We start from the raw sequence: 57,671 nt of genomic DNA, 5'->3' as shown, positions 1-57,671 counted from the left end.
AGTGTCACTGGTGCCGCAAAACCATTGCCACTGTTATTCAGGAAGATATCCAGACGGTTTGTGTGAACATAAATCAGGTCAGTTGGACCGCTGCCATCCAGGTCAGCCAGATAAACCTGAGCGGGATTGAATTCAGCTATTGGTTGGCTAAATCCTGGTAGAACGATTGGCTGACCAAAGCGCCCGTGTCCCAGATTTGGCCAGCAGGTGACTTTAGTCGCACTGACTTCAACCAGATGTGCTTGACCGGAACCCAGCACATCACTAAAAGCCACCAACTTACGGGCATCAGCGCCCGGTACCGGCAGGGTTATGTCACCGGATTGCACCACATCCTGCCCTTTGGCAAAGCCGTCGCGGGTATTGGCATACAAGCGCACACTTTTAGGACCGATCAGTACCAAATCAGACAGCCCGGCTCCCATTAAATCCGCCAGTTGCGCACGGGGATGAGTGTATTCTACCGGCAGGGCGTTGAGCGGGGTAAAATGTGTCCAGCTGCCATCCGGGCGTTGGCTGTGGTATCCCCGTAACCCCGATCCGGTGATAACCCAGTCAAGTTGTCCATCGCCGTTGATGTCTACCAGTGATGCGTTGTTTTGTAAGGAAGGGATGACAGACAAAGGTTGTATTTTCCCCCAAGTGACAGCATTTGGCTTATCTCCTGGCTGACGCTGTGGCGCGCGGTACCACCAGGCTCTTTTATCTTGATATAGCAAACCGGGTAATCCTTCGCCTTTTAGGTCAACCAGTTGCCAGCGCTGAATGGCATTGAAGTTTGCCAGTACATCCATCGGTTCCCATTTATTGTTATGCGTCGGTGAAAAATCCTGATATGCCAGTTCCAGTGGTGGCAGGGTGACGGCAGTACCGTCTTGTTCGTGTCCCACCCGACGAACGAATACCAGCGTGCTGGCTATTGCGCTTTCGTCATAATTCAATATTAGGCGTGAAACCAGCGAAGGTTCATCGTGCTCTTCTGTCTGGTTATCCAACGCTTGCAGGTGATGATACATCAGCACCTGACGGCATAAGCGGCGGGTACGAATCTCAAAGCCATATTCATAACGAGAAAAACGGTCCTGACGACAAAGCCAGTTACCCGTTGCTGTAAATGCTGGTGGCGTTTTCAGGTTGTTACTGCGTTCGCCATAATCAAATACCAGATAGAACAACCAGTTTTTTTGTGACAGAGCGCTGTTATCCAGATCGGATAACGTTTCGCTGGCTGTCAGGTTGCCGTAATACACCATGTGTAGATAACGTTGTGCTGTGGCCTGTGGATGGGCTGCAATTTCATCTGCTTCGCAACTGGTGTCATCTTCGGCACGATATTGATAATAAATTTGTTCACCACGTGGTGACACGGAAGCTTCCAGTAACCATTGTGCTGTTTGTGAGATTTTTGATGGATTGCTGATCCGCGCCTGAGGCGATTTACCCAGTAGATGTACCTGTCCGTCGGGACTATATATCAACCAAAAGTCTGTTTCGCCTTCTGTCTTAGGTTGCCAGTATTCCAATCGGCTGAAATGGCTTTCCAAACGGGAACGGTAGCCGGTAACAGTAAAAGTGGTATCCAAGCTGGTATTTTTTAAGTAGGGATTTTTTAATATGGACTCATCGCGAGGTTGATCCGCGATGACCAGAACTTCACCTTCTGGCCCCAGAAAGGTATCGGTTTTGTCATAGTGTGGAACACCAAAATGGGTACGGCGGCGGATAGTCATAACGCCACAATCCCAACCCAGACCAAACGGGCTGTTACCGGCACCACTGTTGTAATTCAGAGTGAGTGAGGGGGCATAGCCGCGTCCGGCTGAAATAGGTAATGGCAGAGACAGTGCCGCCATACCATCCGGTCCGGTAGGTGTTAACGCTTCACCCATACCCGTGATAGCACCTCCCCCTTTAGGCAATGATAGTTCCGTAATACTGAATTCTTGTGAATTTTGCATGAAAGACTCCTTGCAGGCCCCGTTTAGGGGCCTGTTTTAGCACTGAGTTGAAATCGTTATTGGCGAATGGTGTAGCGAATATGCAGAATTATGTCGTTTAGACTCTCCAGCATGGTTTTTTGTTTACCGGTTGCATTCGGGAAACTTAGCGTTAATGTGCCTTGATCAACGTCAATCCCTTCGAACGGCAGGAATTTGCCATCGTTGAAATCAAGCTGGAACTGACCGCTATCATTCATGCCGTGGGAAATCGCCAGTGCTTCACAGCCTTTGGCTAATCCTGTTTTATTTCCGTAAGACAATATCGCCTGCACATCCTGATATGGCCCTAACAGAGCTGGCAGGGTGACGCTGATCTGTTTAATACGTCGAACGTTGCCCATACCACTACCTTCTGGGTAATCTTTACGGATTTGCAAATCAGCTAACGAAATGGACGCTTGTAGTGAGGTTTGGGCATCTCCTGTACCAAACTGCAAGGTATTATTCCCGCTAGTAGCACTGCCTGATCCATCCTTCACCAGGTTTGCAATTTTCTCAGTCAGGGAAAATTCACCGTTACCGTCTTTATAGATTTCGGCTAGCGAAACGGTACGTTCTACCTCCAATACGCGTTGATCTTGCCTCAAATGGGCATCTTCCATCTGTGCCAAATTTAACATCAAGGTTTCACCCGCGAGCAGACCGGCATGTGTTCCCTGCCAGGCACCAGGCTTAATGAAGCTTGCGTTGGTTTCATTCGTCTCCCAGCGATAGGCCATTTCAGCCATCAGACAACGCGATACGGCTAGGTCATAGAACTGGAAGTAAATAGCGGCTAGTCGGCCACGTAACCAGTTATATAGCGCTTGATTACTGAATTTACGTTGTAGGAAGACCAATTGCGCGTGAGTTTGTTCCTGTTGGGTTTTCAGGCTGGTTTTCTGTAATACAGCGGCTTCACGGCGCACTGTCAGCGAACCAAGTTGAGCGTCGATTTGTTTCAGCTCGGCTTGTGCATTATTACGCTGGATTTCCCATTCCTGACGGCGACGGCGCCATATTTCAGATTGCGAGACTTTATCGGCTTCAATCAATAAACCGTCTGCGGCAATGCCTCCACCAATAGCAATCGCATTGGCGATAGCACCATAGTGTGATCCCCCGACGGCCATACCGTAAATATTCGGTACCATATCCAGTGCGGCAGCAGCCATATGCAGACCTTTCAATCCGGCGGTAATACTTTGGGAAGCCACTCTCATATCCAGCGCTTGGCGTTCACCAGAGTTGATATTTTCATCATATAATTTGCTGTAGCTGTTAAAGCGTGATTGTGCTCCCAGGCGTGTTTTTTCCAGCACAGTTTTTTCAGCATCCAACTCTTCAATGGTTTTGTCTTGTACGCTGAGATTGGTCAATATCAGTTCTGCCGCCTGATTTTGTAACAACGTATTTAATGCTTCCGCATCCTGACGCTCGATAATATTTTGTAACGTGGAGCCGAATTGAGTGAGCTGGCTTACCATGCCGCGTGCGTTTTCCAGCATGTGTGGGAAACGCCACAGTGACATAAATGACGTCGGCAGACTGCTTCCGCCCTGTGAGCTGGCAACAGCAGCGCTGAGTAATGCTTTTGGATCTGCCGGTGTGGCGTAAATAGGCAGGTGCAAGGGCTGGCCGTCGATAGAGAGATTATGACGCAGGTTGTACAGCCGTTGTTCCAGTGTCTGCCAATAGTTCAGCATCACTTCATTAACTTGTGGCAGGAAAAGATCTGTCGGGTTGTCATGCTGCTCAAAATTATTTGTTTGCAGAGCGGCTATTGCGCGGGAGTGCTCCTTTTGTCTCTCAGGATTAGCGGCATCATTCAAACTTTTGTCATCCCATGTTGAATTGAGTGACAGATGAGGTTTATCACCTAATAGATGCAGTGCCTGCATGTACCACATTTTGGCTTCGTTGAGGGTGTCCCGCTCCAGCTGACGATAAGCATAGTCTCCACGCGCCATCAGTAGGTCAAGGGTGCGCATAAACGTGGCGACTTTGTAGTGCATTGGGTCGTGTTGCGCTATGGCATCAGGATCGACCGAATCTAGAGGATCATCGTTCCAGCTGGTGTCTTCCTGTAATGGGCGAACATTCCAGTGGTAATCCTGAATCTGATCATGCTTAATATAACCGGATGGGTTCCAGACATGTTTCAGCCAACGGTTAGCTTCATCGAAATTTTGTTCGTGTAGCAAACGTTGAGCAATTAACATCGGGGTATAGTAGAACAGTTCCCAGAAATAGAGGCTGTTAGCGCCGCTGAAATCCATGGGTTCCATAGCATTAGGAGAGCTTTCCCCTAATTTGGGCTCCTGAATATTCTGAGTTTCCATACTTAAAATAGTATCGATCCCAGCATTGGCGCGGCTAATTAATTTACGGGCAAACAGGGTATTAAGACGAGTACGATAGGCTCTCCATTGCATATATTGCGCCCCACTTGAATCGTGGTGAAGGGTCAGGACATCATCGACATTCGCTTTTTTGATAATACGAATACTGAAATGTTCTTCACCTAGATGACGCTCCTCCTTCTCTACTTCAGATGCCTCAGTATCAGTAGATGTCGTAAATGCCTCGGCAAATGCCGTAAAGGTGACATCAATGCTTGCCTCATTATTATGAAATGCCAGTGTGGAAATATCTATTTCAAGCTCTTTAAACTGATAATTCATTTCTTCGAAGTTGGGGGACGGGGAGATACTTTCGTCTGCTACAAAAAGTCTATCTTCTATACCAGCCCCTTTTATTATTACTTTAACCTTTGAAGGTAGAATGTTCGTATTAATACGCATTGGTCCAGAAACATCAGTCGCTGTTCCTTTACTATCTGTCATAAAAATGTAGTGTTTAAAGTCACTTGGTTTATTCAGATCATCTTCGGCATAATCATTACCAATAGCGGCATTTGTTTTAATTAATGAGCGACTTACACTCTGAATCCATGCTTTTACATCAGATGAGTAATTGGTGTCACGATAGAACAGTAGTCTTCCTTTAGGAAGGTCACTATCACTGGTATTCCTATAATACTGATAGATGGGGTAAAACATCAGTTTATTTGATGAGTTATCCAGATTGACGCCTAGTGTGGTATAAATAATAAACTTATCCCCAAGCTTGCCGTATTTTTTGATCAGATTGCACTGATTACGTTGTCGGCCTACAAGTCCATTATGGATAATTCTTAACCTTGGTGAGAATTTGATTTTTAAATTGGATGATTGGGATTCGAGGTTAATAGCCGAAATATTTCCACCGTATACCATACTCAAGTAGTCCTTTCCCCAGTCATAACCATTATTACTGTTTACTGATGAAGGGATTTCGTAGCTTTCTGCATAGCGGTTATTTACTCTTATGACATTATTGGTATCAAACTGTTTATGAGAATTAGGTATATAATTTTCAAGTGTCATTTCGTCAGGAGACATATTGGAAGTGATATATAGCCCTTTTATTGGTGCTGTGTATCTTTTTTTTTCGTCTTTTTCTGTGTAGTTATTTAATTTCTCCTGTTTTTTATAAAACATAACCAGCAATTTATCTTTGCCTTGAAAGCTTGCACAATAGAGTCCTGGTGCTTCATTTTTTCCCAGTGTTAAATCAGATATTTTGCTATGCACATCTACTTTGCTATTCGCATCAAAGGTGATTGGTGTATTCCAAGTACCATCATAACGAATATGCGCCAGTTTCATTTCATAACGGAAACTCTCGGTTGTTTTACCGCCTTCATGTGTAGCAATCCTTTTTTCTTCCAGCCAGATTATATATAAACGGGATTGGTAGATTACCGGACGGATAGTGTCTTTGTATGGGTTAATTGGGCAGTCAATTTTGTGCCATTCACTCCAGGCATTAGCGGGGAATTTACTTTCGCTGAATTTATTGTGATCCACACTGCGCCAATAATATTGATTAACGTCTGTTTCACTGTGTCCGATAAAATAGGTTAATCCTTGGTCGTTATTAATGTTGTCATGATAGGCGCTGATAACTTCCAGATTAGCGACCTGTTCGAATGATGTTAGGTAAGACTTAAAGGCATCTTCTACTGTGTCGGTATTTAATTGACTCTGACTGATGGATTGCAACAGTGCATCCATCATTTTTGTCTGTCCGATACGCATCGTCGGATCGATGTAATTTTCAGGATAGTAAGCGAGCTTAGATATGCCGGCCCAGGTGCTGTAGTGTTTGTTGTATTTATCCCAGTCTTTAAAGAATGGGCGGCTGGTGACATTCGTGACGATGTTCCCTTCCATGTTTTTTAATGCTTGGTTCACATATAGTTGAATACTGGCGATAGCTTCGGCAATCTCTGTGGTTTTGATAGCGGCGGAAACTTGGTTATCAATCAGTAAGTATTGATATAGATCATCACGGTTTTTAATTACAGCATCTTTTCTATCTTGTAGATCTTTTTGGTTATGAGCATAAATATAGTATGTACTTAATGCGGTGCTGCGAGACTCATCCAGAAACGCATGCAGGGCGTTGGCCTTTTGGGTATCCAGCCCGGCGGTTAATATCGAAGCGACGTTTTCCCATTTGGTGTAGTTAGCGGAAGATTCTATGTCTAATACTTGCGCCAGTTCAGAAACACCTTGTGGAGATATGTTCAATTGAAGCGAGATGTTAATCCACTGCAATAGGCTGTCGATAGATGGCCAATTGGAGAAATCAGCTTGTGCTTGAGTACTGGCTTGCTCCAGTAGATTTTTGTCAAGATTCATGGTGTTAGCCAATAGTTCTGCTGTTAATGTTCCTTTTTCAAATTCAGTTAGTACAGAAGAGGCTTTTTCACCTAGTGAGTTAACCCAGTCAGCAAAGTGCATTAATGTTGTCAGTGTTAATACATCATGTTTTTGTGTTGCTGGTGTTGTCTCGGTTTTAGTGACAAAACGTTGAGGGTTTTTCACAAACAGATTTAAGGCGTTTTCGTTAAGGCCGGTGGAGCGGTAAATCAACGCCAGTTGTGCCAGGCATTGGCAATACTGGACAGCTTGTTGAATTAGTGTAGTTGCTTCAGTTGTTTTCGATTGAGTTTCAATGGGGTTTTTCCGCAACCAGTTCCAGAATGAATCTGCCGTCATTTTGTTTTCTTTGCCAGAGTTTAGTTTATCTACCCAAGCCAGCACAGAGAGAGCAATATTCTCAGATGGCAATTGCAGAGCGGCGGCGATATAAGGAGATATGGCTTTGGGAAGGTTTTCCTTGGCTTTCTTCAGCTCTTCCTCGGCCTCTTTCTCTTTGGATTTTTCCTGCTTTTCTTTGGCTTCCTTTAGCTCCTTCTCTGCTTTCAGCATCTTTTTGTCAAAATCCTGTAAGCCATTGTAGATGGTATCCAGAAGGTTGTGTATTTCCGGGGTTAGGGTTTCGTTATATTTATCGGTCGTCATCACAAACAACTGATATACACTCCATTTTCGTGTACGTAGCCAGCCAGTGACGGCATAGAGTTTGTCAATTAGAACAGTGAGGTTGTCATGAGTAATCTCAGATAAATTGGTTGTTCCTTCATCTATGACTTCCAACAATAAACTCAGTTCATCAATAGTTAACTGATGGATGTCTGCCAGTAATTTGGTTAGATCGGGATGAGAAGGATTTTCTAAAATGGGTGCTTTGCACAGTATTAGTGCAGTTTCAGCATCAATACTGTAACGTTGCATATAGCCTTTAACACGTAAAGCTTCTCTTAATACATCTTCGTCTATATCTGGTTCGTCACTAAGGTCAAGGTCTTCAAAGCTTTTTTCGTAATCAGGGCTGTCCTTATAAGGGTTGTCAGAGTCGTCCTCTGGAGGCGTCTTTTTAAGGATATCGATGGCAATGCTGTTAAGGATTGTTGGTGATAGCTCGGTTGCTCGAGATAGATTAATAGCCTTATTGAATTTCAACAAATAGTATTGAGTAATCTCGTCTCCCATATTCCACAAGCTATCTATTTGTTTAATCTTTTTACTAAACTGGTTAAGTTCTTTATCTATCAAATTATAATAACTTTTCAGGTATTCTGCCCTTGCCATTTGAAAAGATTTAATTTCACCAAAATTCTTCTTATAAAGTTCTTTTAGTTCCTCAGTGTTATCAGTATTGGTTGCTGGTTTTATCTTTTCCGTCAGAATAGTAAACAGCTCCGGTGAAACAGAGGCATTAATCCCCAGCAAGGAGATTTGATACATCAGCTTGGTGGTTAGCGTATCTATTGATGTATTGGATTGTTCAAATACTGGAGCTTGTAATTGAATAATCTTACGTACGTTTTCATAAGCATCGTGATACGGCATCATGCCAGAAGTGCGGAAGGTTGATAACTTTTCCATCACTTGAGCATGATTATGAGACTCAGTTTGAGTTAGTTTCTTAATACCTTTCAACAGAATGTCATTGGACAGAGAAAGCGTGGAAATCTCAGAATCCATATTTTTTTGGTTGATAGCCAAGGATTGTAAATCAGGACGGCGTTTATCCAGATGATAATCGGAATTGTTTGCATGTAAATCCCGTGCCTGACGATAAAGTTCAGTCAAATAAGCGGCGGGAGAGAACATGGAAGAGACTGCGCCTGGAGCTGCATATTTGCTGGCGCGATTGCCAAATTTACTGTTATAACCTTTCTGATCTTGTTCATCTTTCTCTTTCTTAGCTTGCTCATTCTGAGACGTTTTCAGGGCACTATGTATCGCATTTTGTAATTGAGGATTGGCACGTTTCAGAATACGGGCTTCGTGCAGGCGATTTTTCTTTTGTTCCTGTTGTGCGCTGAGGTATGCGCTGAAGGTCTGTGACCATGAAAGTTTGTCGCGTACTTTCTGGCGAAATTCGTCAAAAGAGAGATGGCAAATCTCGGCTTCTGAATTAAAGCCTTTACTTTTCAAAATGTCACTGATATTGATCGCGGGTGTGTTCATGTTTATTCCTTTTAAATGTTAAGCAAATAAAACACTTATGCTGCCCTGCATCGCTTGGATAAATAAAAAGGTTATTTATATCCATAAAAGTAAAGGCAACACGTATAACGTCCGATAGTGAGTTGAAAATAAACAACGAATAAAAAGGCATCATTCAACTATCAACTATTTCATAACGTTATTATCTATTATTTCTTTAAATGGCAGTGGTAATGCAATAACAAAATTTATAATTGCACCCAAAGCAATATAGTTTAGTGACAATAACAAAATGAAATAATTGCATTTGTTGCGTACGGTGTATTATGAAAAATAAGATGATTAATATTTTGTGGTGAGTGAAGGGACTAATTAGGAAAGACTCAGGCCCCGTTTAGAGGCCTGTTTTAGTATCTGGTTGGAATAATTAATTAGCGAATGGTATAGCGAATATGAAGAATAATATCACTCAAAGTCTGTAACATGGCTTGCTGTTTGTCAGTTGCGTTTGGGAAGCTCAATATCAATGTTCCCTTATCATCAACGGCAATTCCTTCAAATGGCAGGAGTTTGCCATTATTGAAATCCAGTTGGAACTGTCCGCTGTCACTCATTCCATGGGAAACTGCCAGTGATTTGCAGCTTTCGACCAGCTTGGTTTCACTTCCTCCGTAGGACAGAATGGCTTGTACATCCTGGTATGGTCCTAATAGGGCTGGCAAGGTGACACTGATCTGCTTGATGCGTCGGGTTTCGCCGACAGATGCCGGGTAATCTTCCCGAATGTTCAAATTGGCAAGATTGACTGTGGCTATCAATTTATTGTCATTGAGACGGATGCCGTTATTGTCATTGCCCAAGTTATCTTTCCTTTTTTCGAGTAAGTCTGTGATTTCGACGGCTAAATCAATTCTATCCTGACCAGGCTCCGTATAAACGTCTGCTAATGAAACAGTACGTTCCACTTCCAGAGCGCGTTTATCCCACCTCAAATGGGCATCTTCCATTTGTGCCAGATTCAGCATCAAGGTTTCACCTGCGAGCAGGCCAGCATAGGTTCCCTGCCAGGCACCAGGCTTAATGAAGCTTGTCGTGGTTTCATTCGTCTCCCAACGATAGGCCATTTCGGCCATTAAACAACGCGATACCGCCAAATCGTAGAACTGGAAGTAAATGGCGGCTAGCCGACCACGCAGCCAGTTGTACAGTGCCTGATTACTGAACTTACGTTGCAGGAAGGTCAGTTGTGCCTGAGTCTGTTCCTGCTGAGTTTTTAAGCTGGTTTTCTGCAATACTGCGGCTTCACGGCGTATTGCCAGTGAACCAAGTTGAGCGTCGATTTGGTTCAGCTCGGTTTGTGCATTATTACGCTGGATTTCCCATTCTTGATGGCGGCGGCGCCATATTTCAGATTGCGAGACTTTATCGGCCTCAATCAATAAACCGTCTGCGGCAATGCCTCCACCAATAGCAATCGCATTGGCGATAGCACCATAATGTGATCCCCCAACAGCCAGGCCGTAGATATTCGGTACCATATCCAGTGCAGCAGCAGCCATATGCAGACTTTTCAATCCACTTGTAATACTGTGAGAAGCCACTCTCATATCCAGTGCTTGATGTTCACCAGCATTAACATTTTCATCGTATAGCTTGCTGTAGCTGTTAAAGCGTGATTGTGTTCCCAGGCGTGTTTTTTCCAGCACAGTTTTTTCAGCATCCAGTTCTTCGATGGTTTTGTTCTGTATGCTTATATTGGTCAATATCAGCTCTTTTGCCTGATTTTGTAGCAGGATATTTAAGGCTTCAGCATCCTGACGTTCGATAATATTTTGTAAAGTGGAGCCAAATTGAGTGAGCTGACTCACCATACCGCGTGCGTTTTCCAGCATGTGTGGGAAACGCCACAGTGACATAAATGGTTGTGAGAGAGCTGCTCCGCCCTGGGAGTTGGCGACAGCGGCGCTGAGCAATGCTTTCGGATCCGCCGGTGTAGCGTAAATAGGCAGATGTAGAAGCTGACCGTCAATAGAGAGGTTATGGCGCAGGCTGTACAGCCGTTGTTCCAGTTTTTGCCAATAGCTCAGCATGACTTCATTGACCTGGGGCAGGAAAAGATCTGTAGGTTTGTTATGTGGCTCAACATTACCTTGTCGCAGAGCAGCCATTGCGTGGGAGTGTTCCTTCTGTTTTTCAGTATTAGCAGCATCACCCAGATTCAGTTTATTCCACTCTGAACTGAACGATAGATGGGGTTTATCACCTAACAGATGCAGTGCTTGCATATACCACATCTTGGCTTCATTGAGCGTATCTCGTTCTAACTGACGATAGGCGTAATCTCCACGGTCCAGCAATAGATCAAGAGTGCGCATAAAAGTAGCGACTTTGTAATGCATTGGATCATATTGTGCTACAGCATCAGGATCGACCGAATTTAATGGATCATCGTTCCAACTGGTATCTTCCAGCAATGGGCGAACGTTCCAGTTGTAATGCTGAATCTGACCATGCTTAATATAGCCAGACGGATTCCAGATATATTTCAGCCAACGGTTAGCTTCATCGAAGTTTTGTTCGTGCAGTAAACGCTGGGCAATCAACATTGGGACATAGTAGAACAGTTCCCAGAAATAGAGACTATTGGCACCGCTGAAATCCATGGGTTCGGTTCCCAATTTATTTTCTGTAAAAATAGGATCAATATCTTCTTTATAAGAACCTTTTGGATAATAACCTTGAAAATCAGTTTTATTAATAAACCAAAACTCTCCAATGTTTATTGGTTGATCAGAATATTTTACAAATAAATAAATCCAACAATCGCCACTCTCCTGCTCATTTCCTGGCTTAGTACTATTACTACCATTTATTACGGATATATAAGTTTCAGAGAGATCAATTAATTGAATGTCATCCTTTAATTCGCCTTGATAAATGACATTTTTTTCGTCAGGTCTTTCTATATTATTTTCTAACATTATTGTGATATTTCTGCTGTTACCGTGAAGAACTGAGCTATATATTGGTAATTTTGCAGTAAAATTATCATTCCATAAAGTAGACTCTTGAATATTCTGGGTCTCTATATTCAGAATAGTATCAATTCCAGCGGTGGCACGACTGACTAATTTATGGGCAAACAGCGTATTAAGGCGAATGCGATGGATTTCCCATTGCATATATTGTGCCCCGTTTGCATCATGGTTAATAGTCAGGATATTATCGTCATCCGTTTCTGCTAATGAAGAGATTTCATACTGATTATTAACCTTTATGATGTAATTAGCTTTAGTGTTAGTATCAAATTGTTTACAAATGTGAGTTATATAATCTTCAGGATTTGTATCTTCAAATAACATATTTGAGAAGATATGTAGCCCTTTTATTGGTGCTTCTGTTGTATATTTATCCCAGGTATCCTGTTTTTGATAAAACATTACTAGCAATTTATTGTCTTGATGATTTGTACAATAGAACCCTAGTTGCTGTTCCAGTAAATTTTGTTGTTTTTGTATCTCCTGTTGATTCAGTTCCTTCAGGTGATTGTATATATCTATCTGAGTTGGCAGTTGTTCCAGTTCCTGCTTCCATCGTACCAATTCCTCCTGCCATTGTCTTCGTAATTCCTCCAATTCCGATTTTTCTAGTGGTTCCTGTGGCTCCGGTGGAATCAGTAGTGGATTCAGTGGCGTTATCCCTAGTGACCTCAGCCGTTCCTGCTCCTCTTGCTCTTCTTTCAGTTTTTTCTCTAATTGTTCCTGGTATTTTTTCAATTGCTCTAATAGCTTCGATATCTCTAATAACTTCGACTTAGACATTTTCAAAACATCGGGTATTTTGTCATTCACATCAAAGCTGATTGGTGTGTTCCAGGTACCGTCATAACGGATATGTGCCAGTTTCAGTTCATAATGATAATCTTCTTCGACGGTTTGATTATTATTTTCTGCCTGCTTAACAACCTTCTTCTGTTCCAGCCAAATTAAATGCAGGCGGGATTGGAAGATTACCGGGCGGATAATGTTTTTATAGGGATTCATCGGGCAATCAATTTTGTACCACTCACTCCAGGCGTTAGCAGGGAATTTACCGTCGCTGAATTTATTGTGATCCACGCTACGCCAGTAATATTGGTTAACTTCTGTTTTACTGTGCCCAATAAAATAGGTTAGTCCTTGATCACTATAGGCATTGTCATGATAGGCGCTGACAACTTCCAGATTAGCTACCTGTTCGAACGATGTCAGATAAGACATAAAGGCATCTTCTACCGTATCGGTATTCAGTTGGCTTTGGCTGATAGATTGCAGCAGTGTATCCATCATTTTTGTCTGTCCGATGCGCATGGTCGGATCGATGTAATTTTCTGGGTAGTAAATGAGCTTAGAGACGCTGGCCCAAGTGCTATAGCGTTTGTTGTATTTATCCCAGTTGGTAAAGAACGGGTGGCAGATGGCACTTGTTACTGTATCACCCTCCATCTTTTTCAATGCCCGGTTAATATACAGTTGAATGCTGGCGATAGCTTCAGCTATCGGTGTGGTTTTGATGGCAGCAGAAACTTGGTTATCGATCAATAAGTACTGGTACAGGTCATCACGGTTTTTAATTTCTGCACCTTTATCTTGTAGATATTTTTGGTTATGAGCGTAAATATAGTATGCACTTAACGCGATACTGCGAGACTCATCCAGAAACGCATGTAGCGCGTTGGCCTTTTGGGTGTCCAGTCCGGTGGTTAATATCGAAGCGATATTTTCCCATTGGCTATAAGGTGGAGATTCTGCGGCCAGTACTTGCGCTAGTGTGAAAACGCCTTGTGAAGAGATGTTCAATTTATGCGCGATGTTAACCCATTGCAGGATAGTGTCGATAGATGTCCAGTGGGAGAAATCATTCGGCACTTGGGAACCGGCTTGCAATAGCAGATTTTCATCAAGATTCATTGCCTTAGCCAGTTGTTCAGCTGTTAATGTTTCCTTTTCAAATTCGGTCAAGACAGTAGAGGCGCTTTCACCCAGAGAGTTAACCCAGTCAGTAAAACGTGTCAGCCTTATCAGTGATAATGCATTGTGTGTTGATGCTGTTACTTCAGTAAAGCCAAAGCGCTGTGGTTTTGTGACAAATAAACGTAAAGTGCTTTCGCTAAGGTCAGTGGAACGGTAAATCAGTGCCAGTTGCGCCAAGCATTGGCAATATTGGGCAATCTGTTCCGGTGTTACAGAAGATTTTGGTTGTTTTGAGTCGTGTTTAGCCCACAACCATTCCCAGAATTTTGTTGCCGTCATTGCACCGTCACCAGGTTTTAGCTGATCTGCCCAAATAAGTATGTAGTAAGCGGCATTTTCAGACGGCAATTGCAGAGCAGCGGCGATATAAGGAGACAGGGTTTTCAACAACAGATCTGATTTATTTTCGTCTTTATGGAAGCTCTGCAAACCATTGTAGATGGTATCCAGTAAGTTCTGAATTTCAGGAAGAAGGGTTTTGTCATAGTTGGTAGTCGTTATTACAAACAACTGAGACATACTCCACTTCCGTGTACGTAGCCAACTGGTGACGGCATAGAGTTTGTCAATCAGAGCAGCCAGATTATCATCACTAATCCCGGATAAGTTGTTTGTTCCTTCATCTATGGTAACCAATAATAAATCCAGCTCATCAACCGTCAATTGATGGATGTCTGCCAACAATTTAGCCAGATAGAGATAAGAAAGATTCTCTACGCTACTGATTATCTTTCCATTAGTGTTGCTACGATTGGTAATCTTGAACAGGCGTTTTAATGAGTCATCATCAACATTAAAAGCACGTTTAAGCACCGCTTTACGCCAGTCATTGGTGCTACCCTGATTTAAATCAATCTCTTCTTCATCCGACGCGGAAAAATTCTTATCATCCAATGGTGGGGTATTAAACAAGCGATTAAATAATTGACTGGGGGAACCGCTATTGATGTTTCCTGAAATGGGTACATTGCACAGTATCAGTGCAGTTTCAGCATCAATACCGTAACGTTGCATATAGTATTTAACACGAAAGATTTTCTTTAATATTTCTGCGTCAATATCTGGTATTTCACGAAGTTCATCGTATATAGAGGGGGAATATTCCAGGGTTACCTCTGGAGGTATAGACACTTCCTGATAGGTGCTACTAGAGATAATACTTTTAAGGATTGTTGGTGTTAGCTTTGTTGCCTGGGACAGACGAATAATTTTATTGAGCATCAGCAGATAATATTGAGCTGGTTGTTGGCTGGGGGATTCGGAATTCATTTTCTCATGTATTTGTCTAATCTTTTGCTGGTCAATAAACTGATTAAGTTCTTCATCAGTCAAATTATAATAACTTTTCAGCTTTTCCGGCGTTGCCATTAGAGAAGGTTTAACATCACCAAAATTCTTTCCATAGAACCTCTCAATTTCCTCTTCGTCATCGGCAATTTTCTCCACCAAAATATTAAACAACTCAGGAGAGACAAAAGCATTAATTTCCAATAGGGAGGTTTGATACATTAGTTTGGTGATTTCCGGTGATTCAGTGAATTGTTCAAATACTGGAGCTTGCAATTGGATAATTTTACGCACATTTTCATAAGCATCGTAATACGGCATTGAACCAGATGGGCGGAAGATTGATAGCGTTTTCATCACGTTAGTATGGCCTTCCAGCCCGGTCAGCGTCTTAATCCCTTCCAGCAACACCTTATTAGATAGAGAAAGTGTAGAAACTTCATCATTCATATTTTGCTGGTTGAGTGTCAGTGATTTTAAATCAGGGCGGCGTTTATCCAGATGATAAATGGAACTTTCCGCATGTAAATCGCGTGCCTGACGATAAAGCTCAGTCAGGTAAGCCGCGGGAGAGAACATGGAAGCAACTGCGCCGGGGGCTACATACTGGCTGGCACGGCCACCAAATTTACTGTTATAACCTTGCTGATCGGCATGAGGCTCTGTAATGGCAAGATGTACCGCATTTTGTAATTGAGGATTGGCCCGTTTGAGAATACTCGCTTCATGCAGTCGGTTAGCTTTTTGTTCCTGCTGTGTCATTTCAGGGTGTTCCGGCGTGAGTGTGTTCATGTTTATTCCTTTTAGATGTTAAAAATAAAACACTTATGCTGCCCTGCGTATCATGGATACAATAAAGAAGTTATTGATATTCATTAAAATAAGGCAGCAAATATGACGTCTGATAACGGGCTGAAATAGGTTGAAAATAACGGGTAGATAAAACGGTATCATTCGGACATTAACTATTTCATAGCGTTATTATCTATTGTGTCTCTAAATGACTGTGGTAATGCAATAACAAAATTTATAATAACATAAACAATAATTAAATTTATTTATGATAAAGATATGAAATAATTACCATTGTTTTGAATGGTGTTTTATGAAAAATAAAATGATTAATATTTTGTGATGAGATAAGAGGACGTAGTCATTATCGCGGCTATATATCATTCTGTATAAAATAATGATTTTCAATGAGTGTAGTTATTATTTTTTTAAAACTATTTTTAGAATGGTAATATACCTAATTAATTTAAAGATGCAGGATTCAAGTTAATTTGGTATATATGCAAAAAACCTCCTGTAAAAAAATGAATATTGTGACTGAACTCAATATATAGATAATGCCTATATACATATGGTTGTATTTGTGTCATTTTGATATTGAATTTTTTTCACAATGGGGCTCTGGAGAAATGTGATCAATTTAAAGAAAAAGCAATATTGCTAAATATGATGTAGGTGTTGACAAAAGCCAAGTTATTATTTTAGGTCCTGTTAAACCTGTTTATTTAACTCGGTTATGTTTTTTCTTAAAAGCCCTTAAAAACTAAATTCGAAAGAGTGCTTATTTTCCGAAACTGGAGCTTTAAGGATATTATGATGTGCCCCGAAAATACCCTCTCAATTCAAGAGAAAGTCCAATCCATACGGGATCGTCCATTTGAAACATTTGAGCCAATATGTTTACTGCCTGTAATACCTGAATCGGATTTTTCAGTGGTATCCCAAGTTCTGGAGTACGAGAAGAAAATTCGTCGCTCTGAATCACAGATCTTTTTTATTGAACGGGCTGAAATAGGCAAATCTACTCCTTTTTGGGTTATTACTACACATAAATGAATATGAGATAACAAATGAATACTGACTGGATGAATGAAGAGGCTTCAAACTTATTCGATCAATATGATGATTATTTGGAGGAGAGACTTGGGTACACACCGTTGATTGAGAACCTTAAGGAGAGCTTGGGGCCAAACATATCAGTTCTTGATTACGGTTGTGGTGGCGGGAAAGTGTCACGTCGGCTAATTGCTAGAGGCATAAAGACGGTAACGGGAGTAGATATCTCACAAACCATGGTGGACAAAGCTTCCAGCAACATCAATCGTGGCAATAGTTCTTATCATCAAATCACAACTGATGTCCTTAACTTCAATGATAATACTTTCGACGCAGCTATATGCTGTTATGTGTTTATTACTAACAGTGAAAAGTCTGATCTTTTAAAAATCGCTAAGGAAATTCACAGGACATTAAAACCTGGTGGCATTCTTTACGTATTGGATACCAATCCGGATTCCGTTGGGATTAAGTTCAGTTCTTTTATGAGCGGTGATCTAAATAAAAAATACAGTGATGGAGAAACCAAGCCAGTGTATTTAGAGCTGCCAAATGGACGTATTTTTAAGATTTTAGATACGCATTGGCATAAAGATACATATTACAAAACCTTGAACGAGGCCGGGTTCAAAACTATTGAGCTTTTTGAACACAGTGACGCTGATGCTTCAAAGGATACTGAAGGTCTACGATATTACCCACCTTTCGCAATGTTCAAAGCGACTAAATTCTAGATGCTCCATATCTGACTGATGGAATTCCTTGCTTGTTACAAAAATGCCGGTGAGGGATTCCACATGATTAGTTTTGAAGGTGATTTAATATTGTTTTGAATGGTATTTTATGAAAAGTAAAATGATTAATATTTTACTTTGAACAGAGGCGTTAATTGGAAAACGAAAATACCCCGCCCGAATAAAAATGTTCAAACGGGCGGTATTACCTCCTTTGGAGAGGTTTTCACTTAGAACAAATCATGCTTTTTGTTTCTCATTCATCATACGGTTCAACAACGGCACCGTGATCGCCATGATGATCGCAACGATAAAGGTAGCGATACCAATTTTGCCAAATACGCTGATATAGACAGGTAATGTTTGCAGTGGATCAGTAATGCCTTTCGGTGCCGCAGTAAAGGCTGCTACATAGCCGCCGAGTAAGAATGAGGTTGCTTGAGTTAAGTACCACATCCCCAGAATGAAGCCCATCAGATACTGAGGAACCAGTGCAGCAACCATTGCCAGACCTAATGCACTGATCATCAATTCACCCAGGCTTTGGAACAGATAAACCAGAACGATAAACCAGGGTGAAGTCAAACCTTGCTCATCAGCAAACCACAAACCGGCAGCAGCGGCAGTCAGGAAACCTAAAGAACACAGGAACATACCGACGGTAAACTTAGCCGGCATGGTCAGGTCTTTACCTTTAGAACCCCAGTGAGTGTACAGAGCCGCTAATATTGGGCTGGCAACCACGATCCAGAATGGGTTAAGTGCTTGGAAACTGACCGGATTGATATTAAAACCAAGTAGCTGATGATGAACGTTATGGATTGCGAAGAAGTTTAGAGAAGTTGGCATCTGAGCATACAGGATGAAGAACACAATGGCCTGAAGCATCAAAATGAAAGCGACAAACATTTTGTTACGGCTAACTTTATCCTGCTTGAATGCTTCACGGAAGAAGATAAACACCACGATCACAGACAAGCTAATCAGAACAATATTAGTAATTTTCACATTGTGCATCAGCCATGCACAGGCGAAAACCGTCGCAACAGTTCCCGCCAGAACCAGGATCAGGTTTTTGTAGTTAATTCGTTGATGGTCTGGTTCAGAGCCAATATTACGAACCGTATTACGACAGAAGATATAGACCAATAAAGCAATAATCAGACCGATACCACAAATATTATAGGTAACGGCATAGCCGAATTTTTCAGCAATAACTGGCGCGATAGCGAGTGAGAACAGCGAGCCGATGTTGATTGACATATAGAACAAAGTAAAAGCCCCATCCAGACGAGGATCTTTGGGTGGATAGCATTTAGCCAGCAGGCTGGCCGGATTTGCTTTGAACAGACCGTTACCAACAGCAATCGTTCCTAATGCGTAGAAAATTAAATCAGGTTTCAAGATGGATAGTCCGGTCATGAAATAACCTACTGCCAGAACGATAGCACCTAACACAATGGTTCGTTTAGTTCCGAGTAAATGGTCACCGATATAGCCACCAATAGAGATCAGGCCATAAACCAACGCTGCGAATGCCCCGAAAGTGGTAAATGCTTGTTCCTGAGAAAATCCCAATTTTTGTACAAAATAAACGGCAAGAATGCCCTGTACGCCGTAGTAGCCGAATCGTTCCCAAAGCTCGACGAAGAAGATCATGAAAAACGGCTTGGGTTGTTGTAATAAACCGAGCGAAGCGGGTTTATTCATAGTTGATTACCTCTGATTAGTCATTGTTTATCTCGGAATACACCTGGAAATGCGGGGGTAGTTAACATCCCTGTGAAATGATGTATCGCTAAGATTGTGTTTTTACGCGTTTTATTTAAATGAACATTGAACGAGGTAGGTTATTATATGGTTAAAATATGTTCTCAGTGGTCGATCACACGAATATAAATATTATGAATAGAATTTTGAAGCATATTCATAATGCGAATATTAAAAAAGGTTAGGAAGAGGATTTGGTTGAATTGTTAACTGAATAAAGCAAACAAAGAGGGCTATTCAGGCCGTTTCGGGCCTGAATATTGGAGGAACAGCTTAGAGCCTAATCAGTAAGTTGTTAAACTGCGGCAGCAACAGTTTCCAGCATAACCGGACGGAAATTACGCTTGAAGTAGATCAGGCCATGGCCTTGTTCGCTCACAGTAATATGCCTGATGTGAACCAGATACACATTATGAGAGCCGACTTCCTGAACCTGCTCAATGTCACCTTCAAGGCTGGCGAGGGTACCGGTCAACACAGGTTGGCCCAGCGGACCTTTTTGCCAGATATTCCAGCGAAAGCGTTCCTCCATACTGACTCCGGTCATACCAGCAAAGTGGCGTGCCATCAATTCTTGCTCATGGTTTAAGATGTTGACACACAGGCGGCCATTTTCCTGAAAAACCACGTTCATAGTACTATTGCGATTAAGACATACCATCAGCGTGGGTGGCGTATCGGTGATCGAGCATACCGCAGTGGCAGTAATACCACAGCATCCGGCAGGACCATCGGTGGTGACGATATTCACCGCTGCTGACAGGCTTGCCATCGCATCTCTGAAACGCAGGCGATGTTCATTTTCTACAGACATAAATTGGCCTCCTGCTACCGATTATTTCAGCAGCGTATCTAACTGGTTAATATCGTTATTGTTGTATAAGTGTGGTCTGAGCCAACCGTTCTGATCATAATCAGAAAGGCAGCGATCAACCATATCCATCATTTTCTTCATATTGCCGGAACCGTGGGCATGGCGCAGACATTGCAGACGAATTTCATCCTGGCTGCCGGCGTAGTTGATTTCGTATAACTCATGGCGACCACCGAATTCACTGCCAATGGCATCCCACATCAGTTTTAACACTTTGATTCGTTCAACGTGATCTATACCGTTGGAACCACGAACATATCGCTCCAGATATTTATTAATTTCTGGGTTATGCATATCACGGACGCTGGATGGCAGATAAATCAGGCCGCTGGTAACGTTTTTTTCAATAATATTTTTAATTTTCGTATAAGCGGTTGGGGCCATCACGCGGTAAGTTTGTATTGCCTGAGTATCCGGCATATAAGCACCGCCTTGCCACGGCTTGGCTTCTGCCCACATAGCATCACTCAGCGACCAGAACAGGTTACGCCAGGCAACCACTTCACCCAGATCTGCCTGAACACCGCGGAATTCTATCACGCCGGTACACTCCAGGCTCTTTTGCAGCAGGGCGGTAATAAAATCCAGTTTCACCGCCAGACGCACGCAAGCCTGTAGTGGGAACAGGCTGGCGAAACCGCCCTTAACCGCCCAGTTACGTGCGCGGTCAAAATCACGGTAAATCAGCACATTTTCCCAAGGGATAAGGACCTTATCCATCACCAGAATCGCATCGTTTTCATCAAAGCGGCTGGATAAAGGATAATCGAACGGGGAACCTGTCGCACCAGCTACCAGTTCATAAGACGCGCGGGAAATCAGTTTTACCCCATCGGCATCCATTGGGGCGACAAACATCAGGGCGAAATCAGGGTTATCTCCCATGACTTGCGCGGAACCAAAACCGATAAAGTTATAGTGGGTCAGAGCCGAGTTGGTCGCGACCACTTTTGCGCCGCTGACGATAATACCTGCATCCGTCTCTTTTTCCAGTTGGATAAAAACATCACGGGTTTGATCGGCGGGTTTATGGCGATCAATGGGGGGATTAACGATTGCATGGTTAAAATAAACCCCCGTTTCCTGAATCTTTTTATACCAATGACGGGCGTTATCAGCGAATTGACCATAATATTCAGGGAATGCGCCTAACACACTGCCGAATGCCGCTTTATAGTCAGGTGAACGGCCCATCCAGCCATAGGTCTGACGTGACCACTCGGCGATAGCGTCACGCTGTTGGCGCAGATCGTCAGCGCAAGTGGCAAAGCGGAAGAATTTGTGAGTATACCCGCCATTGCCGGTATCGGTATTCCAGCATAAAGCATCATGGGTTTCAGGCGCGTGCAGGGCATCGTACAATTGACCGACTGAGGCAGCAGAATTGCGGAACGCGGGATGTGTGGTGACATCTTTTACGCGCTCACCATAAATATAAATTTCTCGGCCATCCTGAAGGCTTTTCAGGTACTCTTCACCGGTAAACGGGCGTTTTTTATCGGCGCGGAAATCTTCTGGTTTCATGTCTACCTCACAGTCTGAATAAAAAGCGCCGGTCTTGATATAAATATAATCAATATTGGCACGGAAATGTTAATTTAATGTTTGTTTTGTGTTTCTTAATTGAAGCCTCAGAACGGTTTTTCTTGAATAGATTTTTGGAAGGTTCGCTGGTACTTTTCGTTGGAAAATGGCGATTTGTGACTAAAGTGTGATCCAGGCGATGTTTTTGTGGCTAAGGTGCATCTATTTATTATCGAGTTTGGTGACCGTTTGGACGGTCACCATTAGTGAGATGAGAGTAATTGAACGGGATTATGTTCAGACTCAAAAGCTTTTATATTATTTAGTTACGTAGGTTGCTTCTATATTTAGCAATACTATTACGAACATCTTCACGATATTTCTTATATTCAGATTTATTTGAAATATAACCCATTTCGTATGGTGATAATCCTTCACTTTCTAAATGTCCTATTAATAACGGTGATGCTTTTTTCTGTAATTCATCCCATTCTCCTCTGGCTTGATTTAAAAAACTATTCTCATTGTAAGTTTCTGTTATCAATACGGGCTCTGGTGTGGTTTTAACTTTCACTCCCTCAATCGTTTTTTTAACCGTTGTCCGCGATTTTATTAACTTCCACGCATCATCAGGAGTACTTTTTTCTTTCAAACCCTTATATTCAGAATATTCAGATTCTGTGATTTTTTCAGCCTGGTATTCAGCGATAATTTGTGATTTATTAACTTTTTCGTAAACAAGTCCCTCCTGAGATCCTTTAGCAAAGTTAATTGCTGGGTGTTTATTAGGATCAAGATTTATTTCACTGTGAGATGAAGTAGCTTGTTCCTGAAGCATTCTTATCTGATCGCTTTTATTTGTTAGATCAAAAGATCGGTTACTTTTCTTTATTCGGAACTTAACAACTCTACCGCTACCACTTACGGCTGCCCAACTTGCTGCAACTTTCAAAGAGCGGCTATAGGAAATCCAACTGGATTTGACTTTTGCTTTTGTCCCTGCTCTGACATGAGCATAAGCAGAAATCTTTGGATTTGCTCCTGTTGGAGAACGAAGGCCATGTATAGAGGGTTGCTCATCAGATCTTAATGCACGATAACCAATGCTACTATCTTCGCTTTCTGATTCCCCCTCTGAATCAGGATGACGGGGTCTCACTCGTGGAGGCGCCAAACCATCATTATCATATAAAGTAATTGGATTATTTCTCACCATCCGGTACAGATTCAGACCATCCACGGTTCCCGCCGGATCAGCGCTTAACCACCTGCCTACCCATGGCTGGTAATAGCGATAGCCGTAGTAGTAGAGTCCAGTTGCATCCCGCTCTTTGCCTGAGTAACGAAGGGTTTTATAGCTGGCTTCTGTTTGGTTTCTCGCCGCCCACAGCGCTGTACCGCCAAATGGATAATACTCTTCCTGACTGATAATTTGTCCCTCGCTATCCAGCTCAAGCTGACTGGAACCAATCAAATTATCATAGCTGTAACGGAACTGATTATTACTGATACCGGTTGGTGGGGTAGTTTCCCAATGCAGTATCCGTACCTGTGCGTGACCGGCTGCACCTACTGTAATAACATGCAAATCTTCTAATGTAGTTTTGCCATTTTGCGTTGTACGCAGTTCTAATCCGGGGAGATAAGTCACTCGTTGTTGCTGTGTGCTGTTACCGGTCTGCTGTTCATTGACCTTTAACTGTCGCATGCCGTCGTTACCGTAGCGATACCATTCCCGGTCACTGGCATTTTCACGGCTTACCGGTGTTACCTGTTGCAGTTCCCCCCGTGCGTTCCAGCTCAGATCTTGTCCCGGTAGTAGTTTTTTCTGATGGCCGCCAGCATCGAATAATGTATCTACCTGTGTCGGATCAGTAGTCAGTGAATTCAGCACTGCGTGGTTACTGCAATTCGAGACTGTGATATTCGTGGTGTAGTCATTTTGGGTAGCGGGTGAACTGTGCCGAATTTGAACCAGATTGCCACCACGGTCGTAATCATAAGTGCGGGTATAGTTGGTATACGTGCTGTCATCAGTAGGAAGAGGGATTGGAGAAGGAAACTGGTTGCTTTGCTGGCCGATGTTGGCCATCTCTCGTCCTGTTGCACTGATAAGCTGATACAGGGAATCGTAGGTGTAGGTATTCTCCGGCACGACTTTCTGATTGCGCCAGAATCGAGTGGCTTCAGCATCATTACGGACACGGATAATGTTCCCCACGGGATCATGTTCATAGCGTAAATCTTGTAACACCTTATTATCTGACTGGCGGCGGGTGGTGACGCCGATCAGTCGCAGAGTTTCAGGTTCATAGCTGTATTCAGTGATAACGCCATTACCGTGTTCTTCGCGTAACTTTTGTCCTGCGGCGGAATAGGTCAGGGATTTAATAATGATTTGTTCACTTTGGTTTTTCACTGTCAGCCAGCTCCCTTTTAATTGCCCGGCCACGTCATAGGCCAGACGCTGTCTGTTGCCTTTTGCATCAGTTTGAGTCAGTAAAGCGCTGGTAGCATCGAAAGTGCTTTGGGTCGTGTAAGTTTCGCTGTTCAGTTTTGTCTGCCAGAGGGTTTCATCGTTTCCTGCCCAGTTTGCCTCTTGCTCATCGGCCAGTAACTGACGGGATTGAGATAAGATGTTTTCGGTCAATGACAGGCTTTCCAGTTGATTCAGCCCGGCTGTGTCATAGTGGCGTACACACTGACCGGCAAGGTTATGGTCTCTTTCTGCTTGTGTATTGCCGGCCCAAATAAGGTGCTCAGTGATGCGGGGTGTTTCTTCTTCTGGTGCCTGCTCACTTACAGACAACAGGCGACCGGGTAGCGTAGCTGCTTCATATTGCCGGGTCTGTGTGACACCGGTTGCCGTTACAATCAATACCTGACGGCCTTCGATATCGTTGAGGGTAACAGTACGGCCTGCATCGACACTCTCTGTTCGTAGGATATTGCCGGTCAGATTGTATTGCCAGGTAAAATTAGGTTTTTCCGAGTTAGCATCATACAAACGTGGGTCAATATTTTTGCTCAGATATCCGCGAGCATCATATTGATGACGGGTAATGCGGGTATCCGTATCACCTCCTGCAACGGTACGGTGAAAGTTGATGTTACGGATAGTCAGGCCACGGTTATCGTAGACGTTGACGGTGGGTGTGCGTTGGTAAAGTGTTGAGTCAATGTTTTTCATGATTTACCTCTTTGTTATATTTGAGAATCTCTGTAATTGCAGTTTTATCTCCATTAAGCTGGATGCGCGTTTTGGCATATTATTTATCCAGATAGCGGTAATCAGCCTGAGTATTGATATGCCAGTCCAACTAATTAATAGTAGACTCTAGATATTAACTTGGGGGTAATTGAAAATGTGGATCGTCTTTCATTCTCTGGTTTCCTTTCTAATTTGTAGCTTTATTTCCCTCCGGCCAGGTCAATAAAATTCCCGGTCACGTATGAGGCTTCATCCGATAATAACCAGGCTATAGCTTGTGCGACTTCCTCAGGCCGTCCGCCACGTTTCATCGGGAGAGAATTTTTCACCCGTTCAACCCGGTTTGGCTCACCGCCATCGGTATGCATATCGGTATAAATAAATCCGGGGCGAACTGCATGTACTCGAAATCGTATTTTTATGGCACCACTCACCCGCTTACGCAGTATTGAACCCGGCGATATTCCCACGCCAATGACGGCTGAATATTATCGCCAATCCTGACTTAGTTGAGCGCCTGCGAATTAGTACGCCTTTGAATGGGCTGCGTTCGGAATTCTTCTACAGGTGAAAATAGTCACGCATGTGAAGGACGAGGACGGAGAATTCGCTGTAAATCAACCAAGATACGCTTGTGGCGGGACTAGAATTTGAGTGACGGAAAAAATCGGCGGTCCTGGCGTAGAATCCCATTATATGATTTATATGTGGTTTTAATATCTTTGCAATAAAGTTTACTTCCGAAAATATAAAAAATTAAATTAATCGATAAGGTAAAAATATTCCTAACTATCGCACCTTGTATCATTTTATGTAAAGGTTTTTGATGGATTTTTTATTAAAACCCAATCTACCTCACGTAATTATTGCAGCTTTAATATCTATTTTATTGTATTTTTTAAATTTTAATTTAATTTGATATAAAATTTTATTTTTTGTTTTTTTTATGGTTTTTGTGGTCTTATCTTTCATTTTTTTACCATTGTTAATACATACAATTATTTATTAATGTTTTGTTGTTTTTGTATTTGGTTGATTTAAAAGGATTATATTGTCTTTATCTTTTAATATAAGCCAATTTTCACTGAGATTTGAAAGTTAAGTTAAACCGATGTATACCAGTTATCTATAAAAATTAAAGTCAGTTTTATTGCTGTGAAAAATACGAAATAGAGCAATATAACTTACACACACCATTACGAAAGGTGGGGTATATCTATTAGTAAGTTAAGAGAGTATCATGACCGTCATTTCTAGGGTTAATCGGTTATCTAGATTGGTTTTTTTTAATACTGTGATTCGTAGCATTATTGACACTGTACCTATTGGTGGTATTTATTTTTTCCTCACCACATGGCAGGAGGCCACCTTTCATTGGCATTTTTCTGGCATTCTATTTACTGGTGGTGATTATTTCTGTCTCAGCGGAAATTATTTTTTATGGTGTGATGCAAACTGTCAGAAAATATGAACGCGAAGATAAGAATAATCTCAGTAATAATATCCTTATAAAAAAATCAAGGTCATTAGGTATGGGAAAAACTCAACTGTTATCGCAGGAAATATAACAATATTGCAGTAAATAATTTTTGATGAGTCATTAAACGATCATGGAAAGATCATTTTGGTGTAAACAACAGCGGTGAGTTCACTTTGCATAGCACAATTTATTGGTGTGTTGCGCATGGGATTACTTCACCTAAAGCGTGAGGAGTATATGTCTGAGACATATTTAATGCGTGGTAAGAAAGGCCAGGGTGATATTGCTATTATCGGCATGGCCAGCCATTTCCCTGATGCCTCAAACCTGCATGAGTTCTGGGAAAACATCATGGCTAAAAGAGATTCTTTGACCGATATTACCACCGTGTCAGAGGTAGAATATTGGAGCAAAGAGGATTTTTATGATCCAGATGCGTCGGCTGCGGATAAAACGTATGGTCATAAAGCCGGTTTTGTTCCTGCTATTGATTTTGACCCGGTGGAATTTAAAATTCCACCGGCCATTGTCGATTCAATTAGCACCGTCCAATTATTTTCATTGTACGTGGCTAAACAGGCAATGCAGGATGCGGGATTAATTGGTCAAGAAAACAAGCGAGTGAACCGCGATCGCATCGGCGTTATTCTGGGCGGCGGCGGTAACGGCAATACCTTATTCTCGCTGGCGGGCCGTCAGCAAACCCCGTACCTGCGTAAAATCATGATCAAGTCCGGCTTGCCGGAGGCGGTTGTGGACGAAGTGATCGACCGGGTGCATGATTCATGCCTTGAATGGAATGAGGATTGTTTACCCGGTTTCCTCGGTAATGTGGCCTGTGGCCGTATCGCCAGCTATTTTGACCTTGGTGGGACGTCCTACATGGTGGATGCCGCCTGTGCGAGCAGCCTGGCGGCGATCAAAGCTGCTATCGGTGAACTCAATTCAGGCAGCTGTGATGCTGTGCTGACAGGGGGCGTCAACCTGGAGAATTCAGCGTTCTCTTTCGTGTGTTTCAGCAAAACCCCGGCACTGTCGAAAAGCAACTTGTCGCGCCCTTTCGATCGTGACTCCGATGGCATCATGCTTGGAGATGGTGTTGGCATGCTGGTGCTGAAACGTCTGGAAGACGCCGAGTTGGATGGTGATAATATCTATGCGGTGATCAAATCGCTTGAGGCATCCAGTGATGGTAAAGCGAAAAGCATTTTTGCCCCCCGTTATGAAGGCCAGGTAAAAGCACTCAAGCGTGCTTATGCCCGTGCCGGCCTCACTCCAGCGGACATTCAACTGGTCGAGGCGCATGGCACCGGGACGGCCACCGGTGACAATACAGAGCTGAAAAGCTTGCGCATGGTCTTCGATGAGCACAGGGTGGCGGCGAAATCGGTGGCTATAGGCAGCATTAAGTCACAGATTGGTCATACCCGCAGTGCGGCGGGAGCAGCATCAATGATCAAAGCGACGCTTGCCCTGCATCACAAAGTGTTACCTCCCACGATCAACGTCACTCAGCCTGGCGAAATGCTGTCCGGGGATAACGGGCCATTCTATGTCAACAATGAGCCTCGCCCATGGTTACGGCCTCTCAACGCTGCGCCACGCCGCGCTGCCCTCAGTGCTTTTGGTTTTGGAGGAACAAATTTCCATGCGATCTTGGAGGAGTATGAACGAGAGCCGCGTGGCGCTTATCGTTTGAATGGACAGGTAGTCACGTTGTTGTTCAGCGGTGAGAACCCTGAGCAACTGCTGGCTAAGTGTGAGGTGGCGCTGGCGCGTTTTGGCAGCGCGTCGTCTGCCGGGCAGGCGTTACGCGAGCATCTTGCACATCAGGATCTTAACGGGTTGCAACCTCATCAAGCACGTCTATTGTTTGTTGCTACATCTGGCGCACAGGCGGCGGAGATAATGGCGGCGGCAGTGAAACAGTTGAAGCAAAAGAGTGAAAGTGGCTGGGAACACCCACTGGGAATTTACTACCAGCCTGCGGCCAAAAACTTGGATGGGAAAGTGGTGGCGTTGTTCCCTGGACAGGGATCGCAGTATGTCAATATGGGCCGTGACATTGCCAATGATTACCCTGAAATGCGCCAGGCGCTGGAGGCTTTGGATGTGCTGGCGGCCAACGAGCGTGGTCAGGGATTGTCGCACGTGATTTATCCCACCCCGGTATTTTCCGATGCTGAACGGCAGCAACAAAACGAGCTCCTGACTAATACGGCCAATGCTCAACCGGCATTGGGGGCTATCAGCGCCGGCTATTTTGCGATTTTGAAAGAGAATGGTTTTAACCCAGATTTTGTTGCTGGTCACAGCTATGGTGAAGTTACCGCTTTATGGGCGGCTGGCGTGCTGTCTGATGCTGATTTTTACCGTGTGTCACTGGCTCGGGGAACGGCTGCGGCGTTTGCCGCCGCTGACCAGGGTGCAGACTCAGATGCCGGGGCAATGCTGGCGGCGTCTCTAACACCAAAACAACGTGAAGATGTGCTCAAGCTCTATCCGGGGATTACCGTCGCCAACGATAACTCTGCCTCGCAGGTGGTGCTGGCCGGTGCCACAAGATTAATCCATCAGCTGCATGATGAACTGAAGGCCAGCCAGATTCACTGCCGCATTTTACCCGTGTCGGCCGCGTTCCATACCGAATTTATCCAGTCAGCTTATGCACCATTTCGCGACCATTTGGCGCAAATCAACTTCCAGCCACCTCAGTGCTCATTGTTCTCAAGCGCGACGGCGGCGCCTTACGGCAAGTCGCCTGCGGATATTGCCAGCCTGCTAGCGGAACAGTTGGTCATGCCAGTGCGTTTCCGTGAAACGATCGAAACCCTCTATCAGCATGGTGGCCGCCTGTTTGTCGAAATTGGGCCAAAAGGGGTGTTGAGTAAGCTGGTCGCGGACATCCTCAATGGCAGAGAGCACAGCATCATCTCGGTCAGTACCAGTAATAAAGGCGAGGAGAGGTTACAACTGGCGCGAGCCCAGGCCAGATTACTGGCAGAGGGAGTCAGGTTAAATGCTCTGGACCGGTATGCACGTGTACAACCGCCATCGGAGGAAAAAAACAATCGTCTGACTTTCAAGCTCAGTGGCGGTTTTTTCATGTCAGATAAGAATCAGGAACGGCGTGAGCGCGCGATGCGTGACGGCGACACCGCTGTGGTGGAACAGTTCATCACCAACCGTGCGCCTGAGGCAGCACCAGCGATCTCCAGGCCGGCGCCGGGGGTAAAGACGGGATCGCTAAAGGGTCCTGCTCCATTTATTCAACAAAGCACGTCGGTTGCAATTCAGAAGCGAGGCAACGCTATGGGACAGAATAATCAATTGAATGAGAACGTGGGTAAGAGCAATTTGGATGAGTTGTTGCAGGCGCAACAGGTCATGAGCCAGCTGCATGAACAGTTCCAAACCAACCAGAAAGAGTATATCCAACTGCTGGGATTACTGTTGAACAAGCAATATACCCTGTTGGAGAAGTTCCAGGATCACCAGAACTTGCCGGCCATGTTGTCTAGCCTGGGTCAAAGTGTGCAGTTGTTGGATAAAAACCTGGAGCTGTATCACGCCAACCATGAGCGATATTTTGCCACTCAGCAGAGCTTATTCCAGTCGGGGCAGGCCATGCAGCCGGTAGTTGCCGTCGTGGCGCCTAAGGCAGCCCCTGTCACCGCGCAGGCCCCAACGATGGGAGAAATTGCCGCGCCGCGCCAGACCGTGCCAGTCGCCACTTCTGAGCCGATAGTGAGCCAGCCGGTTACATCGATTAAATCCAGCGTGAGCGACCCGGAACTGGAAAAACAAATCAAACATTTTGAGCAAATTACTGAGGCGAAAATCATTGGCAAACTGGTTGCCATCGTCAGCGACAGAACCGGTTACCCGCAGGATATGATCGATGTGGAAATGGATCTTGAGGCCGATCTCGGCATTGATTCGATCAAACGTCTGGAAATTTTCGGCGCGATGTTTGATGCTTTTTCCGCAGACACCGGCATTTATCATGATGCGTTGAAGAACAAATATCTGGAAACCTTCGATATCGAAGTATTGAGCAATATCAGCAAGATCTCTGCGTTCTTTAAACAAATGAACGATGAGATTATCGCCGATATCCATCGTAAAAATTCGGGCTATGCGCCGGTGGAAGCAGCATCGCCAAAGGATTCCTTTATTGAAAACAATGCCCGTGGACAGGATAGCGGCCAGGCCCTTCACAGCCTGAGAGCGTCAGAAGATGTGAGGGCAGAAACACCGCTGCGCACGCTGGGCTTTGTTACCTCAACCGCCTCTGTGTCAAAGGCCGCCAGCGCAAAAAAGTCTTTGGCTGAACCGCAACTGAGTGTTACACCTGCGGTTCAGCCTATTCCTGCCGAAGAGGTTACACCGGTTGAACCTCGGGTTGCACGTTATACGGTAATGTTACGATCGTTACCGACTCCAGACTGTTACCCGCTGGCGTTTGCCTCATCGCGCCTCTGGCTGGTGGTGGACGAGGGTAAAACAGTTGTCGATGAAGTGGTTAACCAGCTGAAACAACAGGGCCAGCGGGTGGCGGTACTAACTCTGGGTGCGGGAATGGCAAAAAATGAAAAGCATGTCAAAACCGCCGGCCACTACGTGCTGAACTGCGCTGATGAAGCCACATTGGATGCGGCAATCAGTGAAATTGAACAGGAGCAGGGGCCGATCGATGGCGTGATCTACCTTCAGACGCCACGGCAGAGTGTGAAAACGCTAGCTAAGGTGTTCAGCGCGCAGGGTTATCTCTCGGTTGAAACCACGTTCCTGCTGGCTAAGCGTTTGCAGGGCAGCCTGAACCGAAATGAAAATCATGCGGGCTACTTCTTTATCGTAGGCCGTGGGGACGGCGCGTTGTCCACATCGGATGACAATGGGCTGGCTGAAGTCGTTGCAAGTGGGGTCAGCGGGTTGACCAAGTCATTGAACATTGAGTGGAAAAACGTATTCTGCCGTACTCTCGACATCGACGCCCAAGTGAAACCGCGTGACGTTGCCCTGACCCTGATTGAAGAGTTGCAGGATAGTTGTACCGATCTGACCGAAGTTGGCCGCGGTGTGAATGGTGAGCGCATGACGCTAGCGCTTGCAGCGAAGGAACCCGTTGATACACCACTCCAGGTCAGCCGTGAGGACGTTTTTGTGGTGACCGGCGGGGGACGTGGCATCACGGCCCAATGTATCATCGAGATGGCGAAACTCAGCCAGGCACGCTTTGTCCTGCTGGGAAGAACCGATTTGGGCGCGCCTTTGCCGACATGGGCACAGGGTACCACCACGCTCAATGAGCGCAAGGCGGCGGCGATCGCTTATCTGCAATCCCAGCAAGTCCAGCCAACGCCGGTGAAAATTGATGCCATGTTGAGCGGGATATTATATGCCGATGAGATTAACCAAACCTTGCAAGAGATCAGGCAGGCTGGGGGAGATGCCTGTTACCTGCACTGTGATATTACCGATATACAGCAGGTTTCGGCGGCGGTTGCCGCGGCACAGCAGGCATTTGGACCCGTGACGGGTATTATTCACGGTGCCGGCAACTTGGCGGACAAGCGTATTGAGAAGAAAACGCTGGATGATTTACGCTCGGTGTTTGATGTTAAGGTCAAAGGGTTGGAAAACCTGTGCCAAGTCGTGGATATTGCCAGCCTGCGCCATGTAATGCTGTTCTCATCCGTTGTCGGTTATTTTGGCAATGCCGGGCAAGTCGATTATGCGATGGCCAATGAAACCCTGAGTAAATTTGCTTACTTACCATTGAAGGGCGACAGCCGTCTGGTCGTCCGTGCCATCAACTGGGGGCCGTGGGACGGAGGCATGGTCAACGACACATTAAAACGTACCTATAGTGCCCGCAACATGGTGATCATTCCCGGTAACGTCGGAACCCGTTATTTCATACAGGAATTTACTGATACTGAATCTAAGCAGGTAATTGTTGGTGGTGAAAACTACAAAGCCACGCGTCAGGTGAAATCGCTGCCGGATGAGGAGCAAGTTAAGCGTTTGTTGACGCTGGAAGCCAATCCGTTCCTGCGCCACTATGTCATCTGCGACAACCCGGTATTGCCGGCCACTGCCGCTATTAGCTGGATGACGCGCATTTGTGAAGAGCGTTTTCCGGGCTACCAGCTTCAGGACGTGATGGATTTCAGCGTATTGAAGGGGATTGTGTTTGATGGTACCCAGCCTGGCGACTACTCCGCAGTGTTGACGCCCAACTGCGGCTATGTGCGTGGGGATGAGCGGCTGGCGGTAGATATTTCCATCACCAGTCAGCAGGGAAAAGGCACGGTTGAACACTATCAGGCCACGCTATTCCTCACCACTCAACGCCGGACAGCGGCCTGCGAAGAACTGCATACCGATTTGCACACTCAGATTACCCTGGCGCACCCTTTGTATGGCGATATGCGCCAAGGCAGAATGTTGTTCCACGGCAACATATTTCAGGGAATACGTCAGGTTATCCATATTGATGATCAAGACCTGATATTGAAATGCCGACTGGATGACATAGCGCCTGAATTACAGGGACAATTCCCGGTTAATTCCTTCAATCTGTTTATTTATGATGTCGCTTTGCAACTGCCTTTATTCTGGCTGATGCAGCGTTTGGATAAAGCAGGCCTGCCATGCGCAATTGGGAAAATTGAACAATATGCTACCTTGGCATTTGGTGAAGAATTCTATGCTGCTATGCGAATTAATACCAAAACCGCCTTGGCGCTGGTTGTTGATATTACCTTGCATGACTCAATGGGGAATATTTACGGTCGTTTGCATAATATCAAATTTACTGTCTCGGCCGCGTTGAGAGAATTATTCACCCAAGCCGACTCGAAACAGGTGGAAAAAAACACAAGGTAATCTTTCCGGATAAAACAAAATCAGTTTGATATGTACCTGGGCGCAGTCGTAGCGCTCAGGAGAATCTTGTCATGCTTAGGAGTTACTCTGTCATGGAAAATATTGCGATTGTGGGGTTGGGCTGTCTGTTTCCTGAGGCAGATACTATTGAAAAGTACTGGGCGAACCTTTGCCTGAAAAATGATAGTACAACCCCGTTATCTGCTAAGGAAGTCGGTGTCGATCCTGCATTTTATTATCATCCGGTTTCAGGCACAGTTGATAAAATAAGCTATAACCGAAATGGACACGTTCGCGATTTTCACTTTGACGCGAAAGGTTATGCACTGCCTGAGAACGAAATACTTACTTTGGACAATTTGTTTAAATGGACGATTTATACAGCGGCAGAAGCGCTGAATGATAGTGGATACCGTGATAAACAGGCCGTGTTAAAAAAGACGGGGTTGTTAATTGGTAATATAGGTATGCCGACGCATAGTGGCAAGCGTTTGATGAGTCCGTTTTACCATCGTTTATTAACACCATATGTCCAGCAATTAATTGGACGGCCAGATTTCAGCTTCGATCAATTCTGGCCGGAAGAGGCGTATTCAGATCTTAACCTGATAACGGGTGGGCATAATGCCACCATTGCCGCCCAGGCATTGGGCTTGCAGGGGCCGAGTTATGCTCTGGATGCCGCTTGTTCATCGGCGCTTTACGCAATAAAAATGGCCGCGGATTACCTTGCTTGCGGCAAAGCAGAGATGATGCTGGTCGGCGCTGTTTGCCATGCCGATCATATCTATATTAACCAAGGGTTTAATATCCTGCGGGCCTTCCCGGACCGTGGCGCCTCGGTGCCTTTTGAACGCACCTCCGAAGGGTTGAAAGCGGGTGAGGGAGCCGGCATTGTGGCGATCAAACGTTATGCCGATGCTATTCGTGATAATGACAAAATTTATGGCGTAATTGAATCGATCGGTTTATCCAACGACGCTGGGGTTAAACATATTCTGGTGCCGGACGTCAACGGACAGCGGTTGACGCTGGAGCGCGCCTACCACAACAGCAGCCTCGAGATAGATTATCTCGAATGCCATGCCACCGGCACCCCGGTAGGTGATCAAATCGAATTGGCGACGGTCGAAGCTTTCTTTTATTGTGCGAAAAAGAGGCCACTACTGGGGGCTAACAAGGCCAACAATGGTCACATGCTGACGGCGTCTGGTATGGGCAGCTTGTTAAAGGTAATCCTGTCCATGCAGCACGATCTGATTCCTGCGACCCTTGGTGTGCAGCAACTGGTGACCACGCCAGCTGGTCAGCTTGGTCTGGAACACGTGGTTCGTAGAACCCAGCCGTGGCCTGCTAATGGCCGGCCAAAGCGTGCCGGAATTAATGCATTCGGCTTCGGCGGTGTCAATGCCCATATGGTGATCAGTGAGGATCATCCACGGTTGCGTGCCGCGCAAAGCAAATCCTGGAGTCCGCTGGTGATCGAACCTCTGGCGCTGGTGGGTATTGGCGTACACTTGGCGCAGACGGAGGATACCGATACCCTGGATCAGACGGTGCAACAAGGGACACAGCATTTGTATACGCTGCCGCCAACGCGCTGGATGGGCATTGAACAGCGTGCCGATGTGTTGGCGATGCGCGGGGTAGAGCAACCACCGCTAGGTTCCTACATTGAGAAATTTGAGTTCGATTGCAAACATTTCAAGCTGCCGCCGAACGTGATCGGCCCATATCTGCTTTCCCATCTATTTTTATTGCCGGTGGCCGAGCGTGCCTTCATTGATGCGGGTTATGTGTTGGACGGCAGTAAACGCAACATTGCCGTGATTGTAGCCGGAGGAGTGGACTATGGCTGCTTACGTAGTCAGGCACGCAATGAAATCAGCTGGCAATTGGCGCAGAGTCTGTGCAGTCACGGCATCGAACTGCCTGACACCGATGTGCAGGCGTTACAAACCATCCTGAAGGATAGCTTGTGCCCGACCCCGTACCCGGAGGGTATTACCGGTGGAATTGGTAATGTGGTGGCGAGCCGACTTGCCGCTCACCTGCACCTGAATGGCCCGGTATTCTCGTTGTACAGTGAAGAGAGTGCGCCGTTTAAAGCCTTTGAACTGGCACAGTTCATGCTTGCCCGCCAACAGGTTGATGCCGTGATTGTTGCCAGCTGTAGTTTTGCCGGCGGGGTAGAAAACGTCTTGTGGGACCATCAATCGTGCCAGGCGAATCAGGCGGTGGGTGATGGTGGCGGTGTCGTGGTGTTGCGGCGCGAGCAGGATGCTGTGCGCGAGGCCATTCCCATTTATGCGGTGGTTGAAGGCTTGGCGATCGGTCATGCGGCGGATCGCCAACTGGCGTTCAACGCCGATGAAGAGGAGATGGTTATGGCGATGACGCAGGGGCTGGCGGCAGCAGGCTGCACCGCGGAACAGATAGACTACCTTGAGATTTACGCTGGCGGGCGGCCTGATGAGATGACTACCGAGCTGGCCGCATTGGGCCGGGTGTATGCTTCGCCACAGCGCCAGGCGCCGCTGACCCTCGGTACACTGAAGGCGCACTATGGTCATCTGTCGGCGGCCAATGGCTTACTGGGAATTATCAAAGCGGCGTTGCAACTTACCCAGCGCTATCTGCCGGCGTTGCCCGATTATGCACAATCCACTCAGTTGACATACAGCGCCGGAGATCATTTTTCTCTGCCAAAACAAACACAGTTCTGGCCGCAACCGGCACAGGGGTTGCGGCGTGCAGCAATCAACCATATCGGCATCGACCGCGCCTACAGTCATATGATCCTGCGCGAACCGCAGGTTGGGCCGCGTGCCCGGCCTGCAAAAGCCACGGCACTGGCTGCGGGGGAGTTTAAAGTCACGGTCTATACCGCCAGGGAGAAAACGCTGGCTGATTTCATCATCAACGAGACCAATCTGGCATATTTCTCGGGGGCGGTGAACATCGCGACGAACCCTGACACCCAGGTGACTCCTGCGGCTACTGCGCTCAAGTACCTGGTGCGCAATGCACAAACCCAACTACAGTATCTGCGCCTTGAGCAGTCCTATTATCAGTTGCTCAATCACATCCTCAGTGATCACTCCTCCGCAGCTGCTAGTACGCCGCTATTCGATGAGAGTCAGATTATTGAGCTGACTGACGGTTTAGTCGCAAATGTGCTGGGGGCAGAGTATGCCAAGGTGGACTGTTATCCGGTACGCACTCGTATGCCGTCCCCGCCGTACCTGTTTGTCTCGCGTATTACCGCGCTGTCAGCGGTTAAGGATCAGCTTGAGCCTTGCTACATTGAGTGGGAATACGACATTCCTGTTGATGCCTGGTATGTGGTGGACGGCAAGGCTCCGACTTTTATCGTCCTAGAATCCTCCCACGCGCTGATAGTGGCCTTCACTGTCATCGGCTGCGACCACCTGTTCAAAGGGCTATTGGGCTATCGCGCGGTAGACAGTCAAACCACGGTGTACAGTGAGATGCCAAAGGTGGGTGAGGTGCTGCGTGGCCGGGTCGATATCAACTCCTGTGTGCGCGCTGGAGGGATGGTCTTGATTACCTATGAATACTCCTGCTACGTCGGTGAGCGACTGGTGTTAAAACAGGCAGGTAACTCCGGCTTCTTCACCATGCGCGAGATCGCCAAAGTCAGGCAGATAGATACCGCGCCGTATTTTGCCACAGCAAAACTGGCCCAACCCTTCACGCCGCCGCTGCGTTGCCTGCGTCAACGCTTTGACGAACAGCATATCAGTGCCCTGATGCAAGGGGACATTGCCGCCTGTTTTGGTCCGCAGTATGCCCATGAAGGTACCGTCAAATTTTCTGCTCCACATTCACGTATGCTCAGTCGGGTACTGAATGTTGACTTATCCGGCGGGGCTTTTGGCCTAGGGGAGGTGATCGGTGAGATGGATATTGATCCCGAACACTGGGTATTCAAAGTGCATTTTAAAAACGATCCGGTCATGCCGGGCACGTTATTGGTTGAGGGCTGCGAACAGTTGGTAAAGTTCTACCTATATTATCTTGGGCTGAACTCGCAAAGCGATTTGGTCTCCCACACGCTGTACAACCTTCAGTGCAGTGCCAAATTCCGCAGTGAAGTGAAGTGCGAACGTGACGTGTTGCGTTATCGCCTGACCTGTAAATCGATCGATGCTCAGTACCAGGATGATAGCACTACCTTGACGGCTATCTCGCTGATCTTTATCGCTGAAATCATCTATCGCGGCAACATCATTGGCCTGTGTGATAACTTGGGTACAGGCTTTACCCGGCGCCTGCCTCTGCGGCGCTGTTGACACAGGGAGCATGAAAATGAGTCATCGTTTATCTGTTAACCAATCCGGTAGCCGATACCCAGCATCTGCGCTGCCGCTGACGGCGGGTTCCGCCAGTTTGTATGATCTTGAGCACGCCCTGCAAGTGGTGCAATTGGGTGATGGGGTGGCGCTGTTACCGGCCAATGAACCACTTCCCTCCGGCAAGGCGGTTGTGCTCGGTATGTTACCGGCGGTGACGGCAGCCGATCTGGGGGATAACAGTTTCTGCCAGGATTATGGCGTACATCTGGCCTATTACGCCGGGGCGATGGCAAATGGCATTCATTCGGAAGAGATGGTGATCGCCCTGGGTCAGCACGGTATCCTCGGCATTTTAGGTGCTGGCGGGTTGAGCATTCCGCGCATTGCCGAGGCGATTACTACGCTGCGCCAGCACCTGCCCAACGGGCCATTTGGTGTCAACCTGCTACACAACCCCGGCAACCCGGAGTGGGAAATGGCCTGTGTGCGGTTGTGCATGGAACACCAGGTCAGGGTGGTTGAAGCCTCGGCCTATATCAAACTGAGCATGGCATTGGTGTACTACCGCACTTGTGGGCTGAAGCGGCAACAAGATGGCAGTATCCTGCGCCAAAACCGCATTATTGCTAAGGTATCACGGCGTGAGGTTGCCGAGTGTTTTTTGCGTCCAGCACCGGAAAATATCTTGGAAAAACTGCTGGCTGAGGGGGTAATTACCGCAGAGCAGGCAGCGTTGGCGCGTCAGGTGCCGATGGCGGATGACATTACCGTGGAAGGAGATTCCGGCGGCCACACTGATCAAGGGGTGCTGTCCTGCACCTTTCGCTCCGTAGTGCAGCTACGCGACGACATTGAGCACGAGTCCGGCCACCGTTTCCGGGTGCGGATTGGCGCAGCAGGCGGCTTGGGAACCCCTCACGCCATTCTGTCTGCTTTTGCCCTCGGCGCGGCGTATGTAGTGACCGGCTCAATAAACCAGGCTTGCGTGGAGGCCGGTACTTCTGAGGCAGTAAAACAGATGTTAGGCAAGGCGCAGATAGGTGATGTGGCGATGGCGCCGTCGGCAGATATGTTTGAGTTGGGTGCTAAAGTGCAGGTGCTGAAACTGGGCAGTATGTATGCGGTACGCGCCCAGAAACTCTACGCGCTGTATAAGCAGTACGACAGCCTGGACGAGCTCCCGGCTCAGGACGTGGCCCAGTTGGAAAAGCAGATCTTCCATAAGCCGCTGGCTGAAATCTGGCAGGAGACGGTGGCTTATTTCCAACGTTGTAACCTGTCTGCGGTGATTGAAAAGGCAGAGCAGCAGCCAAAGAAAAAAATGGCGCTGCTGTTTCAGTGGTATCTCGGCCAGTCATCTCATTGGGCGATAAACGGTGAAGCGACGCGCCATATGGATTATCAAATCTGGTGCGGTTCGGCGATGGGGGCGATGAACGAGTGGCTACAGGGCACGCCACTGGAAGATGTGGCGCAGCGCAAGGTGGCGGAACTTGCCCACCTGCTGATGAGTGGCACCGCCTACCTGACCCGCATTGCACTGCTTGAGCTTATGCATGTCACGCTTCCGGAACCGGTTAAGCGGTATGCGCCGTTTAACTTATCCAAAGGTGTGGATCATGCTAACGGCAATTCGACACCACAAACACAGGCGGAAAGTAAGCAATCTATAGACGCAGTCACAAAACTGTCATGGAAAAGCTCAACGGAGTTTTATAAAAAGTGCTGGGATCTGTTGCCTGGCGGCACTCATTACAACGTCGGCGATCCTGAACGGTCACTGGTGATCCCGTTCAACCGTGGGCGCAACTCGCGCGTCTGGGACCTGGATGGTAATGAACACCTCGATCTATTCTGTAAGTTCGGCGCACTGTTTGTTGGTCATCACAATGAAACCTACAACGAGTCGCTAATTCAGTACATGGGCAAGGTCACGTCGGTGGATACCTGCGATCTGGAAGTGGAAGTGTGTGAAACTATGGTGAAGCACATCCCCTGTGCCGAGATGGTCCGCTTCTGCTTGAGTGGGACCGAGGCAGTACAGAACGCGTTACGTTTAGCACGCGGCTTTACCGGCAAAAATCGCTTTATTCGTTTCCACGGCCATTACCATGGCAATGCCGATAACATGGTGGGATGGTGTAATGCGCAGGATCTTCACTATCCGGCGTCGGAGCAGTTTCAGGGCGATTTGCCCGATATTTGGGGACAAGAGAGCGGTTCGATTGCTGGTCAGTCTTTTATGCTGCCGTGGAATGACATTGATGTGCTCGCGACGACTATTGAACGCTATCACAACAAAATCGCTGCTGTGCTGATGGAGCCCATCTGCATCAACGGTGGCGGCATTTTTCCGCGTGAAGGCTATCTGGAGAAGGCCAAGGCGCTGTGTGAAAAATACAATATTGTGCTGATTTTCGATGAAGTTATCACTGGTGTGCGCCTGGGCCTCGGCGGTGCGCAGCAACTGCTGGGCGTCACTCCGTACCTGGCGACCTTCGGCAAGGCGTTGGGCGGTGGTGTAATGCCGATTTCCGCCATTGCTGGCCGTCGCGACATCATGGACCTGTATACCCGTGGCAAAGTAATTCATACCGGTACTTTCAACGGTTATCCGCTGGGGCTGGCGGCTATCAAGGCAACCTTTTCACTGATTGAGCGTGATCTGGGTTGTTACGACCGCATGGCCGGCATGACTCGTCAACTCGCCAATGTTTTCGTCAAGGCGGCTGAAGCGGTTGATCTACCTCTGGTGATTCAGGGTATGCCAACCGCGTTGGTGTACCACTCTCAGCAGGAGCCGGTCGAGCAATCCCTGGGTTACAGAGATAAGGTAAAGTTCTGCGGCGACATCATCCGCGAGACGGCTAAACACTATGGCATCCAGTTCTCACCGTTGTCGCGTATCTATTCTAACTTGTTGATGTCACAGGATGATGTGCGCTTCTTCGAAGAACGCATCTTCGATGCCATGGTTAACGCCCGCAAGATTATCGACACGACGTTCAAAGAAGGGATTGATACATGAGTCGATAAATTGCCGTCATCACGGATGCGGCAGGCGGTTTTGGTTCGGCGGTTGTCGAGGTGCTGCTGGATATCGGCTATCTGGTGACTGCGGAGGATATACACTAAGCTGGACGAGCGTTTTGGCATATTATTTATCCAGGCAGCAGTAACTTGCCTTGTTATTAATATGCCAATCCAGCTGATTAATGCAGCAATCATATGATGAAAACTATGCTATCAAAACTTGACAATCAAGACGGTAGCTTATTATGTGAATCTACCTCTCATTATTAAAATATCAAACTAATGATAACTGAACTCTAATGAATATAATGTTACCGTTGAAGGAGTTGCTCCTTTATCTACCAGCGTTAGCTTATTATTAAATATAGAAACATTAATTTGGTTGGTCACCTCTGGTGGTGAAATTTGTTCCAATTCTCCGCCTTCTTGAATACGGTACGCTTTAACTTTAAATTTTTTATAACCTATATGATTAATCACCACGGTAAGTCCTTGGTCACTATTCGTATAATCACGACTTTTAGCTCTCAACAAATTATCATCCGGAAGTTTCTGAACAGGATCATGTTGTACTACCGCATTATCTGAATGAATTATTGTCGGATCAATGCCACCAAACCATTTATTCTTGCTCCAGGTATCGGTTAATTGATTAAGTGTTCGGCTAGTATCCAAATAATATTGTTGATATAAATAATCAGGCGCCGAATTACCATCTGCAAAATTCTTATCAACTTTATAATTTGCAGCTAAGATATTAATTTTATTACCTTCTGCATTCTCGGTAACCAAAACAGTTAATCCTGTTGAAAAATCCTTATTACCACTTAAGATATAAGGTGTTTCAAACATTCTGGAAAACAGATAGAAGGATTGAGCTGAATAGGTACAGAAATTTTTAATGCTTGGATTTTTAGGACTAATTTGATTATTAAACAAACCAAAAGATAGGCCATCACCTCGATAATAATAAGCTCTATCGGCTTTGGTATATTGCATATAAATAAACGTGGAAGCAATATATGCCGCATTTTTAGGGCTCTGCACTTTTGTATATGTATTTTTCGTCCCAATAGCGCTGGAATTCCACTCAGTACAGAAACTTTCTGCATTAATAAAACCATAATCCTTCAAACTTTGTTGAACCGCATTCCCCACGTCAATAATGTTTTGTGGGTCTCCGGTTATAACGTATCCATGCCAGGAAAAAAAATCTAACGGCACATCATTATCTTTACAATATCGTAAGAATCCATCAACGTAATCTTCAAGTTTACTATTAACAAACGCAATACCTGCGCCACCTACTTTAACCGAAGGATCAACAGCTTTAATTATTCTTGCAATTTTTTCATACAATTCATAATACTTTTGAGGATCATCACTATTCCAGAAATAAAGTAAATCAGGTTCATTCCAAACTTGCCAGTAAGTTATTTTTCTCGGCAAGCCGATTCTGGCATAGTTTAAAGCATAGCGATTCACCAAGGTGCCCACTAATATTGCATAAATATCAAAATCTTGTGGTATTTCATAACCGCCCTCACCGGAACGCCCAATACGAAACATTATTTGTCGCTGAATATTACAGGGATTCAGCTCTGCTTGATTATTCATAATATCGCGCAAATAAGCGTCAGTCATTTTATAATTAGCCTCTTTTAATGCAAGACTAATATCATGATTTCTCATCCCGGCAGCAGCATAGGGAAAAATACTTCTGACATTTGAAATATTAGTAAATAGTTTTTTAGCCGCGGGTTTATTTTCTTCTGGGACATTAACAATCATTTGACTCTGATCACTTAACCTATCCACCTGGAAATAGTTATCCATATCGCCAATACCAAAACCATCATGAATCCGGATATGTGTAATTCCCATCTGATTAAATTGATCATCTAAATCAGGGAAGCCAGGTGCCAGAGATTTAGGTACACCATTCAAACCATTAACCTCTTTAAGCAATGAGTGATGCCCAGCCGATAAATCTCGATGATTTTTATTGAATGAAAAAATTTTAGTCATAAAAAACCTCTATATTCATTAATAAATTACATTCTATAAATCAAAAAAACAATTGAATATAAAAAAATACGAAAATCGCCAATAATAGACATTGTATGGGTTCTGAATTAAATACATTTATAACAACCATTCATTATTAAAAAAGGCTCATTCCAGAGCCTAATGGATTAAAAAAATCTCTTGCACATGATTATAATGATTTTATTTTCCACTTAATAATAAAATAAATAGAAAACAACTTACTATAACATTTTCATTTCATAAGAACTAATGATTATTTAACTCTAATGAATATAATGTCACCGTTGAAGGTTTTGCCATTTTATCCACTAATGTTAATTTATTATTAGATATAGACACAGTAATCTGGTTAGTTATCTCTGGTGGTCGCATTCGTTCTAAAGATCCTCCTTCTTGAATACGGTATGCTTTAACTTTCACTTTTTTACAACCGATATTATCAATTACTACAGTAACACCTTGGTCACTATGAGTATAATCGCGATTTTTAGGTCTCAAAAGAGTATCCAGCGGAATCTGCTGTACAGGGTCATTTTGTACTACTGCATTATTATGATGAATTATGGTGGGATCAACACCACCAAACCATTTATTTTTACTATAGGTATCCGTTAATTGGTCCAATGATCGGCTGCTATCAAAATAATATTGTCGATATAAATCCGCAGGAACTGGCGCTACATTACCATCTGAAAAACTCTTGTCTACTTTATAGTTTGCAGCGAGAATATTAATTCTATTACCTGATTCATTCTCGGTTGCCAAAACCGTTAAACCCGTTGAAAAATCTTTATGACCACTCAATATATAAGGTGTTTTTAACATTTTGGCAAAAAGGCCAAAAGATTGAGCTGAATAGGTACAAAAATTTCTGACATTTGGATTTTTAGGGTTAGGTTGATCATTAAACAAGCCAAAAGATAAACCATCTCCCCGATAATAATGTGCCAGGTCAACTTTCGTATATTGCATATAAATAAGTGACGAAGCGATATATGCTGCATTTTTAGCACTCTGCACTTTTGTAAATGTATTTCTCGACCCAAAAGGACTGGAATTCCACTCAGTACAAATACTTTCTGTCTTAGTAAAGCCATAAGTATGCAAACTTTTCTGAATCGTATTACCCATATCAATAATGTTTTGCGGATCTCCAGTGTCAACATACCCATGCCAAGAAAAGAAATCTAACGGTACATTATTATTCTTACAATACCGGAAAAACCCATCAATATAATCACCCCCGGCATTATTACTAAACGAAATGCCAGCACCACCGACTTTAGCATCAGGATCAACAGCCTTAATCACTCTCACTACTTTTTCATATAATGCATAATATTTTTGTGGATCATCACTATTCCAGAAAAACAGTAAATCTGGCTCGTTCCAAACCTCCCAATAAATTATTTTTTTCGGCATTCCAATGTTGGCATAGTTTACAGCATAACGATTCACCAAAGCTTTAACTAATTTTGCATAAATATCAAAGTCTTCTGGTATTTCATAACCTCCATCAAGAGAACGCCCGATACGAAACATGATTTGGCGCTGAATATTATCTGGATTCAGATCTGCTTGATTATTCAGAATATCGCGCAGATAAGCATCCGTCATTTCATAATTAGCATCTCTTAATGCAAGATTAACATCATGATTTCTCATCCCAATCGCCGCATTGGGAAAAATACTTCTAACATTTGCAATATCAGCGACAAGTTTTTTAGCTGCTGAGTGATTTTCCTCTGGAACATTGACAATCATTTGATTTTGATTATTTTTTCTGTCCACCTGGAAATAGTTATCCATATCGCCAATACCAAAACCATCATGAAGCCGGAGATGTTTGATTCCCATCTGATTAAACTGATCATCTAAATCAGGGAAACCAGGTGCCAGAGATTTAGGCAACCCATTCACACCATTAACTTCCTTAATAAGTGAGTTACGCCCAGCAGATAAATCTCGACAATTCTTATTAAAAGAGAAAATTTTAGTCATAATAAACCTCTATATTAATTAATAATATATATCTTTATAAATCAAAAACAATATCAGAGAATAAAAACACCTATCCAATAACTTAACAATAAAATATCAACCTTAACCACACTTTAAAACCATTATCTATTATTCTCATCCTGTCTCATTAAATAATTATATTTTTATAATTATCTCAACAAACAAAATAATATTACCAACAAAAACACAATGATTTTATTTAATAAAAAATAGATAAAACAACCCACCATAATACTTTAATTTAATACTAAGTTAATGATAGCTTAGTTCTAGTGAATATAATGTCACTGTTGAAGGCTTTGCCATTTCATCCACTAATGTTAATTTATTATTAGATATAGACACAGTAATTTGACTAGTTACTTCTGGTGGTGTCATTTGTTCCAATGTTCCCCCTTCTTGAATACGGTACGCTTTAACTTTAAATTTTTTATAACCTATATGATTAATTACCACAGTAATACCCTGATCGCTATCAATATAATTACGATTTTTAGCTCTCAACATATTATCATCAGGAATTTTATTAATAACTTCATATTGCACTACCGCATTATCAGGGTGAATTGTTGTTGGATCAACACCACCAAACCATTTATTCTTACTCCAGATATCGGTTAATTTATTCAGTGATCGGCTAGTATCCAAATAGTATTGCTGATATAAATAATCAGGTGCCGAATTGCCATCTGCAAGACTCCGGTCAACTTTATAATTTGCGGCAAGGATATTAATTTTATTACCTGATTCATTCTCGGTTGCCAAAACCGTTAAACCTGTTGAGAAATCCTTGTTACCACTTAGGATATAAGGTGTTTCAAACATTCTGGCAAAAAGACTAAAGGATTGAGCCGAATACGTACAGAAATTTTTAATATGTGGGTTTTTAGGACTAGATTGATCATTAAACAAACCAAAAGATAAACCATCTCCCCGATAATAATATGCCCTGTCAATTTTCATATATTGCATATAAATAAATGTGGAAGCAATATATGCCGCATTTTTAATGCCCTGCACTTTTGTATATGTATTTTTTGTCCCAATAGGGCAGGAATTCCACTCAGTACAGAAACTTTCTGCATCGGTAAAACCATAAGTTTTCAAACTTTGTTGAACCGTATTCCCCACATCAAGGATGTTTTGCGGATCTCCGGTTTCAACGTATCCATGCCAGGAAAAGAAATCCAGCGGCACATCATTATCTTTACAATATCGTAAGAATCCATCAACATAACTCTCTAATGCATTATTAACAAACACAATGCCAGCGCTACCTACTTTGACAGAAGGATCAACAGATTTAATTATTCTTGCAACTTTTGCATATAATTCATAATACTTTTTAGGATCATCACTATTCCAGAACATCGATAAATCAGGCTCGTTCCAAACCTGCCAGTAGGTTATTTTTCTAGGCAGGCCAATTTTGGCATAGTTTAAAGCGTAGCGATTCACTAAGGTACCTACTAATGTTGCATAAACATCAAAATCTTGTGGTATCTCATGACCACCGCCAAAGGAACGCCCGATACGAAACATTATTTGTCGTTGAATATTATCTGGGTTTAGCTCCACTTGATTTCTCATAACATCACGCAGATAAGCATCAGTCATTTTATAATTAGCCTCTTTTAATGCAAGACTAATATCATGATTTCTCATCCCGGCAGCAGCATAGGGAAAAATACTTCTGATATTTGAAATATCAGCGATAAGTTTTTTAACCGCGGATTGATTTTCTTCTTCGGCATTGACAATAATTTGATTTTGATTATTTTTTCTGTCCGCCTGGAAATAGTTATCCATATCACCAATACCAAAACAATCATGGATCCGGAGATGTTTGACTCCCATCTGATTAAACTGATCATCTAAATCAGGGAAGCCAGGCGCCAGAGATTTAGGCAATCCATTCACACCATTAACTTCCTTAAGAAGTGAGTTATGCCCAGCCGATAAATCTCGACGATTCTTATTAAAAGAAAAAATTTTAGTCATAATAAATCTCTATATTAATTAAGAATATATATATTTACAAATCAAAAACAATATCAGAGAATAAATATATCTCGCTGACAATTCAATAATAATAAATGAGACTAATACTTAGATAATGGTTAAATGTCTCTTTTAACTACGCATTAAAGTTATCAATTATTAATTTATATTTTGTTTACTAACCAATTAATTACATTGATATAATCACAAGAATAAAGTTCCCAGTAAGAAATTGATATTAACAATAATCATAAAATAGCAAAAAATAAAACCACACAGTCAGTAAACTTTATCAATTAATATATAGTTAAAAGTCATCAATATGTGCTATAAATATACTTAGCATGTTAGTAATTTAATAAAATCTCTTTCTGTTTTAAATTATCCATTACCAAGAAATATTAAAAAATAAAAACAAATGCCTATATTTATAATAATCGCAACACTAATTTCATTATCTATAGAAAAAATCATCAGATAATAAAAAAGCGACAAATAGTTAATATATGTGAAATGTATTTTTGCATTTTATGCAAAGCACTTATACGTTAAATATATATTTACAAAGTTAAAAAAAGAATGAAATATGAAACCCACACATAATGAGGTAACAATAGTGATGACCAAGAAAAATGCTTTATTGACTGGTGCAACAGGTTTTATCGGTGCATATATGCTTGACGAATTGATGAAAACCAAATCACATGCAAAGATCTTTGTCGTAATTCGCAAGGTTGATCAGTTCAATAATCCAATCAAAAGGCTTGAAGAAGCATATGGTCACGTTTTACTGAAGGTAATAAATTGAAGGATAAAGAGATTAACCAATGCACCATAAATGTTAAAGGCCACCGGGAGGTTAACCCGATGACCTTAGCTACGTTTCCGTTATCTATTTCAGAAATGCACGGATCAGCTCTAAAAGCGCAACTAACGCTTTGAGAACGATGATAGCAATATCAATAAATGCTTTCACCCGTTTGCTCCTGTTAGGAGCACGACTTAACCAACCATTGCCTTTACGCTGCCTGTCCGGCTGGCCCTTATCTGTGTTAGCAGGAGAATATCGCGCTCTGACCGAGGCACTGAATCAGCACCACCTGTACTTCAGCCAGGACTTAAGAAAACTTGCGTCAGAGATACACAGGCCAGAACGCTAACCCAAACTAACAGCCGTTGATTATAGGTTTATTTGCAGATGATTCAATCAATTAAAATGATGAGTAGATAAAAATAAAAAACCAACTGATGAGGTTGGTTTTTTTGCTTTTACCCTTGGATAGGGCGGTTTGTCTTTGTGCTATACGAGATTGGTAGCCTCGGTTCTAGCACGACATTCTCCTGCTAACGCAATCAGTCTACACCTTAAAAAAAGTGTTATCAACCTTTGACATCCTCCCCCACTTTCGCACTTCGTGACTCAAGAGGGGGATCCCCGTTACGCTATTTCAAGACAGGAACAAGACAAATTTGCTTTGCAAAGTCAACAACGAGCATTAAAGGCACAAATAAGTGGTTTTTTCAAAGATGAAATTATTCCAGTTACTCTATCTGGTAAAGCAGGCAATATCATAGCCTTTTCTCAGGACGAACATCCAAGGCAAACATCGTTAGAAGCACTAGCTGCATTACAGCCAATCGTAAAAGAAAAAGGAACAATTACTGCGGGAAACTCTTCTGGAATCAATGATGGCGCCAGCGCCCTACTCATTGCCAGCAAAATGGCATGTGACAAACATCAGCTTAAACCTCTGGCAAAAATCCTTGGTACAGCAACAGCAGGGGTTAACCCTGAAATCATGGGCATAGGGCCAGTTCCAGCTGTTAAAAAAGCCTTAGCGATATCTGGAACAAGAATTGAAGACATGGATGTTATCGAAATTAATGAAGCTTTTGCCGCACAGACTCTGGCTGTAATGAAAGAGCTGAATATTCAATGGAATGCATCCCATGTCAACTGTAACGGCGGGGCTATTTCATTGGGGCATCCATTAGGTGCATCTGGGGGACGGATTTTAGCAAATGCCGTCTATCAATTACACCGCCAACAAGGAAAACTGGCCTTATGTACTATGTGCATTGGCGTTGGACAAGGAATCGCGATGATCCTTGAGAAAGTTTGATCACTCTTCTATTAACGCTAAATCTCCCTGGCAAGCCACTCCTGCAATAGTGATATAAATACCGTTAATTTTGCTGGCGGGTACGCAAGTGCCCGTAATAAATAGATACCATCCTTACGTTCATCAGGATCATTGAATAATGCAACAAGCCCTCCCGAACGAATATCCGACGAAACAACCCAGTTAGGAAGAAGCCCTACTCCAACCCCAGTGACGGCGGCCATTCTTAATGTGTCAAAGTCATCACTGCGAAAAATTCTGTTCTCATTGCTGAGATTGATAGCATCCTGATAGCGTGACCAGCAAATGCCAGCAGGATCATGATGTTTATCAAGCAAATAATGGTTAGATAACTCAGAAAGTGTTGTCGGAGCCCCGCACTTCTGGATATAGCCTGGACTGGCACACACAACCCAAGTCTGGGTAGCTATCCATTTTGAGTAAAGAGAGCTATCTTTTAATTCACCAACCCGAATAACCGCATCAAGACGATCCCTGACGGGATCAGTCAAACGCTCTGTTTGATCAAGTTCAACCTGAATTTTGGGATATCGGATGAATAGTTCTTCCAACATAGGAATTATATGGTGACGCCCAAACGTTGGCAGGCAGGCAACACGCAGTACCCCTTGCGGTTCTCCATCCAAAGCCGCTAACTCAGCCTGGATATCGACAAGATTATTGATAATATCTTGCGCTCTTGAAAATAAAATCTCTCCTGCATCAGTCAGTGATAAGCCACGGGTAGAACGCAAGAAAAGTTTTACCTCCAACATCTGCTCAAGGCTGTCTATCTGACGTGTAATAGATGAAGCTGCCATGCCCTGTAGACGAGCAGCAGCAGAAAAACTCTGTGAACGGGCAACATTAACGAATGTTGCCAGAATATCGGTACGTAGCAAATCTTTCATCATAGATTTTACCTATATATGATTAAACGTATCTGATATTACAAGCAAGATATGGAAATTGATCGCGCTATCAATTTTGCATTCTATGCAAAGCAATTTCGCTTGCCATCTTTATTCCCGCAATCCTGAGATAGTGGCAGAATTCTTTTACGATAATACAGATCAAATGCTGGAGGTTTTCGTGTCAAACACAGCAATCAAACCAGATCCCACTTCTTCTATTTCTCTCATATTGTTATCTGCCGCCTGCGGTTTTGCTGTAGCTAATCTTTATTATAATCAGCCATTATTGCCGGCAATAAGCACAAGCTTTGGCATTGATGGTGCAACATCCGGTTGGATCGCTACGTTAACGCAAATTGGTTACGCTGCGGGGCTTCTCTTTTTTGGCCCTCTTGGTGATACATTAAGTCGTCGTAAACTTGTTTTCTGCCTACTAACCGGCAATATAGCCAGCCTTATCTTATGTGCCGCCGCACCAAATTTTATATGGTTTTTGACCAGTAGCCTGATATTAGGGCTAACCTCTATTTCAGCACAAATTATCATTCCGGCAGTATCCGGGTGGGTAGCGCCAGAAAAACGTGGCCGGGTTGTAGGAAATCTGATGAGTGGCCTTTTCGCGGGAGCACTGCTTGCCAGAACATTGAGTGGTGCAATCGGAGAGCATTTCGGCTGGCGTGAAATGTTTTTACTGGCAGCTTTAATCGATATATTCCTGTTTTTTCTAGTCTGGTTTGTCCTTCCAAAAACGGCAGCACCACAAACTATGGCTTATGGTCAGCTTCTTACCTCACTCGGCAAACTGATTAAACAGCAACCACTTTTGCGTGAAGCCGCTTTATCCGGTTTTTTGTTGTTTGCCGCGTTTAATACATTGTGGGGCTCTCTGGCCTTATTACTCTCCCAACCTCCTTATGGCTGGGGTAGTGATATCGCAGGTCTTTTTGGCTTGACGGGCATTGTGGGAATGTTGGCTTCATCAACAATGGGTTCAATGACAGATCGTTTCGGGGGAAGAGCTGTTGTTACTACTGGCGCTTTATTGGTGACGTTGGCCCTGTGCCTGATTGGTGGAACCCGTCACAGCATTCTGTTTTTATTCGCAGGTATTATTTTCCTGGATCTTGGCAGCAGAGCTGGTTTAGTCGCGAATCAAACACGATTGTATACTTTACTACCTGATGCCCGGAGCCGACTGAATACCGTTTTTATGACATGCTATTTCGCCGGTGGCGCAGCGGGTTCCTCTTTAGGAGCAATAGCAGCCTGGCATCTTTCATGGAGTGGTGTCGCCCTCAGCGGCGGCGGATGCGCACTATTAGCAGCTATTTTGGTTCTGTTTGGTACGAAACGTCTGGTATAACCGCGCTCAGAAATAGCTTTATACACTACGTCCCAAGCTATCTTTTGCTATCACCTGAAAATCATGAAAACGCTTACTATTCAGTCATCTTTTGGTTGCTTTCTCACGCAAAGTTGCCTCCAATAAAATCCAATAAAAACAATATGTTGGAGGGTATTTTCGAGAGGCTTAAAGTTCAGTGTATGATGAGGTTATGACAGTTTAACAAGGTGAATAGTTTCGTTTACTTATGAATTTGTTTAACATCGTAAAGTTACTTTATTCACTAATTGGTAATATCAGACTGACAACTCATCCCCTCATCAATTCTGGATTTTCTTTGAGTATGGGTAATTCTTTTCTGCGTGTTAATCTTCATTGATCCATCTTTTTATAATTAAACCTTCATTAAGATATCACTAAGAATATTCCTAAAAATTCCATTGATTATGAGGTTTATGGACGATGTTGTTTAAGTATTGTTTAGTTAAATATAGCGTAATTGAGATTAATTCTCTTTCGTATTAAGGGGAATAATATTCTGATTACTTGCCAAATGAATGAGGGGATGGCAATAATAGAATAGATAAATTTACTCGTTTAAATTAATTTGTGTAATATAATGCATTGAAATTTAAATAAAAATATATTTAATGAAAGTCGATGAAATAACAGGAGTGCATCATTGCATTTGCAGTTTATTAAAATGTAAAACAGAAAAACTGCTACTGAAATAATTCGGTAATCCAGATTAAAAGAATCAATGAAATCTTTCCTGAAAATAAATTTCATATTGTTTGGCTTTTTTTGATATGTTATGTTTTCCATGTTTTTTATATTGGCTTCTGTAGACACTCGTTAAGAGAATAACCTTATCCAGAAACAACTCATCCCATTAACGCAATAGAAGATAAGGAGTAGATAATGGATAAACCAATTGAAAAAGAAGAAGAAAAAGAAATTTATCTTCATCCTGAATATGATGAATGTGGTCGTCCGTACTACAACCTACCTAATGCCAGAAAGGAAGAAAACCTGATAGCAGTTTGTTTGAAATACGCGAGTAAGGTGATCCCGGTGATTTTCTTGCCGGGGGTAATGGGGAGCAATTTAAAATCGAAACATGATGATGAGCCAGTTTGGTTGGTAAATTCTCAGCTTGGTGTTGCAGGTTGGATATCAAAGGATGCTTCTTATAGGAAAAGAACATTAGATCCCCAAAACACCGATATTTACGATTCGGGCGCAATAAATAATTACATCGCCGAAGGAAGGAAACTCCCTGATCGCCACCAACGTGGTTGGGGAGAAGTGGCCTATCTGAGCTATGGTCATTTTTTGCCCTAGCTTCAATTGGTGCTGGATGATGAGCGTCTGGTGTTTGAGTATCGCATGGAAGGACAGGGAAAGAAGACTGCTCGTCAACAATTGATCGGTCAGAATCTGGGGGCTGAGTGGGGTGAAGAACCACTGACAACGGAAGAGGTTGGACACAGTTATCGTTTTATGTACCCGGTTCACGTGATGGGTTATAACTGGCTGCAATCTAATGAGGATTCCGCTAAAAAGCTGGCAAAATATGTTGATAAGGTTTTAGCCTTCTACGGTAAACGTTGTGCAGCAAATAAGGTTATTTTAGTCACTCACTCCATGGGGGGTTAGTGGCCCGCCATTATTCAGAAAAGTTGGGTGGGCGGGATAAAATTTTAGGTATCGTGCATGGCGTTATGCCTGATACGGGTTCACCCATGACTTATAAGAGGATGAAAACCGGTGAAGATGGCATAACTGGGTTGGTTATCGGCAGTAATGGTGCAGAGATGACCCCAGTATTAGCTCAGTCTCCCGGTCCTTTACAGCTCTTGCCGGGAAAGGCGTATGGTAAAAGTTGGTTACATATTGCCGATGGCAAAATCACGCACAAGCTGCCGGAATCCGACCCTTATCAGGAGATTTATCTGGAAAAGAACCGATGGTGGGGATTATGTGAAACCCGGTTTTTAAATCCAGATAAAGAAAATAAATGGAAAGATAAGGAAAGTTGGAATGATTACTGGCGATTAATGAAGAAAACAGTCAAGCCATTTATTGAAGAGCTGAGTGGTAAATACCACCCCAATACGTATGCCTTTTATGGTGCCAGTGAGAAACATTTGTCATATGGAGTTATCTCTTGGAAAGAAGTCAGTAAAAATTATTACAATAAAACAGAAGATTATTCCGGCATGACATTTAATCAACCGTTATATGATCCTTTTGATTTGGAAACCGGCACAACACGTATGGTTCAATTTTCTGTCGGGCCTTCTTTTCAGGATATTGCCGCGAAAACTTTTAAACTGGCACCTCCAAATGAGAAAGGGGATGGTACCGTGCCGGAACAGGCTGGCCGTATTCCAACCAGAAGATTATGCAGCCAGTTGGCAACGGATGCTGACCATGAAGGGGCATATAACGAGGATAAAGCCAGGTTATTTACTCTGCGCTCAATTGTGAAGATGGTTCAGGCGGTGAAGATTGAATAAGAAAAATATCTTCCTTATTTTATTGTCTGTGTTGGCTATTTATGCCCTCTGGCGGTGGTATTTCCCTGACCCTTATCACCCCAGTTTAACCGAGAAGGAAAAGCAAGTGACAACTGAAATGTTAACCAATATGCAAACCCGTTGTGTGGGCCGTTATCTGATTGATATCCCTGCGGTATTTGGCAATATTATCCATGATGGGATATTTATTGGCGATGCGAAAATAGAAACGGAACGTTTGTATCCACCTGAATTTGAATATCGGATAGAGGCTAGAGAGCAGGAATTAAAGACGACTCAATATGTTGATCCAAAAGATATGCCTTTTTTAAAAAAAGTCTATCGTCTGCAAGGTAATATGGAAGGTGTGATCTTCGACAGGAATGAAAGTTCTGGTATTCCTGGTTATGCCCGGGTATTAGAAGCGCATTTGTATAGCAATGGTGTTGCTTTTACCGTAACAATGGAATTTACTGAGTTGTCAGATGATAAGTATAAAGCAGACAGGGACGATTTTATCAAAGGTAGATTTTCTGAAAGGGAATATAATGAGTTGTATCAAACTCTGCATAAAATGAACAGCCTGCTTTCCCGAATCAGCGGCAGAAAAGATACAGAAATCCCGACAGTAGCGGGAACCTGTATTCCTGATGGGTTTATTGCCGGTAATTGGAATGAGAAAGAGAGTATGGGTTTTGTCTATCGGGGAAATAAGGATGAGAACTTTAAGTTCAGTATTGAAATCATTAATGACCTGACAGGGGAAAACACCTTGCTTGAACGTATTGGTGAAATTGAAAAGGATTTGCATGCTAACCGTGGCGGGATAGCCAGAAAAGGGAAAAAGGAAGTGAACGGTATTCATGCGGAAGAATTATTAGCAATCGGTCTGCAACCTTTTGACAATAACCCTCGATATCAATTTGAGTTAGTTGCAAATGAAACGGCTGGGGACTATAAAAATCCCTATGTTGATATTATGTTGAGGAATTATCAGTTACCCCCGACACCCTATACCGGAGATGAGCTGATTACATTTTGGGATACGGTAATAAGTACCTTTCGTAAAAGGCCGGGTGCTTTCTAATAGCAATAAAAACACGTTTTAAATGAAAACGCTTATAAGGATATAGGTGTTAGAAATCGGGATGGGGAAGATAAGTGGTAATCAACAACCGTGTAATTAGCTCAATTTGAGATGCATTAAAAAAACTATTGAAATAATGTTGGGTTGACAAAATCAGAAAGTTGCACCAATATCAAGGTTGACAAATTTGAATTTTTGCACTCTTAGAGAAAACAGTAAATGCCAAACATCCGCTATCCTTGGGAATTCCATCCACAGTTAAGTGAAGAACGTTTAAGTATTATTGCAAAAGAATTACTCAATGTGCTTGATCATACTTATGAGCAGCTTTCTACACCATTAGATGATAATTATACCCGAGGAACCTGTACATTCGGCCGCCAAAGACAATGCCTTATCCAGCTCTGTATGAAAGGTACTTATCATTGGCTGAAATTAACTAATCCTGGTATGGATACAACTATCGAAATAGAAGCAATCCCACTTCGTTTTTTTAGTGATGATCCAGAAAATCCTAAAAAATCAGGGTTCTTTCGCCGTAATAGTGTAGACCAGCTCTGGGCGCCAGAAATCACGATACCAACAATATGGCGCTTTATTGTAGAAAAACCCTCGTTTGAAAGCGAAGGTGCACAAGTTCATTTTGCCGGCTACAACGAGCATGAAGAAATGTTGTCTCAATGGACTTACGATAACAGTAAAATATCCGTGCTGCATTCTACAGACAATACACCGCCATCTGCGGTAACAATCGAATTGGATCCTATCAGTGCTGCCGTGCCTGATAAATCCAGGGAAAACAAGCGTAATAACAAGTAGTAGGTGAAAAGTGTTTAATGGTTCCAATTTGCGGTTAGCTCGTCTGTATCACGAGCTATCTCTTGAGCAAGTGGCAGAGCAGGTTAATAAAACCCGCCAATATATTCAGCGGCTGGAATCCGGCTTTGCTGTGCCAACTAATGAACTGTCTAATGAATTAGCTACTGCCTTGCAGGTTACTCCTGCGTTTTTTGAAACCCAAGAACAATCTCCTGTGAACGAGGAGATTGTTCATTTCCGTAAACGCAGCGCAATTAGAATAGCAACAAAATTAGCAGCACTTGCAAAGGCTGAGTTATACAGACGATTAATCGTCGTTTTCGAAGAAAACCTAAATTTACCCCCCGTGTTATTTCCTGAATTAAAAGCAAATTCCCCGGAAGAAGTTGAACGAGCAGCAGAAAAATGTCGGATTGATTGGGGATTGGGATTTGGGCCAATTGAAAACGTGACACGTCTGGCTGAAAAGCTAGGCGCATTTGTTACCTCGTTTGATTCAGTATCTGATGATGTTGACGCGTTATCCGTTCCATTAGATCGACCTTTCATTGTCAGAAATACAGCAAAGAAATCACCGTGCCGACAACGGTTTGATATTGCACATGAGATTGGACATCTTGTGCTACACGGCGGAATATCTACTGGTGATAGGATAACCGAATCTCAAGCCAACCAATTTGCCTCTGCCCTGCTTTTACCACGAAGTGCAATGGCTAAATATTTCCCTGCCCCGATCAGCGGGAGAATCAACTGGCGAGGTCTAAGTGAATTCAAATTAACCTGGAAGGTGAGTAAAGCAGCAATTATTTATCGGGCACATCAACTTTCTCTCTTAACCGATACTCAATACAAAACCGCTTTTTTGGGGCTTAAACGCAAAGGCGAAGCTATCGAGGAAAAAGAGGATTATCTTATTCCCCATGAAAAACCTGAATTATTCCATCGAGCAATAAAAGTGCTTATTAATGATGTTTGTATCGATATTGAAGCACTAGCCAAGCGTTTAAAAATTACAGTGCCAATGCTACTTGAACTGGCTAACGATAGTTCACTTTATGAGCTCAAGAATCAGACCGATTCTGTGAACGTCATTTCAATGTTTTCATATCGATGTGACTGCTCCCCGCCGTAAAAAACGGCGAGGCTTCCCACTTCTCAGGCCGCAACCGTCTTTATGACGGATTTACGCTGGCCTCCGTGGGCAGAGACGACGAGCCCCGCCGCCTGTAATTCTCTCGTGCCCTTGCTCTGGATGTTGAGCACCGCATTGATATCGCGGTCATGTTCGACTCGGCAGAAAGGGCATGACCAGATCCGCTTATGCAGCGGCATTTCCGGCACTTTGTGACCGCAACAATGACAGGTTTTCGAACTGGCGAACCACTGATCCAGTTTCACCAGGTGGACCCCCGCTGCTGCGGCTTTGTATTCCAATTTCATCAGGAAACTATTCCAGCCCGCATCCCCGATAGCGCGGGCAAGGTGGTGATTCTTCATCATGTTGGCCGATTTTAGTGTCTCAACAATGAGCGCTTGGTTTTCGTCAACCATTGTCCGGGAGAGTTTGTGTTGAAAATCGGCGCGGGCATTGGCTACCCGCTCATGGACTGCCGCCAGACGTAATCGGGCCTTGCCGCGGTTAGCACTGCCCTTTTGTTTGCGGGACAGCGATTTCTGCTTTCGACGCAGGTTACGGGTGGCGTTGATAAGGTGACGCAGGTTATTGACCTTCTCCCCATTCGACTCAATAAGATAGTGGGACAAACCCATATCGCAACCGGTCACGCGGGTGATAACGCCCGGCTTTTCCCGCGCCTCTTTTCCATCGTCACACAGGATAGCGGCGAAATATTTTCCCGTGGCGGTGCGAGAGAGCGTCATGCTCTTCACCTCCCCTTCAATTTTTCTGTGTATGC

29 protein-coding genes and 2 pseudogenes (1 of these 31 running past the window's edge) are annotated in these 57,671 nt (G+C 43.9%); 17 read left to right on the top strand and 14 right to left on the bottom strand.

What is annotated here, in order from left to right; genetic code table 11:
* The 3 genes from LGZ99_RS08645 to LGZ99_RS08635 all read right to left on the bottom strand — a co-directional run.
* Positions 1-1,958, bottom strand: partial view of a SpvB/TcaC N-terminal domain-containing protein gene (locus LGZ99_RS08645; protein ID WP_262979030.1) — the 5' end (the start) only. It extends 2,476 nt beyond the left edge of the window; 1,958 of the gene's 4,434 nt are visible here — the first part of the coding sequence; the start codon lies at positions 1,956-1,958; its stop codon lies off the left edge, out of view.
* Positions 1,959-2,014: 56 nt separating this feature from the next.
* The gene (locus LGZ99_RS08640; RefSeq protein ID WP_262979029.1) at positions 2,015-8,908 is read right to left on the bottom strand and encodes a Tc toxin subunit A-related protein; all 6,894 of its coding nucleotides are present in this window, start codon (positions 8,906-8,908) and stop codon (positions 2,015-2,017) included.
* A 410-nt stretch (positions 8,909-9,318) separates the two neighbouring features.
* The gene (locus LGZ99_RS08635) at positions 9,319-15,978 is read right to left on the bottom strand and encodes a Tc toxin subunit A-related protein (RefSeq protein ID WP_036837859.1); all 6,660 of its coding nucleotides are present in this window, start codon (positions 15,976-15,978) and stop codon (positions 9,319-9,321) included.
* 1,070 nt (positions 15,979-17,048) lie between these two features.
* Here LGZ99_RS08635 and LGZ99_RS08630 point away from each other — a divergent pair.
* The gene (locus tag LGZ99_RS08630) at positions 17,049-17,768 is read left to right on the top strand and encodes a class I SAM-dependent methyltransferase (RefSeq protein ID WP_036837856.1); all 720 of its coding nucleotides are present in this window, start codon (positions 17,049-17,051) and stop codon (positions 17,766-17,768) included.
* 240 nt (positions 17,769-18,008) lie between these two features.
* Here LGZ99_RS08630 and dtpB read toward each other — a convergent pair whose 3' ends face one another.
* From dtpB to LGZ99_RS08605, 5 genes and pseudogenes are all read right to left on the bottom strand, one after another.
* On the bottom strand, positions 18,009-19,478 hold the full coding sequence (gene dtpB, locus LGZ99_RS08625) for a dipeptide/tripeptide permease DtpB (protein WP_021324241.1): 1,470 nt from the start codon (positions 19,476-19,478) through the stop codon (positions 18,009-18,011).
* Between the two features lie 355 nt (positions 19,479-19,833).
* Positions 19,834-20,352 carry a 4-hydroxyphenylacetate 3-monooxygenase, reductase component gene (gene hpaC / locus LGZ99_RS08620; RefSeq protein ID WP_021324242.1) on the bottom strand — a complete coding sequence of 173 codons (519 nt, stop codon included), beginning with the start codon at positions 20,350-20,352 and terminating at the stop codon, positions 19,834-19,836.
* 21 nt (positions 20,353-20,373) lie between these two features.
* Entirely contained in the window at positions 20,374-21,936 is a 1,563-nt protein-coding gene (gene hpaB, locus LGZ99_RS08615; protein ID WP_036837853.1) for a 4-hydroxyphenylacetate 3-monooxygenase, oxygenase component, read from the bottom strand.
* 322 nt (positions 21,937-22,258) lie between these two features.
* Entirely contained in the window at positions 22,259-25,126 is a 2,868-nt protein-coding gene (locus LGZ99_RS08610) for an RHS repeat protein (RefSeq protein ID WP_262979028.1), read from the bottom strand.
* A 221-nt stretch (positions 25,127-25,347) separates the two neighbouring features.
* Positions 25,348-25,554: pseudogene (locus LGZ99_RS08605) on the bottom strand (SDR family oxidoreductase); the annotation flags it as partial.
* Between LGZ99_RS08605 and LGZ99_RS08600 the strand changes: the two are divergent.
* The 6 genes and pseudogenes from LGZ99_RS08600 to LGZ99_RS08580 form a co-directional block, all read left to right on the top strand.
* Positions 25,526-25,645 (top strand): annotated as a pseudogene (locus LGZ99_RS08600) (hypothetical protein); the annotation flags it as partial. The pseudogenes LGZ99_RS08605 and LGZ99_RS08600 sit on opposite strands and share 29 nt — an antisense overlap.
* A 742-nt stretch (positions 25,646-26,387) precedes the next feature.
* Positions 26,388-26,618 carry a hypothetical protein gene (locus LGZ99_RS08595; protein WP_152552716.1) on the top strand — a complete coding sequence of 77 codons (231 nt, stop codon included), beginning with the start codon at positions 26,388-26,390 and terminating at the stop codon, positions 26,616-26,618.
* Positions 26,527-26,715: a MerR family transcriptional regulator gene (locus LGZ99_RS24805; protein ID WP_390894007.1), complete on the top strand. Its 189-nt coding sequence runs from the start codon at positions 26,527-26,529 to the stop codon at positions 26,713-26,715. Before LGZ99_RS08595 ends, LGZ99_RS24805 begins: the two co-directional genes overlap by 92 nt.
* A gap of 149 nt (positions 26,716-26,864) precedes the next feature.
* Positions 26,865-33,521 carry a type I polyketide synthase gene (locus tag LGZ99_RS08590; RefSeq protein ID WP_262979027.1) on the top strand — a complete coding sequence of 2,219 codons (6,657 nt, stop codon included), beginning with the start codon at positions 26,865-26,867 and terminating at the stop codon, positions 33,519-33,521.
* 92 nt (positions 33,522-33,613) lie between these two features.
* Complete coding sequence (locus tag LGZ99_RS08585) at positions 33,614-37,837, top strand: hotdog fold thioesterase (protein ID WP_262979026.1); 4,224 nt, start codon at positions 33,614-33,616, stop codon at positions 37,835-37,837.
* Positions 37,838-37,853: 16 nt separating this feature from the next.
* Positions 37,854-40,868: a PfaD family polyunsaturated fatty acid/polyketide biosynthesis protein gene (locus LGZ99_RS08580; RefSeq protein WP_036837841.1), complete on the top strand. Its 3,015-nt coding sequence runs from the start codon at positions 37,854-37,856 to the stop codon at positions 40,866-40,868.
* 284 nt (positions 40,869-41,152) lie between these two features.
* On the opposite strand, the gene LGZ99_RS08575 is transcribed toward LGZ99_RS08580, so the two are convergent.
* The 3 genes from LGZ99_RS08575 to LGZ99_RS08565 form a co-directional block, all read right to left on the bottom strand.
* Positions 41,153-42,901, bottom strand: a complete 1,749-nt coding sequence (locus LGZ99_RS08575) for a GH39 family glycosyl hydrolase (RefSeq protein ID WP_262979025.1) — start codon at positions 42,899-42,901, stop codon at positions 41,153-41,155.
* A 267-nt stretch (positions 42,902-43,168) separates the two neighbouring features.
* A complete protein-coding gene (locus tag LGZ99_RS08570; RefSeq protein ID WP_262979024.1) occupies positions 43,169-44,923 on the bottom strand; it encodes a GH39 family glycosyl hydrolase in 1,755 nt (584 codons plus the stop codon).
* 273 nt (positions 44,924-45,196) lie between these two features.
* Positions 45,197-46,945: a GH39 family glycosyl hydrolase gene (locus LGZ99_RS08565; RefSeq protein WP_036837809.1), complete on the bottom strand. Its 1,749-nt coding sequence runs from the start codon at positions 46,943-46,945 to the stop codon at positions 45,197-45,199.
* Positions 46,946-47,564: 619 nt separating this feature from the next.
* Here LGZ99_RS08565 and LGZ99_RS08560 point away from each other — a divergent pair.
* Positions 47,565-47,753: an SDR family oxidoreductase gene (locus LGZ99_RS08560; protein ID WP_160171151.1), complete on the top strand. Its 189-nt coding sequence runs from the start codon at positions 47,565-47,567 to the stop codon at positions 47,751-47,753.
* An 84-nt stretch (positions 47,754-47,837) separates the two neighbouring features.
* On the opposite strand, the gene dinQ is transcribed toward LGZ99_RS08560, so the two are convergent.
* Complete coding sequence (gene dinQ / locus LGZ99_RS24800) at positions 47,838-47,909, bottom strand: damage-inducible type I toxin DinQ (protein WP_387632600.1); 72 nt, start codon at positions 47,907-47,909, stop codon at positions 47,838-47,840.
* Here dinQ and LGZ99_RS08555 point away from each other — a divergent pair.
* Together LGZ99_RS08555 and LGZ99_RS08550 are read left to right on the top strand one after the other, a co-directional pair.
* Complete coding sequence (locus tag LGZ99_RS08555) at positions 47,893-48,105, top strand: hypothetical protein (protein ID WP_152552715.1); 213 nt, start codon at positions 47,893-47,895, stop codon at positions 48,103-48,105. The two genes, dinQ and LGZ99_RS08555, sit on opposite strands and share 17 nt — an antisense overlap.
* Before the next feature lie 255 nt (positions 48,106-48,360).
* Positions 48,361-49,068 (top strand): acetyl-CoA C-acyltransferase, encoded by a 708-nt coding sequence (locus LGZ99_RS08550; protein WP_051769280.1) that lies wholly within the window; start codon positions 48,361-48,363, stop codon positions 49,066-49,068.
* 17 nt (positions 49,069-49,085) lie between these two features.
* Here the strand turns inward: LGZ99_RS08550 and LGZ99_RS08545 are convergent, their stop codons facing one another.
* Positions 49,086-49,982, bottom strand: coding sequence for a LysR family transcriptional regulator (locus LGZ99_RS08545; protein WP_021325382.1), 897 nt, complete (start codon positions 49,980-49,982; stop codon positions 49,086-49,088).
* 178 nt (positions 49,983-50,160) lie between these two features.
* Between LGZ99_RS08545 and LGZ99_RS08540 the strand changes: the two genes are divergently transcribed.
* The 7 genes from LGZ99_RS08540 (at position 50,161) to LGZ99_RS08510 (ending at position 56,887) form a co-directional block, all read left to right on the top strand.
* Positions 50,161-51,345: an MFS transporter gene (locus LGZ99_RS08540; RefSeq protein ID WP_235184691.1), complete on the top strand. Its 1,185-nt coding sequence runs from the start codon at positions 50,161-50,163 to the stop codon at positions 51,343-51,345.
* A gap of 903 nt (positions 51,346-52,248) precedes the next feature.
* Positions 52,249-52,671 carry a hypothetical protein gene (locus tag LGZ99_RS08535; RefSeq protein WP_235184689.1) on the top strand — a complete coding sequence of 141 codons (423 nt, stop codon included), beginning with the start codon at positions 52,249-52,251 and terminating at the stop codon, positions 52,669-52,671.
* Positions 52,672-52,680: 9 nt separating this feature from the next.
* Positions 52,681-52,986 carry an esterase/lipase family protein gene (locus LGZ99_RS08530; protein WP_235184688.1) on the top strand — a complete coding sequence of 102 codons (306 nt, stop codon included), beginning with the start codon at positions 52,681-52,683 and terminating at the stop codon, positions 52,984-52,986.
* On the top strand, positions 52,986-53,849 hold the full coding sequence (locus tag LGZ99_RS08525) for a hypothetical protein (RefSeq protein WP_235184686.1): 864 nt from the start codon (positions 52,986-52,988) through the stop codon (positions 53,847-53,849). The genes LGZ99_RS08530 and LGZ99_RS08525 overlap by 1 nt, the downstream gene beginning before the upstream one ends.
* Positions 53,842-54,936 carry a Tli4 family immunity protein gene (locus LGZ99_RS08520; protein ID WP_036837805.1) on the top strand — a complete coding sequence of 365 codons (1,095 nt, stop codon included), beginning with the start codon at positions 53,842-53,844 and terminating at the stop codon, positions 54,934-54,936. The genes LGZ99_RS08525 and LGZ99_RS08520 overlap by 8 nt, the downstream gene beginning before the upstream one ends.
* A 219-nt stretch (positions 54,937-55,155) precedes the next feature.
* On the top strand, positions 55,156-55,755 hold the full coding sequence (locus LGZ99_RS08515) for a hypothetical protein (RefSeq protein WP_036837803.1): 600 nt from the start codon (positions 55,156-55,158) through the stop codon (positions 55,753-55,755).
* 10 nt (positions 55,756-55,765) lie between these two features.
* Positions 55,766-56,887 carry a helix-turn-helix domain-containing protein gene (locus LGZ99_RS08510; protein ID WP_036837801.1) on the top strand — a complete coding sequence of 374 codons (1,122 nt, stop codon included), beginning with the start codon at positions 55,766-55,768 and terminating at the stop codon, positions 56,885-56,887.
* A 23-nt stretch (positions 56,888-56,910) separates the two neighbouring features.
* Here LGZ99_RS08510 and LGZ99_RS08505 read toward each other — a convergent pair.
* Positions 56,911-57,671 (bottom strand): RNA-guided endonuclease InsQ/TnpB family protein (locus tag LGZ99_RS08505; RefSeq protein WP_262979023.1); only part of this gene is annotated, 761 nt, incomplete at its 5' end.

Origin of the sequence: Photorhabdus temperata (genome assembly GCF_025384845.1) — a bacterium.
Lineage (GTDB): Bacteria > Pseudomonadota > Gammaproteobacteria > Enterobacterales > Enterobacteriaceae > Photorhabdus > Photorhabdus temperata.
This window is presented reverse-complemented; position numbering and strand designations above follow the sequence as displayed.

Coding starts and splice junctions, on each gene's coding strand:
- LGZ99_RS08630 (WP_036837856.1), top strand. CDS start 17,049: ATGAATACTGACTGGATGAATGAAGAGGCTTCAAACTTATTCGATCAA.
- LGZ99_RS08565 (WP_036837809.1), bottom strand. CDS start 46,945: ATGACTAAAATTTTTTCTTTTAATAAGAATCGTCGAGATTTATCGGCT.
- LGZ99_RS08515 (WP_036837803.1), top strand. CDS start 55,156: ATGCCAAACATCCGCTATCCTTGGGAATTCCATCCACAGTTAAGTGAA.
- dtpB (WP_021324241.1), bottom strand. CDS start 19,478: ATGAATAAACCCGCTTCGCTCGGTTTATTACAACAACCCAAGCCGTTT.
- LGZ99_RS08575 (WP_262979025.1), bottom strand. CDS start 42,901: ATGACTAAAATTTTTTCATTCAATAAAAATCATCGAGATTTATCGGCT.
- LGZ99_RS08640 (WP_262979029.1), bottom strand. CDS start 8,908: ATGAACACACCCGCGATCAATATCAGTGACATTTTGAAAAGTAAAGGC.
- LGZ99_RS08580 (WP_036837841.1), top strand. CDS start 37,854: ATGAGTCATCGTTTATCTGTTAACCAATCCGGTAGCCGATACCCAGCA.
- LGZ99_RS08535 (WP_235184689.1), top strand. CDS start 52,249: ATGGATAAACCAATTGAAAAAGAAGAAGAAAAAGAAATTTATCTTCAT.
- LGZ99_RS08590 (WP_262979027.1), top strand. CDS start 26,865: ATGTCTGAGACATATTTAATGCGTGGTAAGAAAGGCCAGGGTGATATT.
- LGZ99_RS08560 (WP_160171151.1), top strand. CDS start 47,565: ATGACCAAGAAAAATGCTTTATTGACTGGTGCAACAGGTTTTATCGGT.
- LGZ99_RS08555 (WP_152552715.1), top strand. CDS start 47,893: ATGATAGCAATATCAATAAATGCTTTCACCCGTTTGCTCCTGTTAGGA.
- LGZ99_RS08595 (WP_152552716.1), top strand. CDS start 26,388: ATGACCGTCATTTCTAGGGTTAATCGGTTATCTAGATTGGTTTTTTTT.
- LGZ99_RS08635 (WP_036837859.1), bottom strand. CDS start 15,978: ATGAACACACTCACGCCGGAACACCCTGAAATGACACAGCAGGAACAA.
- LGZ99_RS08570 (WP_262979024.1), bottom strand. CDS start 44,923: ATGACTAAAATTTTCTCTTTTAATAAGAATTGTCGAGATTTATCTGCT.
- LGZ99_RS08610 (WP_262979028.1), bottom strand. CDS start 25,126: ATGAAAAACATTGACTCAACACTTTACCAACGCACACCCACCGTCAAC.
- LGZ99_RS08545 (WP_021325382.1), bottom strand. CDS start 49,982: ATGATGAAAGATTTGCTACGTACCGATATTCTGGCAACATTCGTTAAT.
- hpaB (WP_036837853.1), bottom strand. CDS start 21,936: ATGAAACCAGAAGATTTCCGCGCCGATAAAAAACGCCCGTTTACCGGT.
- LGZ99_RS08585 (WP_262979026.1), top strand. CDS start 33,614: ATGGAAAATATTGCGATTGTGGGGTTGGGCTGTCTGTTTCCTGAGGCA.
- hpaC (WP_021324242.1), bottom strand. CDS start 20,352: ATGTCTGTAGAAAATGAACATCGCCTGCGTTTCAGAGATGCGATGGCA.